General features: G+C 72.1%; 52 protein-coding genes, 1 tRNA gene and 1 pseudogene. 28 read left to right on the top strand and 26 right to left on the bottom strand.

Annotated elements, in window-relative coordinates; all coding sequences use genetic code 11:
- Nucleotides 1–528 (bottom strand): annotated as a pseudogene (locus ACRDTB_RS16235) (hypothetical protein); the annotation flags it as partial.
- A 133-nt stretch (nucleotides 529–661) separates the two neighbouring features.
- On the opposite strand from ACRDTB_RS16235, the gene ACRDTB_RS16230 reads away from it, so the two are divergent.
- The 5 genes from ACRDTB_RS16230 (at nucleotide 662) to ACRDTB_RS16210 (ending at nucleotide 4,317) form a co-directional block, all read left to right on the top strand.
- Entirely contained in the window at nucleotides 662–1,282 is a 621-nt protein-coding gene (locus tag ACRDTB_RS16230; RefSeq protein WP_431431137.1) for a class I SAM-dependent methyltransferase, read from the top strand.
- A 5-nt stretch (nucleotides 1,283–1,287) separates the two neighbouring features.
- On the top strand, nucleotides 1,288–1,812 hold the full coding sequence (locus ACRDTB_RS16225) for a YceI family protein (protein ID WP_431431136.1): 525 nt from the start codon (nucleotides 1,288–1,290) through the stop codon (nucleotides 1,810–1,812).
- A 105-nt stretch (nucleotides 1,813–1,917) separates the two neighbouring features.
- Complete coding sequence (locus ACRDTB_RS16220) at nucleotides 1,918–2,883, top strand: acyl-CoA desaturase (protein WP_431431135.1); 966 nt, start codon at nucleotides 1,918–1,920, stop codon at nucleotides 2,881–2,883.
- Nucleotides 2,884–2,936: 53 nt separating this feature from the next.
- A complete protein-coding gene (locus tag ACRDTB_RS16215; protein ID WP_431431134.1) occupies nucleotides 2,937–3,407 on the top strand; it encodes a hypothetical protein in 471 nt (156 codons plus the stop codon).
- Nucleotides 3,408–3,411: 4 nt separating this feature from the next.
- Nucleotides 3,412–4,317 (top strand): asparaginase domain-containing protein, encoded by a 906-nt coding sequence (locus ACRDTB_RS16210; RefSeq protein ID WP_431431133.1) that lies wholly within the window; start codon nucleotides 3,412–3,414, stop codon nucleotides 4,315–4,317.
- 272 nt (nucleotides 4,318–4,589) lie between these two features.
- On the opposite strand, the gene ACRDTB_RS16205 is transcribed toward ACRDTB_RS16210, so the two are convergent.
- The 4 genes from ACRDTB_RS16205 to ACRDTB_RS16190 form a co-directional block, all read right to left on the bottom strand.
- Nucleotides 4,590–6,593 (bottom strand): FAD-dependent oxidoreductase, encoded by a 2,004-nt coding sequence (locus tag ACRDTB_RS16205; RefSeq protein WP_431431132.1) that lies wholly within the window; start codon nucleotides 6,591–6,593, stop codon nucleotides 4,590–4,592.
- Between the two features lie 267 nt (nucleotides 6,594–6,860).
- Nucleotides 6,861–7,088 (bottom strand): ferredoxin, encoded by a 228-nt coding sequence (locus tag ACRDTB_RS16200; protein ID WP_431431131.1) that lies wholly within the window; start codon nucleotides 7,086–7,088, stop codon nucleotides 6,861–6,863.
- Nucleotides 7,085–7,681 (bottom strand): ferric reductase-like transmembrane domain-containing protein, encoded by a 597-nt coding sequence (locus tag ACRDTB_RS16195; protein ID WP_431431130.1) that lies wholly within the window; start codon nucleotides 7,679–7,681, stop codon nucleotides 7,085–7,087. The genes ACRDTB_RS16200 and ACRDTB_RS16195 overlap by 4 nt, the downstream gene beginning before the upstream one ends.
- Nucleotides 7,682–8,188: 507 nt before the next feature.
- The gene (locus tag ACRDTB_RS16190) at nucleotides 8,189–8,911 is read right to left on the bottom strand and encodes a DUF1996 domain-containing protein (protein ID WP_431431129.1); all 723 of its coding nucleotides are present in this window, start codon (nucleotides 8,909–8,911) and stop codon (nucleotides 8,189–8,191) included.
- Here ACRDTB_RS16190 and ACRDTB_RS16185 point away from each other — a divergent pair.
- The 3 genes from ACRDTB_RS16185 (at nucleotide 8,885) to ACRDTB_RS16175 (ending at nucleotide 11,746) form a co-directional block, all read left to right on the top strand.
- A complete protein-coding gene (locus tag ACRDTB_RS16185; RefSeq protein ID WP_431431128.1) occupies nucleotides 8,885–9,820 on the top strand; it encodes a hypothetical protein in 936 nt (311 codons plus the stop codon). The two genes, ACRDTB_RS16190 and ACRDTB_RS16185, sit on opposite strands and share 27 nt — an antisense overlap.
- Nucleotides 9,821–10,439: 619 nt before the next feature.
- The gene (locus ACRDTB_RS16180; protein WP_431431127.1) at nucleotides 10,440–11,021 is read left to right on the top strand and encodes a sigma-70 family RNA polymerase sigma factor; all 582 of its coding nucleotides are present in this window, start codon (nucleotides 10,440–10,442) and stop codon (nucleotides 11,019–11,021) included.
- Nucleotides 11,021–11,746 carry a zf-HC2 domain-containing protein gene (locus ACRDTB_RS16175; RefSeq protein ID WP_431431125.1) on the top strand — a complete coding sequence of 242 codons (726 nt, stop codon included), beginning with the start codon at nucleotides 11,021–11,023 and terminating at the stop codon, nucleotides 11,744–11,746. Before ACRDTB_RS16180 ends, ACRDTB_RS16175 begins: the two co-directional genes overlap by 1 nt.
- 58 nt (nucleotides 11,747–11,804) lie before the next feature.
- Here the strand turns inward: ACRDTB_RS16175 and ACRDTB_RS16170 are convergent, their stop codons facing one another.
- A complete protein-coding gene (locus ACRDTB_RS16170) occupies nucleotides 11,805–12,725 on the bottom strand; it encodes an LLM class F420-dependent oxidoreductase (protein WP_431431124.1) in 921 nt (306 codons plus the stop codon).
- Nucleotides 12,726–12,770: 45 nt separating this feature from the next.
- Complete coding sequence (locus ACRDTB_RS16165) at nucleotides 12,771–13,190, bottom strand: ATP-binding protein (RefSeq protein ID WP_431431123.1); 420 nt, start codon at nucleotides 13,188–13,190, stop codon at nucleotides 12,771–12,773.
- Nucleotides 13,191–13,364: 174 nt separating this feature from the next.
- Here ACRDTB_RS16165 and ACRDTB_RS16160 point away from each other — a divergent pair, with 174 nt between their 5' ends.
- A complete protein-coding gene (locus ACRDTB_RS16160) occupies nucleotides 13,365–13,625 on the top strand; it encodes a hypothetical protein (protein WP_431431122.1) in 261 nt (86 codons plus the stop codon).
- A gap of 72 nt (nucleotides 13,626–13,697) precedes the next feature.
- Here the strand turns inward: ACRDTB_RS16160 and ACRDTB_RS16155 are convergent, their stop codons facing one another.
- Entirely contained in the window at nucleotides 13,698–14,921 is a 1,224-nt protein-coding gene (locus ACRDTB_RS16155; RefSeq protein WP_431431121.1) for a D-arabinono-1,4-lactone oxidase, read from the bottom strand.
- A 35-nt stretch (nucleotides 14,922–14,956) separates the two neighbouring features.
- A complete protein-coding gene (locus ACRDTB_RS16150) occupies nucleotides 14,957–15,727 on the bottom strand; it encodes a hypothetical protein (RefSeq protein ID WP_431431119.1) in 771 nt (256 codons plus the stop codon).
- A gap of 16 nt (nucleotides 15,728–15,743) precedes the next feature.
- Between ACRDTB_RS16150 and ACRDTB_RS16145 the strand changes: the two genes are divergently transcribed.
- Entirely contained in the window at nucleotides 15,744–17,378 is a 1,635-nt protein-coding gene (locus ACRDTB_RS16145) for a phytoene desaturase family protein (protein ID WP_431431118.1), read from the top strand.
- A 116-nt stretch (nucleotides 17,379–17,494) separates the two neighbouring features.
- Here the strand turns inward: ACRDTB_RS16145 and yidC are convergent, their stop codons facing one another.
- Together yidC and ACRDTB_RS16135 are read right to left on the bottom strand one after the other, a co-directional pair.
- On the bottom strand, nucleotides 17,495–18,274 hold the full coding sequence (yidC, locus tag ACRDTB_RS16140; RefSeq protein ID WP_431431116.1) for a membrane protein insertase YidC: 780 nt from the start codon (nucleotides 18,272–18,274) through the stop codon (nucleotides 17,495–17,497).
- Between the two features lie 85 nt (nucleotides 18,275–18,359).
- On the bottom strand, nucleotides 18,360–18,665 hold the full coding sequence (locus ACRDTB_RS16135) for a DUF6412 domain-containing protein (protein WP_431431115.1): 306 nt from the start codon (nucleotides 18,663–18,665) through the stop codon (nucleotides 18,360–18,362).
- Nucleotides 18,666–18,743: 78 nt separating this feature from the next.
- Here ACRDTB_RS16135 and ACRDTB_RS16130 point away from each other — a divergent pair, with 78 nt between their 5' ends.
- Nucleotides 18,744–18,953 (top strand): CsbD family protein, encoded by a 210-nt coding sequence (locus tag ACRDTB_RS16130; RefSeq protein ID WP_431431114.1) that lies wholly within the window; start codon nucleotides 18,744–18,746, stop codon nucleotides 18,951–18,953.
- A gap of 100 nt (nucleotides 18,954–19,053) precedes the next feature.
- Here ACRDTB_RS16130 and ACRDTB_RS16125 read toward each other — a convergent pair whose 3' ends face one another.
- Nucleotides 19,054–19,713: a class I SAM-dependent methyltransferase gene (locus ACRDTB_RS16125; RefSeq protein WP_431431113.1), complete on the bottom strand. Its 660-nt coding sequence runs from the start codon at nucleotides 19,711–19,713 to the stop codon at nucleotides 19,054–19,056.
- 98 nt (nucleotides 19,714–19,811) lie between these two features.
- On the bottom strand, nucleotides 19,812–20,450 hold the full coding sequence (locus ACRDTB_RS16120) for a hypothetical protein (RefSeq protein ID WP_431431112.1): 639 nt from the start codon (nucleotides 20,448–20,450) through the stop codon (nucleotides 19,812–19,814).
- A gap of 163 nt (nucleotides 20,451–20,613) precedes the next feature.
- On the opposite strand from ACRDTB_RS16120, the gene ACRDTB_RS16115 reads away from it, so the two are divergent.
- Nucleotides 20,614–20,808, top strand: coding sequence for a hypothetical protein (locus ACRDTB_RS16115; protein WP_431431111.1), 195 nt, complete (start codon nucleotides 20,614–20,616; stop codon nucleotides 20,806–20,808).
- 120 nt (nucleotides 20,809–20,928) lie between these two features.
- On the opposite strand, the gene ACRDTB_RS16110 is transcribed toward ACRDTB_RS16115, so the two are convergent.
- The 4 genes from ACRDTB_RS16110 to ACRDTB_RS16095 form a co-directional block, all read right to left on the bottom strand.
- A complete protein-coding gene (locus tag ACRDTB_RS16110; RefSeq protein WP_431431110.1) occupies nucleotides 20,929–21,333 on the bottom strand; it encodes a histone-like nucleoid-structuring protein Lsr2 in 405 nt (134 codons plus the stop codon).
- A 190-nt stretch (nucleotides 21,334–21,523) separates the two neighbouring features.
- On the bottom strand, nucleotides 21,524–21,715 hold the full coding sequence (locus tag ACRDTB_RS16105) for a hypothetical protein (protein WP_431431109.1): 192 nt from the start codon (nucleotides 21,713–21,715) through the stop codon (nucleotides 21,524–21,526).
- On the bottom strand, nucleotides 21,699–22,091 hold the full coding sequence (locus ACRDTB_RS16100) for a hypothetical protein (RefSeq protein WP_431431108.1): 393 nt from the start codon (nucleotides 22,089–22,091) through the stop codon (nucleotides 21,699–21,701). The genes ACRDTB_RS16105 and ACRDTB_RS16100 overlap by 17 nt, the downstream gene beginning before the upstream one ends.
- Before the next feature lie 62 nt (nucleotides 22,092–22,153).
- Nucleotides 22,154–22,891 carry an enoyl-CoA hydratase/isomerase family protein gene (locus ACRDTB_RS16095; protein ID WP_431431107.1) on the bottom strand — a complete coding sequence of 246 codons (738 nt, stop codon included), beginning with the start codon at nucleotides 22,889–22,891 and terminating at the stop codon, nucleotides 22,154–22,156.
- 46 nt (nucleotides 22,892–22,937) lie between these two features.
- Here ACRDTB_RS16095 and ACRDTB_RS16090 point away from each other — a divergent pair, with 46 nt between their 5' ends.
- The 3 genes from ACRDTB_RS16090 (at nucleotide 22,938) to ACRDTB_RS16080 (ending at nucleotide 25,219) form a co-directional block, all read left to right on the top strand.
- Complete coding sequence (locus ACRDTB_RS16090) at nucleotides 22,938–23,378, top strand: protein-tyrosine phosphatase family protein (RefSeq protein ID WP_431431106.1); 441 nt, start codon at nucleotides 22,938–22,940, stop codon at nucleotides 23,376–23,378.
- A 41-nt stretch (nucleotides 23,379–23,419) separates the two neighbouring features.
- Nucleotides 23,420–23,926: a mycothiol transferase gene (locus tag ACRDTB_RS16085; RefSeq protein WP_431431105.1), complete on the top strand. Its 507-nt coding sequence runs from the start codon at nucleotides 23,420–23,422 to the stop codon at nucleotides 23,924–23,926.
- Between the two features lie 171 nt (nucleotides 23,927–24,097).
- A complete protein-coding gene (locus ACRDTB_RS16080) occupies nucleotides 24,098–25,219 on the top strand; it encodes a ScyD/ScyE family protein (RefSeq protein WP_431431104.1) in 1,122 nt (373 codons plus the stop codon).
- Nucleotides 25,220–25,297: 78 nt separating this feature from the next.
- Here the strand turns inward: ACRDTB_RS16080 and ACRDTB_RS16075 are convergent, their stop codons facing one another.
- The gene (locus tag ACRDTB_RS16075; RefSeq protein ID WP_431431103.1) at nucleotides 25,298–25,561 is read right to left on the bottom strand and encodes a GlsB/YeaQ/YmgE family stress response membrane protein; all 264 of its coding nucleotides are present in this window, start codon (nucleotides 25,559–25,561) and stop codon (nucleotides 25,298–25,300) included.
- A 168-nt stretch (nucleotides 25,562–25,729) separates the two neighbouring features.
- Here ACRDTB_RS16075 and ACRDTB_RS16070 point away from each other — a divergent pair, with 168 nt between their 5' ends.
- Both ACRDTB_RS16070 and ACRDTB_RS16065 read left to right on the top strand, forming a co-directional pair.
- Complete coding sequence (locus ACRDTB_RS16070; protein WP_431431102.1) at nucleotides 25,730–26,443, top strand: lytic polysaccharide monooxygenase; 714 nt, start codon at nucleotides 25,730–25,732, stop codon at nucleotides 26,441–26,443.
- Nucleotides 26,428–27,075, top strand: coding sequence for a DUF305 domain-containing protein (locus tag ACRDTB_RS16065; RefSeq protein ID WP_431431100.1), 648 nt, complete (start codon nucleotides 26,428–26,430; stop codon nucleotides 27,073–27,075). The genes ACRDTB_RS16070 and ACRDTB_RS16065 overlap by 16 nt, the downstream gene beginning before the upstream one ends.
- 82 nt (nucleotides 27,076–27,157) lie before the next feature.
- Here ACRDTB_RS16065 and ACRDTB_RS16060 read toward each other — a convergent pair whose 3' ends face one another.
- On the bottom strand, nucleotides 27,158–27,748 hold the full coding sequence (locus ACRDTB_RS16060) for a TetR/AcrR family transcriptional regulator (RefSeq protein ID WP_431431099.1): 591 nt from the start codon (nucleotides 27,746–27,748) through the stop codon (nucleotides 27,158–27,160).
- 323 nt (nucleotides 27,749–28,071) lie between these two features.
- On the opposite strand from ACRDTB_RS16060, the gene ACRDTB_RS16055 reads away from it, so the two are divergent.
- The 4 genes from ACRDTB_RS16055 (at nucleotide 28,072) to ACRDTB_RS16040 (ending at nucleotide 31,759) form a co-directional block, all read left to right on the top strand.
- A complete protein-coding gene (locus ACRDTB_RS16055) occupies nucleotides 28,072–28,842 on the top strand; it encodes a polysaccharide deacetylase family protein (RefSeq protein WP_431431098.1) in 771 nt (256 codons plus the stop codon).
- A gap of 64 nt (nucleotides 28,843–28,906) precedes the next feature.
- Nucleotides 28,907–30,196, top strand: coding sequence for a protein kinase domain-containing protein (locus ACRDTB_RS16050; protein ID WP_431431097.1), 1,290 nt, complete (start codon nucleotides 28,907–28,909; stop codon nucleotides 30,194–30,196).
- Nucleotides 30,197–30,299: 103 nt separating this feature from the next.
- Nucleotides 30,300–31,100 (top strand): ATP-binding cassette domain-containing protein, encoded by an 801-nt coding sequence (locus ACRDTB_RS16045; RefSeq protein WP_431431096.1) that lies wholly within the window; start codon nucleotides 30,300–30,302, stop codon nucleotides 31,098–31,100.
- Nucleotides 31,097–31,759, top strand: coding sequence for a hypothetical protein (locus tag ACRDTB_RS16040; RefSeq protein WP_431431095.1), 663 nt, complete (start codon nucleotides 31,097–31,099; stop codon nucleotides 31,757–31,759). The genes ACRDTB_RS16045 and ACRDTB_RS16040 overlap by 4 nt, the downstream gene beginning before the upstream one ends.
- 202 nt (nucleotides 31,760–31,961) lie before the next feature.
- Here ACRDTB_RS16040 and ACRDTB_RS16035 read toward each other — a convergent pair whose 3' ends face one another.
- Nucleotides 31,962–32,627: a GOLPH3/VPS74 family protein gene (locus tag ACRDTB_RS16035; RefSeq protein ID WP_431431094.1), complete on the bottom strand. Its 666-nt coding sequence runs from the start codon at nucleotides 32,625–32,627 to the stop codon at nucleotides 31,962–31,964.
- A 104-nt stretch (nucleotides 32,628–32,731) separates the two neighbouring features.
- On the opposite strand from ACRDTB_RS16035, the gene gndA reads away from it, so the two are divergent.
- Entirely contained in the window at nucleotides 32,732–34,171 is a 1,440-nt protein-coding gene (gene gndA / locus ACRDTB_RS16030) for an NADP-dependent phosphogluconate dehydrogenase (RefSeq protein ID WP_431431093.1), read from the top strand.
- Between the two features lie 133 nt (nucleotides 34,172–34,304).
- The gene (locus ACRDTB_RS16025) at nucleotides 34,305–35,339 is read left to right on the top strand and encodes an MBL fold metallo-hydrolase (protein WP_431431092.1); all 1,035 of its coding nucleotides are present in this window, start codon (nucleotides 34,305–34,307) and stop codon (nucleotides 35,337–35,339) included.
- On the opposite strand, the gene selD is transcribed toward ACRDTB_RS16025, so the two are convergent.
- On the bottom strand, nucleotides 35,336–36,325 hold the full coding sequence (gene selD / locus ACRDTB_RS16020; RefSeq protein ID WP_431431091.1) for a selenide, water dikinase SelD: 990 nt from the start codon (nucleotides 36,323–36,325) through the stop codon (nucleotides 35,336–35,338). The genes ACRDTB_RS16025 and selD overlap by 4 nt on opposite strands.
- 33 nt (nucleotides 36,326–36,358) lie before the next feature.
- On the opposite strand from selD, the gene ACRDTB_RS16015 reads away from it, so the two are divergent.
- From ACRDTB_RS16015 to ACRDTB_RS15995, 5 genes are all read left to right on the top strand, one after another.
- Nucleotides 36,359–36,453, top strand: a tRNA-Sec gene (locus tag ACRDTB_RS16015).
- Nucleotides 36,454–36,475: 22 nt separating this feature from the next.
- Entirely contained in the window at nucleotides 36,476–38,272 is a 1,797-nt protein-coding gene (gene selB / locus ACRDTB_RS16010) for a selenocysteine-specific translation elongation factor (protein WP_431431090.1), read from the top strand.
- A 267-nt stretch (nucleotides 38,273–38,539) separates the two neighbouring features.
- The gene (locus ACRDTB_RS16005) at nucleotides 38,540–39,733 is read left to right on the top strand and encodes an FAS1-like dehydratase domain-containing protein (RefSeq protein WP_431431089.1); all 1,194 of its coding nucleotides are present in this window, start codon (nucleotides 38,540–38,542) and stop codon (nucleotides 39,731–39,733) included.
- Nucleotides 39,734–39,757: 24 nt separating this feature from the next.
- Complete coding sequence (locus ACRDTB_RS16000) at nucleotides 39,758–40,294, top strand: UGSC family (seleno)protein (protein WP_431431088.1); 537 nt, start codon at nucleotides 39,758–39,760, stop codon at nucleotides 40,292–40,294.
- Nucleotides 40,294–41,346: a hypothetical protein gene (locus ACRDTB_RS15995; RefSeq protein ID WP_431431087.1), complete on the top strand. Its 1,053-nt coding sequence runs from the start codon at nucleotides 40,294–40,296 to the stop codon at nucleotides 41,344–41,346. Before ACRDTB_RS16000 ends, ACRDTB_RS15995 begins: the two co-directional genes overlap by 1 nt.
- 55 nt (nucleotides 41,347–41,401) lie before the next feature.
- Here the strand turns inward: ACRDTB_RS15995 and ACRDTB_RS15990 are convergent, their stop codons facing one another.
- From ACRDTB_RS15990 to ACRDTB_RS15970, 5 genes are all read right to left on the bottom strand, one after another.
- On the bottom strand, nucleotides 41,402–42,442 hold the full coding sequence (locus ACRDTB_RS15990) for an ABC transporter ATP-binding protein (protein ID WP_431431085.1): 1,041 nt from the start codon (nucleotides 42,440–42,442) through the stop codon (nucleotides 41,402–41,404).
- The gene (locus ACRDTB_RS15985; RefSeq protein ID WP_431431084.1) at nucleotides 42,432–43,472 is read right to left on the bottom strand and encodes an ABC transporter ATP-binding protein; all 1,041 of its coding nucleotides are present in this window, start codon (nucleotides 43,470–43,472) and stop codon (nucleotides 42,432–42,434) included. Before ACRDTB_RS15985 ends, ACRDTB_RS15990 begins: the two co-directional genes overlap by 11 nt.
- Complete coding sequence (locus ACRDTB_RS15980; RefSeq protein ID WP_431431083.1) at nucleotides 43,472–44,299, bottom strand: amidohydrolase family protein; 828 nt, start codon at nucleotides 44,297–44,299, stop codon at nucleotides 43,472–43,474. Before ACRDTB_RS15980 ends, ACRDTB_RS15985 begins: the two co-directional genes overlap by 1 nt.
- A 41-nt stretch (nucleotides 44,300–44,340) precedes the next feature.
- Nucleotides 44,341–46,083: a UGSC family (seleno)protein gene (locus tag ACRDTB_RS15975; protein ID WP_431431082.1), complete on the bottom strand. Its 1,743-nt coding sequence runs from the start codon at nucleotides 46,081–46,083 to the stop codon at nucleotides 44,341–44,343.
- 51 nt (nucleotides 46,084–46,134) lie between these two features.
- A partial coding sequence (locus ACRDTB_RS15970; protein ID WP_431431081.1) for a CoA transferase occupies nucleotides 46,135–47,170 on the bottom strand: 1,036 nt, incomplete at its 5' end.

Raw genomic sequence — 47,170 nt, 5'->3', positions numbered from 1 at the left:
GGCCTCGGCGACCCGCTGGCCCTGCTCGGCCTCCGCCCGCCGCGCGCGCTCCTCGAGCGAGGCGATCAGCGCCGTCCGGGCCGCGGCGAGCATGCCCCAGCCGGCGAGCGCGGCGTGTCCGAGCACCACCAGCACCGCCCACCACGGGAACGACAGCCCCGTCATCGGCAGCCACAGCGCGCGCAGCAGGTGCGCGGCGATCCCGGCGACCGCCACCCCGGCCGCCACCGGGAACGACCGGACGCGCGCCACCTGCAGCGTGCCCACCGTGGCCGCCGGCGTCGCGGTCGGTGCCACGGCCGCCAGCGCGGCGAGCACGAGCGCGCCGCCGACCGGCCGGCGGAACAGCACGGGCAGCAGGGCCACCGCGAGCACCCCGACCGCGAGCTCGACGGCGAGCACCCAGCCGTGCCGTCCGGCGGCGTACTCGCCGTACGCCGTCGCCGCGACGCAGAGCGCGACGGCCGCGGTGGCGACGCCGATCGCCCTGGCCGACCACGGCCAGTCGCAGGTCATCGCGGTGCCCATGGGGCCCGAGAGTACGGGCGCCCGCGCCGGCGCGGACAGCGACCAAAGTCGACCTGGGCCGCGACCTCGGTCGTCCCCGCCGCCGCCCCGCGGCCGATGTGGCGGTCACCCCGCGACCGCGAAGCTTGCCGGCATGACGACGTTCTCCCTCGCCGCCGAACCGGCCCCGGCCCGGCTCGACTCGCTGCTGGGCTCGCTGCGCGGCACGGTGCTCGAACTCGGCCCCGGCGTGGGCCACAGCCTGCGGCACTACGCGCCGGACGTGCGGTGGATCGGTGTCGAGCCCGATCCCGGACACCGCGAGCGGGTCCGGTTCGAGGCCGCGCGGCTCGGCCGGCGGGCCCACGTGGTCGCCGGCCGGGCCGAACGGCTCGACCTGGCCGGTCTCGAGGTCGCTGCGAGCGTGGACGCGGTCGTGGCGACGTTCGTGCTGTGCTCGGTGGCCGACCAGGCCGCCGCACTCGCCGAGGTGTTCCGGGTGCTGCGCCCGGGCGGGCGGTACGTGTTCGCCGAGCACGTCGCCGCGCCGGCCGGCACGTGGGCGCGTCGTGCGCAGCACGTGCGGGCCGCGCTCGCGGGCGTGACCGGCCGTCGCTGCCGGCCGAACCGGGACAGCCTGCCGGCGATCGAGCGGGCCGGCTTCGACGTCGTCGAGCTGCGTACCCACACCCGTGCCGGTCCGTTCGGCACCGGCACACCCCAGGTCGCCGGCGTGGCACTCCGCCCGGCCCCGACGAGAGGAACCCCGAGTTGACCAGCATGGCAACCGAGCCCATCACGATCCCCGCCGCCGGCGAGTACCGGATCGACCCGGACCGGTCGACGATCTCGTTCGCCACCCGGCACCTGTTCGGGCTCGCGCCGGTGCGCGGCACGTTCCGCCTGCGCTCCGGGCACATCCGGGTCGCCGGCCGGCTCGCCGACTCCACGGCCCGGGCGACGATCGCGGCGGACAGCTTCCACACCGCGACGCCCGCCCGGGACAGGACGATCCGGTCCGCCCGGTTCCTCGACACCGGCAACCACCCGGACATCGTGTTCGCGTCGACGGGTCTCGGGCAGGCCGGCGACGGCTGGGTGCTGCACGGCACGCTGACCGTGCGCGGCCACACCCGCCCGGTGCGCGTGCGGGTCGTGTCGCTGCATCCGTCGGACTCGGGACTGCGGTTGTGTGCCAGCGCCCGCATCGACCGCCACGAGTTCGGGATCACCGCAGGTCGCGGGATGACGGGTCGCCGGCTCACGCTGACCCTGGAGATCGGGGCGACGGCCGGGCCGAGGTAGTTCCCGACTCGGCCGTGTCCCGTTGCCCCGCAACGGTGGCATCGAGACGTCCGGACATGCTTTGCTCGACCCCGACCGGTCCCCGGAACGGAAGTCGGTGAAGGCATGACGCGTGCCGTTGAGTCCGCGAGGTCGACGAGTCGGGTGCGCCCCCTGCACGGCGCGCCACGCGGGCTGGCACCTCAGATCGGGACCTACCTGTTCATCCTCGGCCCGTTCCTCGCGCTGCTCGCCGCGATCCCGTTTACCTGGGGCTGGGGGCTGGGCTGGCTCGACCTCGTCCTCGCCGCGGTGTTCTACACGGTCACCTGCCTCGGCGTGACCGTCGGGTTCCACCGCTACTTCACCCACGGCGCGTTCAAGGCGCGGCGGCCGTTGCGGGTGGCGCTCGCGATCGTGGGCAGCATGGCGCTGCAGGGGCCGATCACCCACTGGGTCGCCGACCACCGCCGCCACCACGCGTTCTCCGACCGCGACGGCGACCCGCACTCGCCGTGGGTGTTCGGCACCTCGCCCCTGGCGGTGGTCCGCGGGTTCTGGCACGCCCACATGGGCTGGCTGTTCGACCGCAACCTCACCAACGCCGAGCGGTTCGCGCCCGACCTGCTGGCGGACAAGGACATCGCGCGCGTGCACCGGCAGTTCGGGCTGTGGACGGCGGTCACGCTGGTCGCGCCGGCGGCGCTCGGCGGGCTGCTCACGTGGTCGTGGTGGGGCGCGGTCACGGCGTTCTTCTGGGCGGGCCTCGTGCGGGTGTCGTTCCTGCACCACGTCACGTGGTCGGTGAACTCGATCTGCCACATGATCGGCAGCCGCCCGTTCGCCGCGCGGGACCGGTCGGCGAACTTCTGGCCGCTCGCGATCCTGTCGATGGGGGAGTCGTGGCACAACCTGCACCACGCCGACCCCACGTGCGCCCGGCACGGCGTCCGGCGTGGGCAGGTCGACATCTCGGCACGGCTGATCTGGGTCCTCGAGAAGCTCGGCTGGGTGCACGACGTGCGCTGGCCGACGCCGAAGCGGTTGCTCAACCTCGAGGCGCGGCTGACCCCCGCCAAGCGGGCCGGTTGACGGTCTGGTTACGTTGAGAACCGTCCTCCTGGATCGACCGATGGAGATGACGGATGCCGCGGTTGGGGTTTTCGGACTCGGAGAGCCGGCACCGCAAGGCGCCCACCGAGCGCGAGAAGTTCCTTTTCGTGGTGAAGGTCGTCGCGTTCGTCGTGGTCACGGGCGTCGTCGGCGGGGTCCTGCTGCTCTCCGGCAGCGGTGGTGGCGGCGACGAGGTCGCGGTCTCCGACCCCGCGGTGCCGACGATCACAGGCTCCGGCGGATCCGAGCCGGAACAGCAACCGGAGCGGCGCGAGCCACCGGCCACGATCGTGGCGCCCGCGGCCGGCACCGAGACGGCCGTGATCACGCCGAAGGCCGAGCCCAGGCCGAAGCCGAAGCCCCGGATCGTCGTGCCCCGGCCCGACCCCGGTCCACCGTTCGCGCGCCGCGGGCAGCCCTGCCCGCGGGACGGGGTGTTCTCGTTCACCAAGAAGTACGAGCCGCTGGTGTGCCGGAACGGGCGCTGGGACCGGCTGCTCTGATCCGATGACACTTCTCCTGCTGGCTACCGGCGACACGATGGCCCACCGCGACCCGGGCGTGGCGTCCGGCCGTGAGCTGGTCGAGCTGGCCGGGCCGCTGCCGGACCGGGTGGTCGTCGAGGACGTCATGGCCGAGCCGTCGTGGGACACGTCGGTGTCCACGCAGCTGGTGCTAGGGCGCCGGGTGCGTGCGGCTCTGGTGGAGGACGAGCTCGCCGGCGTCGTGGTCACCCATGGCGTGGACACCCTGGAGGAGGTCGCGTTCCTGGCCGACCTCATGGCCGGACCGGCCCGCGGCGGCATGGTGTTCACCGGCGGCCTCCGCCCGCTGTCGCACCCGTCGGCCGACGGTCCCGCGAACCTCGCCGCGGCCCTGACCGCCGCGGCGGACCCGGCACTGCGCGGAGCCGGCGCCGTGGTGTGTCTGGACGGCGAGCTGCACGCGGCCCGGTGGGCCACGCTGGCGGACGGCTTCACGTCGGCTCCGCACCCGATGCTGGGCCGGGTGGTCGACGGGCGTGTCCACCTCACGTCGACGCCGCCGCCCCGCCCGCCGGTGGTCGGCGGCGAGCCGGAGTCGGACGTGGCGTTGGTGAAGACCTACCCGGACATGCCCGCGTCCCTGCTGACGATGGTGACCGACCTGGGCGCGCAGGGTGTGGTGCTGGAGGGCACCGGCGAGGGCAACGTCCCGGTCGAGCTGTTCAGCACGATCATGGGACTGTCCGAAATGGACATTCCGGTGGTCGTCGCGTCCCGCTCGTACGGGAGCGGCATCGGGCTGGCGGCCCAGATGGGGGCGATCAGCGCCCGCGGCCTGAGCGCGCCGAAGGCCCGGGTGGCGCTGATGGTCGCGCTCGGCAAGGGCGGCGGCGTCGAGGCCGCGCTACGCTACTTCGACAGCCTCTAGGACGCGGCGGTTCGTAGAGGGGGCACCGACACCGGCCAGCCGTTGCCGGTGTCGGCGCCCGGATCCGCGGCGGTGACTGGGACGTTCACCGGCGTGGGGGGAGGGCCGATGAAGGTTTGTCCAGGTCCGCCCGCGGATCCACCACTGCCGCGGCCAGGGGCCGGGGTTGCCGCGGCGCTCTCGGGTCGGTTCCGGATGTTGGCGATGTGACCGGCCGACCTATGGGCGCCTCCCGACCCCACGGGTTGCCGTGGCGATGGCAGTGGGTGTGGTCATGACGCGAGCCGCCATGCGTCGATGGGCGGTAGCTCCATGACCGCCGGGTCCGCCGAGTCGACGGAACCGGACATCGGTGGGTCGTACTGTGCCGGTTCGACGCCCGGCGGGTTGTAGAGCGGGACGGGCACCGGCGCCGGGACCGGCCCGGGGATGGGGCCGGTCATCGAGGCACGCAGCGGCGCGTACATCGGCGCGTATGAGGACGGACGCGGTGGTCCCACCGGTGGCATGCCGGGGTTGGACTGTTGTGCCGGCGGCATGCCCGGGTTGGATTGGTAGGCGGGTGGCATGCCTGGGTTGGACTGCTGGGCCGGCGGCATGCCCGGGTTGGACTGCTGGGCCGGCGGCATGCCTGGGTTGGATTGTTGGGCGCGTGGCATGCCCGGGTTGGACTGCTGGGCCGGCGGCATGCCCGGGTTCGACTGGTAGGCGGCAGGCATGCCGGGGCTGGATTGCTGTGCTCGCGGCATGCCGGGGCCTGGCTGTTGTGCCGGTGGCATGCCTGGGTTGGATTGGTAGGCGGGTGGCATGCCCGGGTTCGACTGCTGGGCCGGCGGCATGTTGGGGTTGGACTGGTAGGCCGGCGGCATGGCCGGGTTCGACTGCTGGGCCACCGCCGACCGGGCCGGCATCGGTGGGCGGACCGGTCGCTGCCGGGGCGTGTCCGCCGGCAGGGCCGGCTGCGGCATCGGCTGAATCTTCTGCTGGGGGAGCGCCGGGGGCACCGGCCGGGCCGGCGGCCGGGTGCGGGTGACCGGCTCGATCCGGGGTGCGGACCCCTGGCTGGCCTCGACCATCCTGCGCCGCATGGCCTTCGTCGTCTGCCGGTCGAGCTCGTGGGCGTAGTGCAGCATGCCGCGCGGGCTGTCCCACGCGAGGATGCCGACGAGCGCGCCGCCCGCGACGTAGCCGGTGATCTTGGAGCCGATCGGCACGGCCTCGGTGAGCGGCACGGTGTCCTGGGCGAGCGAGGGGTGCCCGGCGCCCTGGATGCGCACGCCGTGCTGCTCGGACCAGAACTTCGGCAGCGGCGTGTACGGCGCGGCCTCGTCCCGCCCCAGCAACAGGTTCTCCGCCGCCACGCGGCCCATCTCCACGGCGTTCATCCAGTGCTCGACCCGCCGTGGCACGGTGTCGAAGCGCAGGTTCGGCCAGCGCGCGACGTCGCCGGCGACCACCACGTCGTCGACGCCCAGGGCGTGCGTGGTAGGTCCACAGAGGACGCCGTTGTCGACGAACAGGCCGGAGCCGCGCAGCCAGTCGGTCGCGGGCACACCGCCCACGCACAGCACCACGCAGTCGGCGACGACGATCTCGCCGGTGGACAGGTGCATCGTGACGCCGTCGGAGGAGTCCGTGTGCCAGTGCTGGATCGTGGCGTTCGTGACCAGCCGCACGCCGTTGGCCTCGTGCAGCGCGGTGACCGTCTCGCTCACGTCGAAGCCCGGCACGTTGTCGAGCATCGCGGTCTCGCGGATGATGATCGTGGTGTCCCGGCCCAGCTCGCGCGCGGCCGAGGCGACCTCGCCGGCGAGGAATCCGCCGCCGATCAGCGCGACGCGGCCCTTGCCTTTCGCGAGCAGCTTCTGCACGGCCACCGCGTCGGACACCGTGCGCAGCACGTGCACCCGCGGGTCGTGCCGGGGCGCGCCGGGCAGGTGTGCCGGCTGCATGCCAGTCGCGATGACCAGCCCGTCGTAGTCGACCTCCTCGCCGCCGGGCAGGTAGACGACGTGCTCCTCGGGGTCGAGCTTGCTCACCCGGGTCTTGGGCCGCCAGATGGCGTCGAGGTCGGAGTGCGTGGGCAGCAGCGCGTCGCGCGGCCGGGCCGCTCCGGTGAGCACCGCCTTGCTCAGCATCGGCCGGTGGTACGGGCGGTAGGGCTCCTCACCGATGATCACCAGTTCACCGGCGAAGTTCAGTTCGCGCACGCGTTCGGCGGCCCGGAGGCCAGCGCCTCCGGTGCCGACGACGACGATGCGCTCGGCTGAACTCATTAGCTGGTCTCCTCCGACATGGTGTTCATGGTTCGTTTCGTTCCTGCGCTACTCGCCGTCTTCCCTCCTCACGTGCTCGGCGCTGGCGCGCCTGCGCGCGATCGTCAGTCCAGACGGCGAACGCTCCGTCACTCCCGCTCACGGTGTTGAATGGTTCGCTTCGTTCCTGCGCTACTCGCCGTCTTCCCTCCTCACGTGCTCGGCGCTGGCGCGCCTGCGCGCGATCGTCAGTCCAGACGGCGAACGCTCCGTCACTCCCGCTCACGGCTACTTCCCCTCCGCGAGCTCGATGGCCAGCGTGGGGCACATACGGACCGCGGCCCGCGCCTCCTCGAGCTGCTCGGGCTCGACGTGGCGCCGGTAGCGCAGCCCGCCGTTCTCCGAGAGCTGGAACAACGACGGCGCCTCCGCGACGCAGAACCCGTAACGACGGCAGTGGTCGTTGTTCACGCTGAGCTGGTTGCGCGCCTTCTGGCGCTTGGGCGCGGCCATCATGGCGCTTCGTCGAACAGGCCGGTGCTGGTCATGGCCCTCGCGGGCATGATCCGCAGCACGGCGACGGTCACCGTGGGCACCAGGAACGTGATTCCCAGCAGCCACAGTACGGACAGCGTGCCGTTGTTGTAGGCGCCGACGAACGTGTGCACCACGCCGAGGCCGAAGGCGAGGTAGCCCAGCCGGTGGATGCCGACCCACTGCCGGAAGCTCAGGCGGTGCCGGAGCCCGACGACGATCGAGACGGCCAGCATCCCCTCGAACGCGAGGATGCCCATGGTGTGCCGGAGCTGGACGCCTCCGTTGAACGGCACGAAAACCTCGACGACCGAGTAGAGCTCGGCCCGGAGGAACAGGAACGAGATGATGTGGCTGAACGCGAACGCCAGCGTCAGCCCGGACAGCATGATGTGCCCGCTGCGCAACGCCTGGCGACCCGCGAGCCGGTTGGCCCACCCCGCCGAGACCAGCACGCCCCAGGTGAGCGAGAGGCACATCATCGCGTACGCCAACCAACCCGACACCGTGGCGAGCCCGCGGACACCGGCATCGACGTCGGCGTCGGGGGCTTGGGTCGCCAGCTGGAGCAGCACGCTCGTTCCTCCTCCCACTTATCTCGCTACGGCCTCGGTGCACGCGTCCGGTGGTGATGTGCTCACTGGACGCGGGCCGGGGACTGGTCTGCGGGGCTGACTCGACTCCGCGGGGAGCGCGGACTCCGGGTGGGCGGGGACGTCTGTCGGGGGAGAGACCCGTCGGGGGTCTCGGAGGGCGGGGAGAGTCTCGGTGCCGGAAGCCGGCGGTGCCTCGGGCGGGCACGGGATGGGTGTCGCGTCGGGGACGCGCGAGATGCCGGTGGCGACCGCGGTCCCGACGCTCGCCACCGGGGCAACACCGGTGACCGCGGGATGCCGCTCGATGCGGCGCGGTAGCACATGGATCGGCATCGTTTCCTCGATCTTCTTCTCGAAAATCTGGATCTGCCGGTCAGACCGGGCGGAGTCTTCGTGTGGACGACATCAGGTCCACGGTCGTGCGGGCGGGTGGCCCGATGCCGGCGACGAGAAGCTCGCCGCCGGCATCGGGAGTGACCAGCAGAATCAGCTACTGCCCTGCTGTCCGCTGTTGATGGTGTCGACGACCTCCTGCATCAGCTCTTCGTCCATGACGTTGATGAAGTCACCATGGTCGGTGATCGGGCTGTGCAGCTCGCCCGGGAACGCGTCCAGGGCGAACAGCTGACCCGGCGGGATGTCGAACGACAGCTTGTAGTTCAGCTGCGGCACCGCCTGGAAGCCCTCGGGGCACTCACCGGTCTCCTCGTCAGCGAACTCGATGTGCGTGTTCTCGGCACTGTCGATGTTCTCGCCGTCCCAGCAGCCCGGGAACTCCAGGATGCGGATCGTCTGGCTGCCCTCGGGGCACAGCGGGTACTGCGTCCCGGAGATCTGGTCCTCGAAGCCCGAGCACGTCCACTGTGCCCTGGCGTTCCCGGAGTCCTTTCGTTCCACGGCTCCCTTCGAGTCACCGGTGGAGACCTGGAGGAAGTCCGGCATCTCCACGACCTCGTTCTGCGCGTTGCCCTCGAAGGTGATCTCGGCCGAGGACGGGTGCAGGATGGTGCCGAGGTTGTGCGGGTTCTCCGGGTCGGCCTGGTCCTGAGCCGGGTCATTCTCGCGGAGGCGGATGACCGGCCAGTAGTAGGTCGACAGGTCGCCGTTGACGCACGTGGTGTCGGCGCCCGCCAGAACCTCGTTGTCGGAGAAGGCGTCGGTGGCGGTGTTGCCCACGTAGTCGTGCGTGTGCTCGGCGGCGTTGCGCACACCCGGCGCGGCGTTCAGGTTGTCCGGGTTGTTGTGGTTTTCCTCGTTGGTGCCACAGTCGACCGTGAACGAGCCGGTCGAGGCGTTCTCACCGGGCTCGGCCTCGTTGTTGTCGACCGGCTCGACGTTGTTGATGTCGACGAAGTCCTCGGCGAACGGCCCGATGCACTCCAGGTTCTCGCCCTGGTCGTCACCTTGGTCGTCACCTTGGTCGTCACCTTGGTCGTCGCCCTGGTCGTCGCCCTGGTCGTCGCCCTGGTCGTCGCCCTGGTCGTCGCCCTGGTCGTCGCCCTGGTCGTCGCCCTGGTCGTCACCTTGGTCGTCGCCCTGGTCGTCACCTTGGTCGTCGCCCTGGTCGTCACCGGCCGGGTTGTCCGGGTGCGCGGCCTGCGGTGCGGTGTTGCCGTAGGTCTGCTCCGCCGGCTCCTCAGCGCCCTGGTCCTCGCCCTGGTCCTGACCCTGGTCCTCTTCACCCTGGTCCTGGCCCTGGTCTTCGCCTTGGTCCTGACCCTGGTCCTCTTCGCCCTGGTCCTGGCCTTGGTCCTGACCCTGGTCCTCTTCGCCCTGGTCCTGGCCCTGGTCTTCGCCTTGGTCCTGACCCTGGTCCTCTTCGCCCTGGTTCTCGCCTTGGTCCTGACCCTGGTCTTCGCCCTGGTTCTCTTCGCCCTGGTCCTGGCCCTGGTCTTCGCCTTGGTCCTGACCCTGGTCCTCTTCGCCCTGTTCCTCTTCGGCTGGAGGCTGCTCCTGCAAACACTCGGCGGCGGTGACGTCGCCGGCGGACTGGCCGTCCTCGCCCGCGGAGGCGATGCCCATGATGCCGACCGTCACCGTGGTCCCGATGAGCGCCGTCGCGGCGATCGCCGCGATAGTCAGCCGACGCCGCGTATGACGCGGTATCTGGTGTCGTGACATGAGATCCTCGCTGTCGTTGGCTAGCTAATTGCTCGCTCAGTTCGAGCGGTGCAGGCGCAACAGTCCGTTGTCGCCGGATGGCACGCTGGTCGCCACCGTCTCCCGCACCCGAGTGCTCGGAGTTGGTATCGACGTGGCTGGCGGTAGTGGAGCCACCGCCGAAATCGCGGACTGACGTTCGGTTGCCGGTGGAGCCTGTCGGCCGGCGGCGACTGTGGCCGCCAGGCCGGAGCCCCGGCTCGCACCGAGCTTGTTGTCCCCGACTGGGTGCAGAAGCCGCGCCTTGAGGTCGCGCGGCGCCCGCATGCCGGACGCCGGCGGCGTGGGATGTGTCGCCGCCGGCGTCAGTTGGCCTGCTGTATGTGGTGGTTGTGCGGCTACTGCCGGTACGTGCCCACACCCGGTGGTCGCGGCGGCGACCGGGGTGTGTAGCACCAGCAGGGCCGCGATTCGCATGTGGTTTCCTTTCTGGGCAAGGAGATTCCTGAGCACACCAGCACGTGCGGTCACCAGCAGATACGGAGAGGTCGGAATCACGGTTCAATCACGGCCGACTCTCGAGTGTGATCTAGGTCACTTTTGACGAACGCGACTGTCGGGTTCAAGATGTGACCCCATGAGCCGGCGTACGAGCTCCAGACGGAGCGCCGCCGGTGCGGGAAGCGTCTTGGACCGATCCGGGGATGGTTTCTTGGACAAGGACGAGGCGCTGGTCAGGATGATCCACCGCGACTTCGGTGGGCCACTGTTCGGTCACGTGTTGCGACTGACCGGTAACGATCGCCAGTGGGCCGAGGACGTGGTCCAGGAGACCCTGGTCCGTGCCTGGCGGAATGCAGATCGACTCGACCGCGAGCCAGGAATGCTGCGCGCGTGGCTGTACACCGTCGCGCGCCGCATCGTGATCGACGGGCGGAGGAGTCTGAGCGCGCGTCCACGCGAGGTGGACGTCGCGCCGCTGGCGCTCGTGCCGGTTCCTGACCGGTCCGAGCAGGCGCTTTCGGCGATGGTTGTCGCCGATGCGTTGCGGGGCCTGCGGGCCGAACATCGGGAGGCGCTGGAGGAGACATATCTTCGAGACCGGACCGTAAACGAGGCGGCGAACGTCCTCGGGGTCCCACCAGGTACCGTGAAGTCAAGGGTGTTCTACGCGCTTCGCGCCTTGCGACGTGCGCTGCGGGACGGGGAGGGAACGTAATGCCCACACCCGATCACATCGACGTGGGCGCATACGTGCTCGGCATCCTTGATCCACCCGAGCAGGCGGCATTCGCGAAGCATTTCGCGAACTGCGCGCGATGCCGCGCGGAGTACCGCGAACTCGCCGACCTGCCACGACTACTCGAACAGATCAAGCCGGAGATCACGCCGGCGCCGAGCGCCCAGGCGCTCGACGGCGCGCTCGCCGAGATCGCCGCGACCCGCCGGGGTCGGCGCCGCAACCTGTGGCTCGCCGCCGCGGCGGCCGGGGTGCTGGTCGTCAGCCTGCCGATCGCGGTGTGGCAGTCCACCGGCGGGGACCGCAACACGACGCCCCAGGCCGCCCCCACCGTCACCAAGTCGGTGGATCAGGGCTCGGGCGAGAAGCAGTCGGCCCAGTCGGAGCAGTCGACCGCCGTGGCCGGCGCACGCACCCTGCAGGGGACCGACCGGGCGACGAGTGCCACCGCGTTCCTCACGCTGGACGGTGACTCGAGCGCCACCACGGTCGACCTGCAACTCTTCGCCGTACCGGGGCCGGCGGAGGGCAAGCTGTACGCCGTGACCAGCGGCGGGGACCGTCAGCTGGTGATGCGGTGGGAGATGGGCGTCGACCAGCCGAGCACGAAGGCGCGCGGCACCGTCGACATCCCGATCCTCGAGATCGAACAGTTCGAGCTCCGGCAGACCGAGGGCCCGGTAAAGATCGACATCGCCACCTGAGCCGGGCACGCACACAGACCCACCGAGAGCGGCGGTGGGTCCGTTGGCGTACCCGCGGTCAGGCCAGCTGCGGGGCAACCGCGGTGGCGATGAGCTCCAGGTGGTCCAGGTCGTCGAGATCCAGGATCTGGAGGTACGAACGGGTCGCGCCGGCCTCGGCGTAGCGGCCCAGCGTGTCGACGACCTCGGCCGGGGTGCCGGTCGCGCTGCCGTGCCGCAGCTCGGCCACCTCGCGGCCGATCGCGGCCGCCCGGCGCGCCACCTCCGCGTCGTCCTTGCCCACCACGGTCGTCACCGCGTGGGAGAACACCATTCCGGCGGCGTCCCGGCCGTGCCGCTCGAGCGCCTCCCGCACCCGGCCGTACTGCGCACTACAGTCCTGAATGGACCGAAACGGAATGTTGAACTCGTTGGCGTACTTGGCAGCCAGCACTGGTGTCCTCTGAGGACCCATACCGCCGACGATCACCGGTAGCGGCGACTGGACCGGCTTGGGGAGGGCGGGGGAGTCCGTCAGCGTGTAGTAGCGGCCCTCGTGGGAGAACCGCGCACCCACCGGCGTCGACCACAGGCCGGTGATGATCTCCAGCTGCTCGGCGAGCCGCGCGTGCCGGTCGGACGGGAACGGGATGCCGTACGCGGCGTGCTCGGCGGCGAACCAGCCGGCGCCCAGCCCGAACTCGACGCGCCCGCCGGACATCTGATCGACCTGGGCCACCTGGATCGCGAGCGGGCCCGGGAGCCGGAACGTCCCCGCGGTCACCATCGTGCCCAGCCGGATCGTGCTGGTCTCGCGCGCCAGGCCGCCGAGCGTCACCCACGCGTCCGTCGGCCCTGGCCCGCCGTCGCCGCTCATGTGCAGGTAGTGGTCGGACCGGAAGAACCCGCTGAAGCCCAGCTCCTCGGCCGCCTTCGCGACTCGCAGCTGGGTCTCGTAGCCGGCGCCCTCCTGGGGTTCGATCATGATGCGCAGATCCATGTCGACAGCACATCACATGCCGGCCGGTGTCTCGAACACGGGACACTAGGCGGTTTTCCTCGGCCAGCTCATCCGTACCGTCGTGCCGTACTCGCCGCGCTGGACCTCGCTGTGCGCGGTCAGCCTCCGGATCAGCGTGAGCCCGTGCCCGCCGCCGGACCCGACCGCGCCCTCCTGCCAGCGGCCGCGGTCCGCGACGGTCACCTCCACCGAGCCGGAGTCCAGCCGGGCGTGCAGTTCGAGTGGCCCGATCGTGCCGCTCGGGTAGGCGTGCGTGACCGTGTTGGCCATCGCCTCGTAGCACGCCAGGCCGATGTCGTAGGTCGTGTCCGCGGGGAGGCCCTCGTCGCGGGCCCACTCGGTGAGCTGGCGCCGCAGCCGCGTGGCGAGTTGTGGCGACGCCGGACCGTGGTGATGCATGGCCGCGTGGACCCGGCCGTGGCCGTCGTGCGTGCCGGAGCTCATGCGCCACCCTCCCGGTCGCTCGTCCCCCGTGCTTGTGCCTCCGAAGGGGGACTACCCGATGTTTTCGCGGGCATTCGCGCGCGCCGCGGCTACCTGGAGGTGGTTCTCCTCAGGGGCTCGGAGAAAATCGCTCGATCGTGCATACCCTGGGCGCTCGGTGGGCATCCGTGCGTCATGGCCGAGCCAGACAAGACCCCATCGGAGCTCACCGGACCGTCCCGTGGCTCGCTCGTGACGTTCCTGCTCCGGGACGAGGACGGGGAGCGGTTCCGTATCGGCGAGGTCGTCGGGCCGCTCGAGTCCGACCCGGTCACCGGTGACGTCTGGGTCGGCATCCGGACCTCGCACCGCTCCCTCCGGCAGGCGGTGCACCTGGTCGCGACGACCTCGATCGTGCACGTCACACCGCCCAGCGCACGGCGCGGGGCGGCCTGAACGGCACGACCCCGGTAGGGATGGCCACCGCCTGGTAGCAGGGGCTGGGCGGTGGTCATCCCTTGTTCGCACTCAGCCGAGCACGTGCGCGGTGTAGGCGTTGCCGAACTTGCCGAGCGGGTCGGCCGCGTGCCGCAGCTCCGCGAATTCCGTCCACTTGGGATAGAGCCGGGCCAGTTCCCTCGCGGTGGCGGCGAAGCACTTGCCCCAGTGTGGTCGCGCGCCCAGCGGCAGCAGCAGCGACTCCAGGTCCGGCAGCAGCGCGGCGACCCCGGCCGGGTCGAGCCGCCAGGTGAAGTGCAGCGCGACCGTGTCGCGGCCGAACGCGCCGGACAGCCACAGGTCGTCGCCCGCCACGGTCCGGACCTCGGAGACGTGCAGCAGCGGCGCGATCCGCTCGCGCCCGGCACGCAGCAGGCCGATCGCCTCGACCGCCCGGTCCCGCGGCACGAGGTACTCGCTCTGCAACTCCGCGCCGTGGCTCGGCTTGTGCCCCAGGCGGAAGTGCGGCAGCCGGTCCAGCCAGGGCCCCGCCACGCCGAGCTGTTCGGTGACCGCGTCGGCCGGCTCGCCGTCGAGCATGTGCACCTGGACCGCCGCCGGTGGGGCGCCGAAGAGGTCGGTGGGCGCGGGGGTGCCGGCGGACTTGACCCACACCTGCCCGACGCGCTCGCCGGTCCAGTCGGTGAACAGGCTGACGCTGTACCCGCTCGCCATGATCTCGTCGAGGTCCTCGAGCACCGGCCGCCAGGGCACGTCCAGGTAGACGTGCTGGCGCAAGTCGAACGACGGCCGCACGTCGAGCGTGACGCTGGTGACCACGCCGAGCGTGCCGAGCGCGACCACGCTGCCGGCGAAGCCCTCCTCGCCGCGGCGGACCCGGCGCAGCTCGCCGTCCGCGCCGACGAGGTCGAGCGCGGCCACCGCGGCCGCGAGGTTCCCGTTGCGGGAACCGGACCCGTGGGTGGCGGTGGCGATCGCGCCGGCGACCGAGATGTGCGGCAGCGACGCGAGGTTCGCCAGTGCGAGTCCCCGGTCCTGGAGGGCCTCGGCGAGCACGCCGTAGCGGGTGGCGGCCGAGACGGTCACGGTGTCGCCGGTCAGCTCGAGGTCCGGCGGCAGTGCCTCCAGCGACACCAGCGCGCCGCCCGTGTCGGCGATGTCGTTGAAGGAGTGCCGTGAACCGAGCGCCCGTACCCGGTCGGCACCGGCGACGACCTCCTGCACCTCCGCGACGCTCGCCGGCACCACGACGCGGCCCGAGTAGGTCAGGTTGCCGGCCCAGTTCCGTTCCACGGAAGCGATCCTGCCCTACGCCGGCGCGGGGTTCGTCATGCCAGCCACGTGCGCGCGACGGCGTCGACGATCACCGCCCGTGCCGACGGGTCCGCCCGCGGCGCCGGGGCCAGCTCGAGGTGCAGGAACGAGGTACCGCGCTCGGTGGCGGCGAGGCTCTGGACGTTGGTGGCCCCGTCGAGGTGTCCTGTCCACTCCGGACGGACGCGGAAGCCCTTGTCCAGCAAGGTATCCCGCAGTGCGGCATGCGCGGCGGTGAGCGCGGCCGCGCCGGGGGAGACCACCGCGTCGTAGCCGGGCAGGGTCGCGGCCGCGTACCCGTGCGGCTGCACCTCGACCGGTGCGTGCTCGGCCAGCACTCCGGAGAACACGTGGAACATCGAGTCGGTGCGGTGCGCGACGTCGGCGGCTCCGCCGCCCGCCCTGCGGTGCGTGCCGGCCAGCAGCAGGGCCGAGCCCGGCGCGGCGCGGAACAGCTCCAGCCCGAGCCACGCCGTCAGCCGGTCGGCGATCGGATGCGGCACCGCGATCACCCGACGCACCGACCCGGACCCGTCGAGCACGACCGCGCCCCAGGTCCGCTCGGTGCCCGACTCTCCCTCGACCAGCGTGTACGGCCGGCCATCGAGCCCGGTGCGGACCGCGAACCCCAACTCGGTCAGTGCCGGCGCGTGCTCGCCACGCAGCACCGCGCGCAGTCCGCGCGCACCCCGTTCGCGCTCGGCCGGGGCCGGCGGGCGGTACGGGCCGGTGGGGCTCATGGCGCGGAGACGTCCGATCAGCCACCGCCACAGTCCACCGCGCACCTGCCCATAATGCGGCATGCGACGCCACCACCATGGGTACCCGCACGGGGTGACGACCGAGGATGCCGACGCCGTCGTGGTCGGTGCCGGGCCGAACGGCCTGGTCGCGGCGAACCTGCTCGCCGACGAGGGCTGGCGGGTCCTGGTGCTGGAGGCGACCGGCGCACCCGGCGGCTCGGTCCGCACGGCGGAACTCGCCGCGCCGGGCTACCGCAGCGACGTGTGCAGCGCCTTCTACCCGCTCGCGGTCGCGTCGCCGGTCATTCGCGAGCTGGGCCTGGACGGCTACGGGCTGCGGTGGCGGCACGCGCCCGCGGTCCTCGCGCACGTGTTCGCCGACGGCCGGCACGCGACGATCTCCCGTGACCTGGAGGCCACCGCGAAGTCGGTGGCCTCCTTCGCCCCGGAGGACGCCGACGCGTGGCGCGCGGAGTTCGCGTTCTGGCAACGAATCCGCGACGACGTGCTCGACGCGGTGCTGCGGCCGTTCCCGCCGGTGCGGGCGGGCGCGCGGCTGGTGCGTGAGCTCGGCGCAGCGGAGTTCCTGCGGCTGGCGCGGATGCTGACGCTGCCGGTGCGCACCTTCGGTACCGAGCGGTTCGCCGGCGACGGGGCGCGGGCGCTGTTCGCGGGCAACGCGCTGCACACCGACCTCGGCCCGGACCAGGCCGGCAGCGGGGTGTTCGGCTGGCTGCTCACGATGCTCGGCCAGGACGTCGGGTTCCCGGTGCCCGAGGGCGGGGCGAGCGCGATCACCGACGCGCTGGTGCGCCGGCTCGCCGACCGGGGTGGCCGGGTGGACTGCGGCCGCCCGGTGACCGAGGTACTGGTGGCCGGCGACCGGGCGGTCGGCGTCCGGGACGGCACGGGGGAGCCGGTCCGGGCGCGCCGTGCCGTGCTCGCCGACGTGCCCGCGCCGGTGCTGTACCGGGACCTCGTCGACGAGCGCCACCTGCCGGCCCGGCTGCTCGCCGACCTCGCGCACTTCCACTGGGACGACGGCACGGTCAAGGTCGACTGGGCACTGTCCGGGCCGATCCCGTGGAGGGCGGCGGAGGTCGGCCGGGCCGGCACCGTCCACCTCGGCGCCGACCTCGACGGGATGTCCGGCCTCGCCACCGATCTGACGTGCGGCCGGGTGCCCCGCACCCCGTTCCTGTTGCTGGGGCAGATGACGACGGCCGACCCGTCCCGCTCGCCGGCCGGCACCGAGTCGGTGTGGGCCTACACGCACGTGCCGCGCGGCCAGCAGTGGTCGCAGGGCCGGCTGCGGCGGCGCGCGGAGCGGATCGAGCAGGTGGTCGAGGACGCGGCGCCAGGCTTCCGGGACCGGATCGTGGGCCGGGCGATCGCCGGGCCGGCCGACCTCGAGGAGCACAACCCGAGCCTCGTCGAGGGCGCGATCAACGCGGGCACGGCGGCCATCCACCAGCAGCTGGTGTTCCGTCCGGTGCCGGGCCTCGGGCGTGCGGACACCCCGGTGGACCGGCTGTACCTGGCCGGCGCGTCGGCCCATCCGGGCGGCGGGGTGCACGGTGCGGCGGGCGCCAACGCGGCCCGCGCGGCGCTGGCCCGCGACGGCCGCCTGGGCGCGGGCTACGGCACGCTGATCCGCTCCCTGCACCGCGCGCTGTACCGCCAGCCCCGCTGATCACGACCGGGGCCTGGAAGGACGCCTTCCGGACACTGGGTGTCTGGAAGGCGTCCTTCCAGGCCGTTCAGCAAGGTCGCTGCATGGCCTTGCCGATCACGTCCCGCGTCGACACCTCACCGGGCCGCCTCGCGTTCGACCACGCCGGTGAGCACGTGCTGCTGGCCGAATGTCCACACGTTGCTCGCGAGGAAGTACAGCAGCACCGCGATCGGCATCGGGAAGAACGCGCCGGACACCAGCACGCCGACCGGAGCGAGGTACATCATCACCCGGGTCACCGCGGCGACCTGCGGGCTGGTGGTCTCGGCTCGGCGCAGCGACGCCCGCATCGTGAAGAACGTGGCCACCCCGGCGGCGAGCATCAGCGGCAGGCCGACCGCGAGCATGTGCGCGTGGTCGGTGCCGAACGCGGCCAGGTCGGCGGCCGGCTGGCTGATCCAGTTGCCGAGCTTGGCACCGAAGACGTCGGCGTTGCGGAACGACTCCACCCCGGCCCGGTCGAACACGTGGTTCGACGTCGCGCCGGGGGTGAAGTCGCGCAGCACCCAGTAGAGGCTGAGGAAGACCGGGATCTGGAGCAACGTGGGCAGGCAGCCGCCGAGCGGGCTGATCCCGTTGTCCGCGTACAGCTTCTGCATCTCCTGGGCGAGCCGCTGCCGGTCGCCCTTGTGACGCTTGCGCAGCTTGTCCAGCTGTGGGGCGAGCTCGCGGGTGCGGCGAGCCGAGCGCACCTGGCTGAGCGCGGGGCGGATCAGCAGCACGCGGACGGTGAAGGTGAGGAACACGACCGCGAGCGACCAGGCGAGTCCGCTCGCGGGTCCGAGCGGGACGGCGAAGACCGTGTGCCAGAACCAGAGGATGGCCGAGACGGGGTAGAGCAGGAAGTCGAACATGCAGCACTCCGAGATGTCGGGAAGTCACCGGGGACATACGGAAACGGCTGCATGCCGGGAAAAGCCGGCGCAGGGCCGGCGGAGGTCACGCAGCCGTGCTGCGTGCTGTCGGTGCTCGCGGTCGGGTGCGGCCCGGCGCGTCCGGGTCGCGTAGCCGCAGGAACGCGGCCTGCCAGGCGTACTCGCGGAGGCGGACCGTGTGGACCTGGTCGGGCGCGACGGCCGGCACGAGGTGGACGAGCACCACGGCCGTCACCACGGCGACCGCGAGACCAGCGGTCAGCGCGCCCAGCGGGCCGGCCGAGGCCGCGGGCAGCAGCGCGAGGAGCGCGGGCAGCAGCACGGCCAGCGCGAGGCGCAGGCGCACCCCCGGTTCGCTCCTCGTCACCACGCCACGATGCTACCTCGGCCGGAGGTTTCACCGGTCCCCTCGGCGGGCAGCCCGTGCCCGAGGGAGAGGAGATCCGCGATGAACATGTTCGACAAGGCCAAGGCCAGGGCGGAGCGACTGGTCGGCGAGGCCAAGGAGCGGATGGGCCACAAGACCGGCGACGAGGACCTCGAGAACGCCGGCAAGCGCGACAAGCTCACCGGTGAGGCCAAGGTGACCGGCCACGGCCTGCGGGACAAGGCGGCCGCCGCGCTGCGTGACGCCAAGGAACGGTTGCGAGGACGCTGAGCCCGGCCGGCGCGCCGGGTCGAGGACTGTGCGGCCCGGGCAGCGCCGGTGATCAGGGGGTCGGCGGGGAGGTCGCCGGCCCCCGTCCCGCACGCCGTGCTCACTCGGCGCGCGCCAGTACCACCGGCTGGTAGTAGCCCGACTCCGCGGGCATGAGCCACCGGACCTCATCGAACCCACCGGCCGTGAGCACGGTGGTCAGTTCGTCGCGCCGCAGCGTCCGGTAGGTCGTCGAGCGGACCGCCGTGGTCCACCCGTCCCCCTTCGGCCGCAGGATGAAGACGTTGATCTCGACCGTCCGCCGGTCCGGCGCCCACTCCCGCGCCTGCCCGACGATCCGCCGCCGCGCGCCGGTTCCGTGCACCACCGGCATGACCCCGGACGTCCCGTCCCGCAGGATCGCGTCGTAGTCCCGGATGCTCGCGAGGAACAGGCCGCCGGGATCGAGGCAGCCGCGCACCGACCGCACGGCGGCGGCCAGGTCGGCGTCGGTGAGCAGGTGCGGCAGCGAGTTGTGGCACGCGAGGACGGCGTCGAACCGCCGCGACGGGAGCGCGCGGACGTCGGCCACGTCGAGCCGGACGTCGACGCCGCGCTCGCGTGCCTCGGCCCGGGCCCGTTCGACCGCGGCCGCGCTGAGATCGGAGCCGTTAACCCGGAATCCCTTGGCGGCGAGGGGAAGCGCCTGTGTGCCGATCCCACAGGTGCAGTCGTACAGGGTGGCGGGCGGGGCGACACTAGTCCGCCTCCCCGGAATCAAAAGTGTTGGTTGCGTCCCAGCGAACGGTGTGGATTTCGGGTTGATTGTGGCTGGGTGCCGTCACGGTCCCCTGAGGTCGCGTTGGTTAGCACAAGGCCTCACTTCCCGGCCTGCCCGTACAGGTGGGGGAGCAGCACGGCCACGCCGGCGACCCCGTCGAGGAGCGTGTCGGTCTGCTGGCCGGACACCACCGGCTCGGCGTCGGCGGACACCGCGGTCGTGCCGACCTGGCGGGAGCGGTGATGACGGCCGGAGAGCGCGACGTTGGGGATGCCGGCCACCGAGCCGGGCAGCGGTTTGATCCGGCCGGTGCCCGGCGCGTCGTCGATCCGCCGGAACTCCCGGGCCTCGGCGCCGGTGCGGAAGTCGACCCACGCCACGGCGACCGCGATGGTCCCGCCGCGCGCGTCGCGGATCGTGAACAACAGCCGGTCCATCGAGCGGCACGGCGTGCGTAACAGGTACTGGCGCACCTGGCCGGTGGCGAACGCCGCGCAGTTGACGTTGTGCCGCCGCGCGCGCGGGCCCGCGGTCATGCCCAGCTGCTGGGCCGCCGCGGCGATGTCGCCCCGGCGTGCCGCCTCCTGGCTCGCGGCGATGCGGGCGGCGAAGGTGTTCGCCACGGCCTGGCTCGAGCCGGAGTCCGGCGCCGGACCACTGTCCTCACCGGCCGACGCCACGGCGAGGGCGAGCACGCCGGCCAGGAGGACCGTGCCGGCGCCCTTTCCCTTGGCCATGCATTCCTCCCATGCGGTCGCCCGGGTCGCCCCTTTCTAACCGCCGTGCTCCCGAGATGCGACGGGTGGGTCGACAAAGCGTCCGAATGGCCGATCGGTGATCGCCGGTCGACTCGTGGGTAACAACGGAGTCCGGTTCCGCGACGTATCGCTCGTGGAGGCCGTGGATTGGCGAGCGGACGGGAGATCTGCCCAGCTCATGGCGTTGTTCGCGGCATGGCGAGCGGACCTCGACTCGGAGCCGTTCGCGTACTCCGACACGGATTTCCGGCGCGCGTGGAAGCGGCCGGCGTGCGTTCGGTTCGACTACGGCGCGCCGCCTCGGTTCGTGTTGGGCCGGCCCGATCCGCGCGAGTAAGGGCATTCCGGTGCGTTCGGTGGCGGGCGCGGGCGGATTTCCCTGCCGCCACGCCTGGTCACCGGCCGACCGCCGCCGGTATGCGAACGGCGTGGCATTTCCGGTGGGGACCGGCGAATTTCAACTCTTCTTCGCCCGCGACCGGCGCCTGGTCGAGCCGTTCGTGGTGGAACGGGCCTTCTCCTCGGCCTGAGCCCGGCGGTACGCCTCGGCCACGTGCGACGGAATGCGGCCACGCGCGGCGAGTTCGACGCCGTTCGCCTGCGCCCATTCCCTAATGGCGCCGGCGTCGTGGTTGGCCGCGCCGGCGCGCTGGCCCGGGCGCGCGCCACGGCGGACCCGGCCACCGGTCCGGCGAGCCGCGGCGACGTAGTCGGCCAGCATGTTTCGAAGTTGATCTGCGTTGGTTTCTGACAGATCGATCTCATATGTCACGCCGTCCAGCCCGAACTGGACAGTCGTGACGTCGTCCGAAGCCGAGCCGTCCAGGTCATCAATGAGCTGGACAAGTACCTTCTGCGCCATGATTGTGCTCCTGGTTTGGATGGTGATGCGTGCAAACCTAGTGGTTTGTTGGTCGCACGGTATCCCACCAGTGCCGGTCGTGTCATGAGTTGATCGGCCGACTCGACATGTGATTCGTGGAATGTCGTCGGAAGGAAATCAAAAGGTGAGGTGAGCACGGCCGCCATTTCGGCGTTCCGGGCGAGTCCACTCAGGACGTGAGGTCAAGCCGGTAGGCCAGCGCGAGCATCTCGCCGCCGACTCCGTGGTACGCGGCCACGTCGATGTCCATCTCGGGCACGCGCCGGTAGCCGAGCCGCTCGTAGAGGCGGATGGCGTCCGGCATGAACGCCATCGTGTGCAGGCGCGGATCCGCCTCCCCGGAATCAACCCTTGTGGTCACCCGGGGTTGGTGTCGTCCCGTTTGGGACGTACCGGTGGTTGGGTTGCGTCCCGTTCCCCTTGGGTGCGGTTGGCAGGAACGGCACCTCCTCGACCGCGCCGGCCGGGTACAGCCGCGCCGTGCCGGCGATGGCGCCGTTGGTCGGACCGCCGGTCGCGCCGACGGCCGGGCCGGCGTGCGCGGCAGCGTTCACGGCAGCGTTCACGGCGACCAGCCTGGTGGCCCGGCCGGCGGCGCTGCCGACGTCGGTCAGGTCGGCGAGGTAGCGCTCGAACAGCGCGGTCACCGGCACCGCGGCGGCGTACAGGCCGTACGCGGTGGTGAGCAGCGCACGGAGCTCGTCCAGCTCGTCCGGCGTGGCCTCTCGGACGGTCATGCCCGCCGTTCTACCAGGTCGCACCGGCTGCGGGCGCCTGCTTTTCCGGTGCCCTGAGGGAGTCAGCGGCGGGCGAGCGAGGCGAGGAACTCGCGCAGGACGGCGTGCGTGGCGGGGGAGCTCCAGAGCTCCAGCACTCGGGGGTCGTCGAGCGGGCGGCCGGCGTCGATGCGCTGCCGGGTGGGGCGGTGGAGCTGCTCCTTGCTCAGCGCGTACACGTCGGCGGGGGTGGCCGCGAGCCGGCCGGCGCGGCGAACCGCCTCGCCCAGCAGCTCCTCGGGAGCCACGACCGCGCCGACGAGGCCGGCGGCGTGGGCGGCCGCGGGGTCCACGGTGTCCGCGGTCAACACCAGGCGGTCGGCGACCGGGCCGGCCGCGTGCCGCATGATCTCCAGCGGCACGGTCGGAAACGGCACGCCGGCGGCGAGCTCGGTGAGCCCGATCGTGCCGGCGGACATCAGACGCACGTCGCAGGCCGCGGCGAGCACGCAGCCACCCGCGAGCGCGTGCCCGTTGACCGCGGCGACCGTCGGGCGCGGGTGGTCGAACAGGGCGAGCGCCGCCGTGCTGAGGGCGGGCAGGAACTCCGCCACGTAGGCGGGTCCACCGTCCACGATGCGCTTGAGGTCCACGCCCGCGGAGAAGCAGCGTCCGGCCCCGGTCAGCACGACCGCGGGTGCGCCGGCGACGTCCGCGAGCGCGCCGGGCAGCGCGGCCAGCAGCTCGAGGTCGAGGGCGTTGACCGGGCCGTGGTTCAGCCGCAGCACGGCGATGCCGGCCTCGTCGATGGTCTCGATCACCGCTGCATTCTGCCCGCACCCGCGCCGGCTCGGCCATCATGTCGGCATGCACCACGATCCGCTGCCCGGCGCGATCCGCCTGCCCGACGGGACCTGGGTCCGGGGGCGGGGCCTGCGTGACCCGGCCCCGTCCGGGCCGGAGCCCGACTTCGGCCTCTACTGCGGCACCCGCCGGCTGTGGGCGCGCCACGACGCGTCCCTCGGCTGGCCGCACCGGTGGGTCGAGTGGCCGGACTTCCGGCTGCCCCGCCGCGACGACCGCGCCGTCGGCCACATTCGCGCCCTGTACGAGCGGGCGCGCGCGGGCGAACGAGTCGAGGTCGCGTGCGGCGGCGGGGTCGGCCGGACCGGCACGGTCGTCGCGTGCCTCGCGATCCTCGCCGGCGTTCCCCGCGGTGAGGCGGTCGGCTGGGTTCGGGTGAACTACCACGAGCGCGCGGTCGAGACGCCGTGGCAGGCGGCGTGGGTCGGCCGCTTCCCGGGTTGAGCCGTCCGCTTCTGTCGGTGGGCGGGACTAGCGTCGTCGGCGTGACTAGTGCAGAGCTGCTCATCGATGCCTTCGACCGGATCCGGGACGAGGTCTACCAGGCCGTCACGGGGCTTTCGGCCGACGAGCTCGCCTACCGGCCGGACCGGGAGGCCAACTCCATCGCATGGCTGGTGTGGCACCTGACCCGCGTCCAGGACGACCACGTCGGCGGGGTCGCCGGCACGGACCAGGTCTGGACCTCCGCCGGCTGGGCCAAGCGCTTCGGCCTGCCGTTCGGGCCGGGCGCGACCGGGTACGGCGACCGGCCGGGCGACGTGGCCGCGGTACGGGTCGAGGGCGACCTCCTCGTCGGGTACCACGACGCCACGTACGAGCGGACGGTCGCCTACGTCGGCAACCTGACCGACGACGACCTGCCGCGGATCGTGGACCGCAACTGGGATCCGCCGGTCACGCTGGGCGTGCGGTTGGTCAGCGTCGTCTCCGACGACCTCCAGCACGCCGGGCAGGCGGCATACGTGCGTGGCCTGCTCGAGCGACGCTGAGTCTCCGTGCGCTGACTACCCGCCGTAATGGGGAAATTCGCCGAATGGTGTTGCATTTGGCGAATAGATGAATTGTGAACCGTCCCGTAACGACACACCGGCCGTATTCGAATCTCTGAGCAGCTCCTCCGTGGAGCCCGCTCAACACAGGGGTCCTATTCGGAGAAAGGTATGCCTATGCGTGCCACCAGGTCTCGGCTCGCCGCGGCGCTCGTCGCGGCAGGCACGGTGTGCTCCATTCTGGTCACTCCGGGAATCGCCTCGGCGCATTCCGGAATGACGACTGTCGCGCGTGGATTGGACAGCCCGCGCGGTCTCGCATTCGGACCGGACGGATCACTCTACGTGGCCGAGGCCGGAAGCGGCGGCACGGCGCCGTGCTTCGACGGGCCGGAGGGCGGCCGCGTCTGCTTCGGCACCAGCGGCGCGATCAGCAAGATCAGCCACGGCCGGGCGTGGCGGGTCGTCAGGGGCCTGCCGTCGATCGGCGACGAGGGCACCGGGACGAACGCGATCGGCCCGTCGGACGTGGCGTTCCGCGGCCACAACCTGTACTTCACCGTCGGGCTCGGTGCCGATCCCGCGCTGCGGGCCGGCCTGCCCCCGGTCGGTCAGCGGGCCAGCGGCTGGCTGCTGCGCGACAAGAGGCACGGCGTCCGCCAGGTCGCCGACGTCGCCGGCTTCGAGGCGACCGCCAACCCGGACGGCGGACTGCCGGACAGCAACCCGCAGTCGGTCCTGACCACGCACCGCGGCCAGCTCGTGGCCGACGCGGGCGGCAACTCGCTCGTGCGCGTGTCGCAGTCGGGCCGGATGTCGACCGTGGCCACGTTCCCCGACCAGCTCGTCGACGCGCCGCCGTTCCTCGGCCTGCCGCCGGGAACGAAGATCCCGATGCAGGCCGTGCCGACGTCTGTGGTGCGCGGCCCGGACGGGGGGTACTACGTCGGAACGCTGACCGGCTTCCCGTTCCAGGTGGGTTCGGCGCGCGTGTACCGCGTCGTGCCGGGCAGGGCGCCGACGGTGTACGCGGGCGGCTTCACCAACGTCATCGACATCGCGTTCGGACCGGACCGCAGGCTGTACGTGCTCGAGATCGCGCACCACGGCCTGCTCTCCGGTGACCCGACCGGCGCACTGCTCGAGGCGGGGCGCCACGGTTCGCACCGGATCGTGGCGAGCACGGGGCTCAACACCCCGGGGGGCCTCGCGATCCGCGGCCGGTCGGCGTACGTGTCCAACTGCGGCACCTGCCCGGACAACGGCTCGGTCGTGCGCATCCCGCTGCGCTGACGCAAAGACCACCGAGGGGAGGAGAGGCGCCCGGCCACCGTTTTTCCGGTGGCCGGGCGCAGTCCTGTGTGGAGGTCCTCAGTGGACGGCGCGGTGCCGGCGGCCGGCGATGCCCTCGGCGACACCGATCAGGAGCACCGAGGCGATCACGGCGACGATGAAGCCGAGCACGTTGAGCTCCATGATGTCGCCCGTGCCGAGCAGGTTCGCGATCGTGCCGCCGATGACCGAGCCGACGAGCCCGAGTAACAGCGTCGCGATGATCCCGAGCCGCTGCTTGCCGGGTTTGATGAGCCGCGCGAGCGCGCCGATGACCAGTCCGGCCACGATGAAGCCGATCATGGGATGAAGCCTCCTCTGCTTGTCGCGTCCCCCAGGGGTACCCGATGCAATCACGCCCACTCCTCATCACCGCGCGCGACTCCTTGACTACGGCACAAATATGGTCTAGACCATAGATGTGGTCTGGACCACATCTCCGGAGTACGTCCCTGCGAACCAGGAGATGACATGAGCCTGAAACGGAGACTGGCCGTCCTCGGGGCCGCCGCCGGCCTCGCCCCACTGTTCCTCGTGGTACTGCCGGCCGGCATCGCCAGCGCACACGGCTACATCTCGTCGCCACCGAGCCGGCAGGCGCAGTGCGCGCAAGGAACGCTGCCGTGCGGCGACATCAAGTACGAGCCGCAGAGCGTCGAGGGGCCGAAGGGGTTGCGCAGCTGCAGCGGCGGCAACGCGCGGTTCGCCGAGCTCGACGACGACGCCAAAGGCTGGCACGCCACGCCGGTCGGCGGCACGGTCACGTTCACCTGGACGTTCACCGCACGGCACGCCACCTCGAACTACGAGTACTACATCGGCAACACGCGGGTCGCCGAGTTCGACGGCGGTGGTCAGCAGCCGCCACCGACGGTGTCGCACACGGTGGACCTGGGCAACCACTCCGGACGGCAGAAGCTGCTCGCGATCTGGAACATCGCGGACACGGCCAACGCGTTCTACGCGTGCGTCGACCTCCAGATCGGTGGCGGCAGCCCGTCCGACCCGCCGGCCGACGACCCGCCGGACGACCCGCCGGCCGGTGGCACGTGGGCGGCCGGCACGGCCTACCAGGCCGGCGCCACGGTCACCTGGGGCGGCACGACCTACCGCTGCCTGCAGAGCCACACCGCGCTGCCCGGCTGGGAGCCGTCGAGCACGCCGGCGTTGTGGCGGGCCGCGTAGGCCCACCCGGCCGGCTCGCGCGTGCCCCGGCGGGCCGGCCGGCGATCGGGATCGACCCGTTGCGACGTCTCGCCGCCGTACTCACGGGCCTACTGCTGCTCGCCGGGTGCGGCGGCACGCTCGGCGGGACCACCGGCACCGTCGAGACCGCGCCGCCGCTCGCCGGCACGTTCAACGACACCGACGTGATGTTCCTGCAGATGCTGATCCCGCATCACGAGCAGGGCATCGAGCTCGCCGGCATCGCGGCCGCGCGGGCGAGCGCCGGCGGCGTCCGGGACCTCGCGGCAGCGGTCGAGGCCACCCAGAACGACGAGCTCGCGGACATGAGGGAGTGGCTGCGTGCCTGGAACCAGCCGCTCGCGGCCGACCCGGACCCGCGCGCGCACGCCGGCCACGGCGGCATGCCCGCGACCGATCCGAAGGTCATCGCCGCGCTGCGCCGGATCCCGGCCGGGCCGGACTTCGACCGCATGTTCCTGAACCTGCTGACCGCTCACCAGCACGGCGCGGTCGAGCTGGCCCGCATGCAGGTGCGTGCCGGAAAGTACCAGGAGGCGACGGACCTGGCCGCACGGATCGTCGAGTCACGCACCGCGCAGATCCGGCAGATGGCGCGGCTGCGCGGGTAGCCACGCCGATAACCCTGCCGGTGCACGTCGAGCCGACCGGTGAGGGTGCCGGTCGGCTCGGCCCGCCCGCGGCCCGTGGATGTCAGTCGGCCGTGAGATCGTGGGCGCGCAACAGCAGGACGCCGACCTCGCGGGCGCGGCCCGCGGCGGCGGTGTCTCCCTCCTGCGCGGCCATGATCGAGCCCTTCATGAGGATGTGCCACTGGCGGGCGAAGGAATCCGTGTTCTCGATTCCGGCGGCCGCGGCGAGACCCTTGAGGTAGTGCCGGATGTTGGCCAGGTGTTGCACGCTCGCCTGGTAGACCGGGCCGTCCTTGGCATTGGTCTCGATCATCGTCGTGAGGAACGAACATCCCTCGAAGTCGGGCCGGGCGAACCATTCGCCGAACACGTCGAAAATGGCGAGCAGCTGCTGCTCCGGTGTGGCTCCGCGGCGCTGGCTCTCGGCCTGCAGCCACTCGGTCCAGATCCGTTCGCGGCGTTGGAGGAAATCGATGATGAGGTCCATCTTCGACGGGAAATTGCGGTAGAGCGTCATCTTCGCGGTTCCGGCCCGCGCGATAATCGCGTCCACCCCGACGGTCGCCGTGCCCTCCCGGCTGAACAGCTCATAGGCGGCGCGTCCGACGCGCTCGCGGCCGCTGTCCCTGCTCCGCCCCTGTGCGATGGCCATTTGCGCTGGTGTCCTCCGCGGGAAGTCTGTCGCGTAAGTGGTGGAGCCAGGTTCTGCCGGCAGGGTGCCGATTCGCCCTCGTACTGGACCGTACCGGAACCGGCGTGGCCCGATTGTCGTGGAATCGTCGGACGATTTCGTTAGGGGTGCCCGACCTCCCGCGCCTTCCAGCCCGTCGGGGTTTCCAGTATCCGCCGGAATTCCGGGTCGAAGGTCGCCGGAAACGCGGGGGGTGCTCCTCCGGCGTGTCGGGCGGCGGTGCCGGAGCTTCGGGTTACCGTGTGCCGCACCGAGGAATGCGGTACGTGTTTCCGGAGGCCACCGTGCGTAGTCAGGTGCTGCAGCCCCCGTACATCTACCGGTGGGCCGTCCTGATCAGCGTCACGGTGATCGTGGTCGTGCTTGTCCTGCAAGCGTTCCGGTCCGATCCGGACGTCGCCGACAAGGCCCATGCCGAGCCGCGCCCCGCACCGGAGAAGCGGCCCGATCCGGTGTCCGCCAACCTGATTCGGGAGCTGCCGACCGACGACCGCGTCGTGGCGCTGACCTTCGACGACGGGCCGCACCCCGAGCACACCCCACAGGTGCTCGACCTGCTGGCCGAGCACCACGCGGTAGCCACGTTCTGCATGGTCGGCGCACAGGCCCGGCGCCGCCCCGACCTCGTCCGCGACGTCGTCGACGCGGGCATGCGGTTGTGCAACCACACCGTCGACCACGACGAGCGGCTGTCCCGCCGTCCGGCACCCGCCATCGAGAACGCCCTCACCGACGCCGGCGAGGACCTGCGCGCGGCGGCCGGCGACCACGTTCCCGTCGGCTACTTCCGTGCGCCAGGCGGCAATTGGTCGCTTCCGTTGGAGCAAATGGCCGCGCACCAAGGTATGCGGCCGTTGGGCTGGTCGGTCGACACCCGAGACTGGAGCCGTCCCGGCGTGGCCGCGATCGTCGCCACCGTCGAGCGGGGCGTGCGGCCCGGCTCGGTGATCCTCATGCACGACGGCGGTGGTCAGCGCGATCAAACCGTGGCGGCGCTGGGACGATTGCTGCCGTGGCTCACGGATCGGGGCTATCGCTTCGACTTCCCGAGTTGAGTTGATCTTTCCGTTTTGCCCCATGGGCTTGCGCCTAGCCCTATCCTCTCACGGAGGGCTACCAATGGATCACACCGACTGGACGACCACAGGGGCTCTGGGCGACAGGTATGTGCTGCGCTCCAGGGTAGGTTCCGGACGCACCACCACCGTTTACGCAGCCGACGACATCCGGCTCGAGCGCCAGGTCGCGGTCAAGCTCTTTCACGGCGAGCCCGATGAGGACGGCCTCACCCGGTTCGCCGAGGAGGCGCGGGTCCTCGCCGGCCTGTCCCACCCCGGCCTCGTCACCGTCTACGACGTCAACATCAACACCGACCGGCCGTTCATCGTGATGCGGTACGTCGACGGCGGGCCGCTCAGCGAGCTGATCGACGACGAGGGCCTCGAACCGAACACGGTGGCAAGGCTCGGCGCACAGCTCGCCGACGTGCTGGCCTACGTCCACGTGCGCGGTGTCGTGCACGGCGACCTCGACGCGTCCAACGTGCTGGTCGACTCCGAGGGCGCGGGTCACCTCACGGGTTTCGGCGTCGATCGCGGGCTCGGCAGGCCATCCGGCGACGTCCACGCGCTCGGCATGACGCTCGCCGAGTGCCTGCCGTTCGACCTCGGGCCCGAGTGGCGTGCGGTGCTCTCCGCCATGACCGACCAGGATCCCGACGCGCGGCCGGATGCCGCCCGCTGCGGTGAGATGCTCCGCAACATCGAGGCCGGCGAGACGACCGTCTTCCCGCTGCCCGACGTCGTACCCGATGCGGACGTCGAACCCGATGCGGACGAGCCGCACCCCACGCCAACCACGCGGTTGTCCCCACCCCTGGCCGCGCGGGCCGCCCGAGCCGCGCGGGCGGCGTCGGCGAACAAGCCGGCGAACAAGCGGCTGCGTCCCGCCCACGCGGGTCTGGCGGGCATGGCCCTCGGCATCACGGCGCTCGCGGTCGTGGTGGTCATCGCGACCACCGGCACGCCGAGCGCGCCGATCAGCGAGCAACAGCAGCAGCGGCAGCCGGCCGAGCAACAGGCCGAGGATGGCCGGGACGCGCCGCCCGCGCAGACCTACCCGCCGCCCGTGGCCGAGTTCCCGGACGAAACCAGCCCGGAGGCCGAGCCCAGCCCCAGCGAGTCGAGCCGGCCCTCGTCCTCCGCGCCGACCACGACCACCACGCCGCCGGACGACGACGATGACGATGACGATGGCGACGACGATGGCGACGACGGCGACGACGATGGTGACGACGACGGCGACGATGACGACGGCCCGGGTAACGGGAACGGCAATGGAAACGGGAACGGCAACGGGAACGGGAACGGCAGGGGCTTGATCGGCGCGATCGTCGACGTACTCGGATAGCCCGCCACTTACCGACCAACGGCCGACGTGATCACCGCCTGCAATGGCGTTAGATGGAACGATGCGGCTTCGGGGAGTTGGCAAGCGATACGGAACCGGCCGGATGGTGCTCGACAAGGTCGACCTGGACCTCGCCCCGGGTGAGGTCGTCGCGGTCACCGGCGGCAACGGCTCGGGCAAGTCGACACTGCTGCGCCTGCTGGCGGGCGTCACGCGGCCGACGAGTGGGACGGTCGCCGGCCGGCCCCGCGAGGTCGGCTACGTGCCGGAGTACTTTCCCGACGACGACGGCCTCTCCGCGCTCGCCTACCTGACCCACATGGGCCGGCTGCGCGGGCTGACCACCAAGGACGCCACCGATCGCGCCACCCGCCTCCTCGACCGGCTGGCGCTCTCCGGTGGCCGGGACACCCCGCTGCGCCGGCTGTCCAACGGCAACCTCCAGAAGGTCGGGATCGCGCAGGCGGTGGTCACCCGGCCGCGGCTGTTCGTGCTCGACGAGGCGTGGGCGGGCCTGGACGTGGCGGCGCACGACACGCTCGGCGAGTTCGTCGAGGAGGTCGCGGGCGCGGACGGCACGGTCGTGTACACCGACCACCGCCGGACGGTCGGCGCCACCCGCGTCGTGCAGGTGGTCGACGGCCGGCTCGTGGAGCTGGAAGCCGAGCCGGTGCTCGTGGCGCAGCTCGTGCTCAGCCCGCCGTCGGAGACCGACCTCGACAAGCCGGTCACGCTGCCGAAGTCGTTGTCCGGCGCGATGTCCATGGCCCACGACGGAGAGAAGGTCTTCGTCCAGGTCAAGCGCGCGGAGGCGGACCAGCTGCTGCTGGAGGTGCTCAAGGACGGCTGGTCGGTGGTACGGGTCGACGAGCCCGTCGCGGTCGCGCCCGGAGGTGTGTCGTGATCGCGCTGGTGCGCTACACCGTCGCCGTCATGCTGCACTCACAGCGCTACCTGCCGCCGGCGCTGCTGTTCGTCATCTGCATCGGCACCTTCGCCCACGACGTGGGTGTCGAGCCGGTGCTGCCGGTCTTCGCGCCGATGACGGCGGTCGCGTTCGTCTGCGCGGCCTGGCTCGCGGTCGCGCTGGTGGCGGCCGAGGAACCGGTGCAGCGCTCGATCACTGCCGTCAATGCCGGACGGTCGTGGCCGCAGCTGGTGGCCGTCGCGCTGGTCGTGCTGGCGACGTCCGCGGTACTGATCGTTCTGTTGCTGGCGCTGCCGGTCATCCTCGGCAACCGGGGCGTGGGGGCGCTCGACCTCGTGGTGGGCGCGGTGGCCCTGGTGACCGGTGCCTGCTTCGGCGTCGCGGTGGGCCTGCCGACGTCGCGGCTGGTGATCCGCCGCCCCGCGTACGCGCTGCTGGCGATGCTGGTGCTGCTGATGGTGTTTCTGCTCGTGCGCGGGCTGCCGCCGGTCAACACGCTGGTCATGCTGCTCTCCGAGGAGGGCACCGAGCCGGCGAAGATGCTGCTGCCCGAGCTCGCCTACCTCGCGATCGCCGTGGCCGTCCTCGCCGGCAGCGTCGCGGGTACGCACGCCATCGCCTCCCGCCGCGACTAGTCCGCCTCCCCGGAATCGGTCCGCCTCCCCGGAATCGGTCCGCCTCCCCGGAATTAAAAGTGTTGGTTGCCTTCCCGCGGAAGGTGCGGTTGTTCACGTACTTGTGGTTGGGTGCCGTCACGGTCCCCTGAGGTTGCGTTGGTCGGCGCGAGACCTCGCACGATGATCCACTGTGATGCCCCTGCCGGCCGGGTCGGGCTGGTCAGTTGCCGGAGCCGTCGCCCGCGGCCGCGACGGTGACCGAGGAGATGGTCGCGACGTAGACCGCCTCCACCGCCTTGCGGACCGCGGCGGCCGCCCACTGCCCCTCGGCGATCTCCTTGGCCCGGCGGCGTGCCGCTCGCTTGTCGGGCAGGTCGAACACCGTGGTCAGCCCTTTCAGCGCGGACAGCAGTGCGATGAGCGCGGCCGTGCGCTCGTCGGGCGTCGCGCCGTCCAGTGCCGACCCGATCCGCTCGCGGACCGCCGACTCGTGCCCGGTCTCCCGCGCGGGCAGCCGTCTGGTGGGGAACAGGCCCAGCACCTTGTGCCACTCGCGGCGCAGCACGCCCGCCTCGACCAGCCCGTCGGCGAGCCGCTCGCGCAGGCCCTTCGCGAGCGCGTTGAGGACGTACTCGGGCTTGCGGCCCTCCCGGTCCCGGAGCACATCGAGACCGGTGGCCAGCACCGGATGCGCGGGTGCCGGCCCGGTCCGGAGCACCAGCCGGCCCGCGCGCCCGGACTCGCCCTTCTCGGTGACCCGGACCCGCTCGAGCAGGGCGAGCTCGAGCATGACCGCGCCCGCGAGGCCCTTGTCGAGCTCGGACAGCCGGACCCGGCCGGTCTCGTCGTCCAGTGCCAGCAGCAGCAACTCCTCGGCGAGCAGCATGGCTCCACACTATCCGCCGAGGCGCCGGGCGCACGCGTGCCGACATCGGGGACACTAGGTCGCGGCCAGGAAAGCCAGGCAATCAGACAGCCGAGAGGACCCACATGCCAACTCCGGCACAGATCGGCGTCACCGGTCTCGCGGTGATGGGCCGCAACCTCGCCCGCAACCTCGCCCGCAACGGGTACGCGGTGGCGCTGCACAACCGCACCGCGGCGCGGACCAAGGCGCTGGTCGCCGAGCACGGCGACGAGGGCACGTTCGTGGCGACCGAGTCGCTGGAGGAGTTCGTCGCGGCGCTCGAACGCCCGCGGCGCGTGGTGATCATGGTGAAGGCCGGCGCGCCGACCGACGCGGTCATCGACGAGCTGGTGCCGTTGCTCTCCGACGGCGACATCGTGATCGACTGCGGCAACGCGCACTTCGCCGACACCCGCCGCCGGGAGGCGGACCTGCGCGGGCGCGGCCTGCACTTCGTCGGCGCGGGCGTGTCCGGCGGCGAGGAGGGCGCGCTGCTCGGGCCGAGCATCATGCCGGGCGGCTCGGCGGAGTCCTACGCGTCGCTGGGCCCGATGTTCGAGAAGATCGCCGCGCAGGTCGACGGCACGCCGTGCTGCACGCACGTCGGCCCCGACGGCGCGGGGCACTTCGTCAAGATGGTGCACAACGGCATCGAGTACGCCGACATGCAGCTGATCGCCGAGGCCTACGACCTGCTGCGCGACGGCCTCGGTGCCTCGCCCGCGGAGCTGGCCGCGATCTTCGCCGAGTGGAACTCCGGCGACCTGGAGTCGTTCCTGATCGAGATCACCGCCGAGGTGCTCGGCCACACGGACGCGGCCACCGGCAAGGGTTTCGTCGACGTCGTGCTCGACGAGGCCGAGCAGAAGGGCACCGGCCGGTGGACCGTGCAGACCGCGCTGGACCTGGGCGTGCCGGTGACCGGCATCGCCGAGGCGACCTTCGCCCGCGCGCTGTCCGCCCACCCGTCGCAACGGGAGGTGGCCCGCGCGGTGCTGCCCGGCCCGGCGCGGGGCGCGGCACCGACCTCCGGCCGGGACGGGTTCGTCGACGACGTCCGCAAGGCGCTGTACGCCTCGAAGGTGGTCGCCTACGCGCAGGGCTACGACCAGATGGCGGCCGCGAGCAAGGAGTACGGCTGGGACATCGACCTGGGCGCGATGGCCACGATCTGGCGCGGTGGCTGCATCATCCGCGCCCGGTTCCTGGACCGGATCCGCGAGTCGTACGAGGCCAACCCCGGGCTGGAGTCGCTACTGGTGGCGCCGTACTTCGCGGACGCGGTGGCGCAGGGCCAGGACGCGTGGCGCCGGGTCGTCGCGCATGCGGCCCAGGCGGGCATCCCCACGCCGGCCTTCTCGTCCTCGCTGGCGTACTACGACGCGCTGCGTGCCGACCGCCTGCCGGCCGCGCTGATCCAGGGGCTGCGCGACTACTTCGGCGCGCACACCTACCGCCGCGTCGACCGCGACGGCAGCTTCCACACCCGCTGGGGCGGCGACCGCGCGGAGGCGGACGCCTGACCGCCGCACCCGCCCTGCCCGAAGGCCACGTTCGAGACGCCCCGGCGTCCTGAATGTGGCCTTCAGCGCCTTTAGCCGGTCCGGACCGACGAGTTCATATACGATATATGAACGCATGTGGAGGAGGCGTCGTATGGAGTCAGTGCCCGGTCCGGCCGAGGTCGCCGGCGGTGTCTGGAGTGTCCCCCTGCCGTTCCCGAACCCGCTGGGCTTCGCCTTCGGTTACGTGGTTCCGGTGCCGGACGGCGTGGTCGTGGTCGACGCCGGCTGGGACTCCGACGAGTGCTGGGACGCCTTCCGCGCCGGGCTCGCCGCGGCGGGCGCCGGCCTCGACGACCTGGTCGGCGTGGTCATCACCCACGTGCATCCCGACCACTACGGCCTGGCGGAACGGATCCGGGCGTCGTCGGCGGCGTGGCTCGCGGTGCATCCGGCCGAACGGCCCCGGATCGCGGCCGGCGAGCACGACCGGGTGCGCGCGATCGACGACATGGCCGAGTGGTTGCGGCAGGCCGGCGCGCCGGCGTCGGAGTTCGCCGAGCTGCGCGCCGACGAGGCGGACATGCGGGCCGGGATCTCGATGGTGGTGCCCGAGCACGACCTGCGCGACGGCGACGTCGTGCCGGGGACCGCCGGTGCGCTCGTCGCGGTGCACACCCCCGGCCACACGCCGGGGCACCTCTGCTTTCACGACCGCCAGCGGCGGCTGCTGTTCACCGGCGACCACATCCTGCCACGGGTGACCCCGAACATCTCCAAGCGACCACAGTCCGATGTGGACCCGCTGCACGACTTCATGCTGTCGGTCACCAAGATCCGCGGCTTCGGGAGCGTGTCCGTGCTGCCCGGGCACGAGTGGGTGTTCGGCGGCCTGCGCGAGCGGCTGGACACCCTGACCACCCATCACGAGCAGCGGCTCACCGAGATCGAGGCGGCCGTCGCCGCGGGGGCGGGCACGGTCTGGGAGGTCACGTGCGCGGTGACGTGGTCGCGCCCGTTCGAGCAGCTGCGGGGCAGGGCCCGGCGTGCGGCCATCGGCGAGACGTTCGCCCACCTGTACCGGCTGGCGGTCGAGGGCCGGATCCGCTGGGTGCCCGACCGGCCGGACCGCTGGCTGCCCGCCTCGGGGGAGCAACCGGTCGCCAACCTGTCCCAGCCCGCGAGCTAGCGGATCCGCACGGTCACGCCATCCACGGCCGGGACGAACTCGCCGATCACCGGGGCGCCCGGCACCTCGCCCGCGACCAGCAGGCCGCCCGAGGTCTGGGCGTCCGCGAGCAGCTGCAGCGTCAGCTCGTCCGCGTCGCCCGGGTCGAGATGGGGACGGACCCAGTCGAGGTTGCGCTTCGTGCCGCCGGAGACGAACCCGGCTCGCGCGGACGACTCCGCGCCGTCCAGGTACGGCACCGCCGCCGCGGACACCACCGCGGTCACTTCGCTCGCCCGCGCCATCTTGTGCAGGTGGCCGAGCAGCCCGAAGCCGGTCACGTCGGTCGCCGCGCGGGCGCCCGCGGCCAGCGCCGCCACGGCGGCCTCCCGGTTCAGCGCGGCCATCGACTCGACCGCGTGCGCGAACACCTCACCGGTCTGCTTGTGCCGGTTGTTCAGCACGCCGACGCCCAGCGGCTTGGTGAGGCTGATCGGCGCTCCGGCGGTCGCGGAGTCGTTGCGCAGCAAGCGATCCGGGTGTGCGATGCCGGTGACCGCGAGCCCGTACTTCGGCTCCGGGTCGTCGATCGAGTGGCCGCCGGCGAGGTGGCAGCCGGCCTGCCCGGCGACCGCGAGGCCGCCGCGGAGCACCTCGCTCGCGAGCTCGGCCGGCAGCACGTCGCGCGGCCAGCCGAGCAGATTCACCGCGAGCAGGGGCCGGCCGCCCATCGCGTAGATGTCCGACAGGGCGTTGGCCGCCGCGATCCGGCCCCAGTCGTAGGCGTCGTCGACGACGGGGGTGAAGAAGTCCGTTGTGGACAGTACGGCGGTGTCCCCGTCCAGCCGCACGACCGCCGCGTCGTCGCCGTGGTCGAGCCCCACCAGCAGCTCCACTTCGGACGGGCCCGTGCCGAGCAGGCCGCGGACCATGTCCTCCAGCTCGCCGGGCGGGATCTTGCACGCGCAGCCGCCGCCGTGGGCGTACTGAGTGAGCCGGACCGCCATGCCTCGAACCTTACGCCGCTATAGTCTCTATTCGGAGGCGTACGTGTCCTGGTGGGCGCCGCGGTCTTCAAAACCGACGTGATCCGGTATCCGGGTCAGGCAGGTTCGATTCCTGTCCGCCTCCGCCATCCTGCCCCGAGGGACGCCGCCATGCACGTTTTCGCCACCGCCGGCCACGTCGACCACGGCAAGTCGACGCTCGTGCGCGCGCTGACCGGGATCGAGCCCGACCGGCTGACCGAGGAGCGCCGCCGCGGCATGACCCTCGACCTGGGGTTCGCGTGGACCACGCTGCCTGGCGGCGAGACCGTGGCGTTCGTCGACGTGCCGGGTCACGAGCGGTTCGTCGCCACGATGCTCGCCGGCGTCGGCCCGGTGCCCGGCGTGGTGGTCGTCGTCGCCGCGGACGAGGGCTGGAGCGCGCAGACCAGCGAGCACGTCGAGGTGCTCGACTCGCTCGGCGTGCGGCACGCCCTGCTCGTCGTCACCCGCACCGACCTCGCCGACCCCGCGCCCGTGCTCTCCCACGCGGGCGAGCGGCTGGCCCGCACCTCGCTCGCCGGGGCCGAGGCGGTCGCGGTCAGCGCGGTCACCGGCGCCGGGCTCGACGAGCTGCGCGCGGCGCTGGCCCGGCTGGCGGCCGGCCTGCCGGAGCCGGTCGTCGACGGGCGGCTGCGGCTGTTCGTGGACCGGGCGTTCACCGTGCGGGGGAGCGGCACGGTCGTCACCGGGACGCTGCGCGCGGGCACGATCCGGACCAACGACCGGCTGGTGCTCGCCCCGGCCGGCACCGAGGTCCGGGTGCGCGGCCTGGAGTCGATGGGCACGCGGCACGACGAGGTCTCGGCGGTCGCCCGGGTCGCGGTGAACCTGCGCGGCCTGCCGGTCGAGGACGTCCACCGCGGCCACGTGCTGGTCACGCCGGAGCGCTGGGTGCTCACCGACACCGTGGACGTGCGGCTCCTCTCGCTCGATCCGGCCGACCTGCCCGGGGACCTGATGCTGCACATCGGCTCGGCGGCCGTGCCGTGCCGGGTGCGGCCGTTCGGCGGTGGACTCGGCACCGACTCCGCCCGGCTGTCGCTGGCGAGCCCGCTGCCGCTGGAGCCCGGGGACCGTGCCGTGCTGCGCGAGCCGTCGAGCCGGCTGGCCACGGGACTCGTGGTGCTCGACGTCGACCCGCCGGTGCTGACCCGGCGCGGGGCCGCGCTGAACCGGGCGATCGAGCTCGAGGGCGCCACCGGCTTGCCGGACGTGCTCGCCGAGGTGGCCCGGCGGGGGAGCGTGACCCGCGCGCGGCTCGCCGCGCTGGGCGTGCTGCCCGCCACCGACCCCGCGCCGGCCGAGCTGGTCGTGGTCGGCGACCACCTCGTCGACCCGTCGACCTGGCAGCGCTGGGGCAAGGAGCTCGCGGCCGCCGTCGACGAGCACCGGGTCGCGGCGCCGCTGGAGCCGGGCCTGCCGGCGAAGGCGGCCGCGCAGGTCATCGGTGCGGCCGACCTGCGGCTGGTCGAGGCGCTGGTCCGCGACTCGGCCGGCGCGCTGGTGTCGAGCGGTGGCCGGATCACCAGGCCGGGGGCCGCACCCGGCTTCAGCAACGCGGCCCGGCGCGCGCTGGACGAGGTCCGCCGCCGCCTGGCGGCGAACCCGCTGGACGCACCGAGCGTGCCGGAGCTGACCGAGGCCGGCCTGACCCGAGAGATCCTCGCCGCCGCGGCCGCCGCCGGCATGGTGCTGCGCCTGCGCGGCGAGGTGATCCTGGACCCGTCCGCCCCGCGGGCCGCGGCGGCGGCGCTGGCCGACCTGGCGCAGCCGTTCACGCTGTCCGACGCCCGCCAGGCTCTCGGCACCACGCGGCGGGTGGCGGTGCCGCTGTTCGAGCACCTGGACTCCCTCGGCCTGACCGTCCGAGTGGACGCGAACCTCCGCCGCGTCGCCCCCCGCTGAGCCACCCGCTCGCGCCGCACCGCTGGCCCGCGATGCCAGGAAGGCGTCCTTCACGGCGCCCAGCGACAGGAAGGCGTCCTTCCAGGCATCCGCCTGCCCGACGGCCGGGTCGAGCCACCGAGGGATCCCGTCCGGGGGCGTGGGGACGTTTGTCACATCCCGGACTCTGTTCACATGGCTAAAGAAGCGATAATATATCGTCTACCATAGCCGCGAGGGTCCTGCGGCGAGTCACGGCAACACGGGCGCACGCGAACGGGAGGTCAGATGAGCGACGACGCGAATCCGGAGTACGGCAAGATCACCGATGAGGCGGTGGCGAGGCTCACGTCCAGGATGGGCAAGCGGTTTCCGATCCAGCAGCCGTACGTGCGCTACGTCAACCAGGACAGCATCGCCCACGTGGCCCGCAGCATCGGGGACGACAACCCGCTCTACATCGACCCGAAGTACGCCACCACGACGCGGTACGGCCGCCTCGTCGCGCCGCCCGCGATCTACTACGCCGCGGCCTGGGGGAGCTGGGATCTCCGCCGTGGGCAAGGACTTCCCGGTGTGCACGGCCTGCACTCCGGTGACGAGTGGCGCTACTTCCGGCCGCTGTACGAGGGCGACGAGCTGCATGCCACCAAGGAGCTCGTCCGCGCCGAGCCCATGGAGGGGCGGCTGGCCGGCAAGAAGATGTACATCCAGGCCGACGAGATCCGCTTCTACAACCAGTCCGACGAGCTCGTCGCGATCCAGGTCATGCCGGTCATCCGGGCCGAGCGCGAGGAGTCCAAGAAGCGCGGCAAGTACACGAACATCAAGAGATCCACCTACACCGACGAGGAGATCGCGCAGATCGACGCCGAGCTCGAGGCCGAGCTGCCGCGCGGCGCGACCCCGCGGTACTGGGAGGAGACCGAGGTCGGCGAACAGACCGCTCCGGTGGTCAAGGGCCCGCTGACGCTGCCGGACATGGTCACCTGGCTGCAGGCGATCGGCTCGCCGCACGTGCGCAGCGGCAAGTACTGGCAGCAGTACCGCAAGTCCTCGCCCAAGGTGGCGGTGAAGGACCCGGAGACCGGCATCCCGCAGGCGGTCGAACGGGTGCACTGGGACAACTTCATGGCCGCCGAGATCGGCATGCCGGCCGCGTACGACTACGGCTCTCAGCGCGGTGGCTACGCCACGTACTTCGCCACCAACTGGGTCGGCGACGACGGCTGGGTGGCCGAGCTGGACTTCCAGTACCGTGGGATGTTCTTCAACGGCGACGTGTTCCGCATCAACGGGAAGGTCGTCGACAAGTGGCGCGGCGCCAAGACCGGCATCGGCTACGTGAAGGTCGAGTTCCACACGATCAACAACCGCGGCGACGACATCATGCCGGGCACCGGGATCATGGCGCTGCCGTCGCGGGAGAGCGGTCCCATCGAGTTCCCGGTGGACGTCCGCGAGGACGGCAGGGCCGACTAGCAGAGCCGCGTAGGGGAGAGGCCCATGACGCTGCACGTGTTCCGGCCGGTGCCGTTCGACGACCAGCAGCTGCTCCAGCTCGCGCCCCGGCTGGACACGTTGCGCGGCAAGCGGATCGGCTTCATCGGCAACCTCAAGCCGAACTGCGACGTCCTGCTGCACACGACCGAGGACCTGCTCGGCGAGCGGCAGGCCGTGGCCGGCACCGTCTACCGGGAGAAGGCGAGCTGCAGCAGCGGCGCGCCGGTCGCGATGCTCGACGAGATCGGCGGCACCTGTGACGCGGCGGTCGTCGCGCTCGGCGATTGAGGCTCCTGCACGTCGTGGAGTGTCCATGACGCCGTGGAGCTGGAGAAGCGCAACCTGCCGACCGTGACGATCGTGGGCGAGACGTTCCGGCCGATCGCCGAGTACGAGAGCGAGGGGCTCGGCCTGGCCGGCCTGCCGCTCGCGATCGTCGAGTACCCGATGGGCGGCGTGCCGACCGAGGAGGCGGTGGCGCGGGCACACCGCGCGTTCGACCAGATCCTGGCCGGCCTGACCGTCGTGGGGAGGCCCTGATGTCGTTGGCGGACAAGGAGATCACCGGCGATCTGCTCGCCTACGACGACGTGGAAGCGATGGGCGAGGAGTTCTACGCGCAGATGTGGACCGACGGCCTGCCGGTCGTCGCGCCGACCGAGGACCGCGTCGAGCGGATGCTCGGCGGGCGCGACGGCGGCGAGCCGCTCGGCACGATGCCGCCCCGCTGGCGGCGGACCTTCGTGCACCATGTGGCGGTGAACGCGGTGCTCGCGGGGTGCCGGGCGGAGTACTTCCCCGTCGTACTGGCCGGAGTCCGGGCCATCCTGGATCCCGGCCTGAACCTGTACGGCGTGCAGGGCACGACGAACCCGGCCGGCGTCATGCTCGTGGTCAACGGGCCGGCGCGGCTGGAGCTCGACGTCAACAGCGGGCACAACCTCTTCGGCCAGGGCCGGCGGGCCAACGCCACGATCGGCCGCGCCATCCGGCTGTGCATGATCAACATTGGCGGCGGGCTGCCCGTGCTCGGCGACATGTCGACCCTGGGCAACCCGAACAAGTACGGGTCGTGCATCGCGGAGAACGAGGAGCGCAGCCCGTGGGAGCCGTTCCATGTGGAGCGTGGGTTCGCGGCCGAGGAGTCGGTGGTCACCGCGGCGGGGGTGACCGCGCCGCAGAACATCGCGATCCTGTCCCAGGACCCGATCGCCATCCTCGACGGCATCGCGGGCGCGCTGATGTCGAGCGGCAGCAACCTGCTGCTGTTCACCGCGCAGCCGCTGGTGGTGATCGGCCCGGTACACGCGACGCACCTGGCCCGCAACGGTTATGACAAGCCGTCGATCCGCGAGTACCTGTGGGAGCAGGGCACGATCGAGATCACCGGCACCACCGGCACGGACGGCAAGGCCATGCGTGAGTGGAAGGCACGCTGTCTGCACACCGAGGGCGACCGGGAGCTCCTGCGCCCGGCCGTGACCCCGGACGACATCGGGATCGTCGTGGCGGGCGGGCAGAGCGGCCCGCACAGCGCGGTGCTGCAGCCGTTCAACATCACGCGGCTGGTGAGCGTCAGCGTCGCGGTCTAGTGCCAGGAAGGGAGCCTTCCGGACGTCCAGTGCCCGGAAGGCGTCCTTCCTGGCACTACACGGCCGCCGCGGGCGCCTCCGCGAACAGGCACCGGGACGGGTGACCGAACCCGCCCCGGTCCACCAGCTCCGGCACCTCCTCGGCACACTCGTCGTCGGCCTTCCAGCAGCGGGTGCGGAACGCGCAGCCCGAGGGCAGGTCGGTCGGGCTGGGCAGGTCGCCCTCCAGCAGGATCCGCCGCACGCTGTCGCGTTGGGACGGATCGGGGATCGGCACCGCGGACAGCAGCGCCTGGGTGTAGGGGTGGGTCGGCCGCGTGTAGATGGCCTCCTCGTCGCCCAGCTCCACGATCCGGCCGAGGTACATCACCGCCACGCGGTCGGAGATGTGTCGTACCACGGACAGGTCGTGCGCGATGAACACATAGGACAGACCGAGGTCGGCCTGGATGTCGGCCAGCAGGTTGATCACCTGCGCCTGCACCGACACGTCCAGTGCCGAGACCGGCTCGTCGCAGATGAGCACCTCGGGATCCAGTGACAGGGCGCGCGCGATGCCGATCCGCTGACGCTGCCCGCCGGAGAACTGGTGCGGGTAGCGGTCCATGAAGGAGGGATCGAGGCCGACCCGCTCCAGCAGCTCGCCCGCCCGCAGGCGGTGCTGGGCCCGCGGCACGATCCCGCGGTGGATCGCCCACGCCTCGGTCACCAGGTCGCCCACGGTCATGCGCGGGTTCAGCGACGCGTACGGATCCTGGAAGATGATCTGGATCTTGCGCCGCACCTCGCGCAGCTCGCGCCGGCTCATCGTGAACACGTCCCGGCCGCGGTAGAACACCCGCCCCGACGTGGGCTCGTCCAGGCGCAGCAGCGTCCTGCCCAAAGTGGACTTCCCGCAGCCGGACTCGCCCACCAGCCCGAGCGTCTCCCCGGCGCGCAGGGAGAAGCTCACCCCGTTGACCGCCCGGACCTGGCGGGTGGTCCGCCGCACCCCGGTGCCCTCGCGCACCGGATACCACTTCACGACGTCCTCGACCCGCAGCACCGGCTCGGCCGTCTCCTCGGGGGCCGCCCCAGTGACTTCTTCACTGCTCACCGCTGACCACCTTCTCGGCGAAGTGACAGGCCGACCGCCGCCCGGCGGCCACCTCGACCGGGTCCGGGCGTTCCTCCGAGCACACTGGCGCGGCGAGCGGGCAGCGCGGGTGGAACTCGCAGCCGGCGGGAATGGCCGACAGGTTCGGTGGCGCGCCGTCGATCGCCTCCAGCCGCCCGCCCTTCTGGTCCGCCCGCGGGATCGAGCGCATCAGCGCGCGCGTGTACGGGTGGGCCGGGCTCTTGTAGAGCTCGCCGATCGGGGCGTACTCGATCCCGCGCCCGGCGTACATCACGACCGCCCGATCGGCGACCTCCGCAACCACGCCCAGGTCGTGCGTGATCAGCACCAGGCCCATGCCGAGGTCGTGGCGCAGCTCCGCCAGCAGCGCCATGATCTGCGCCTGCACGGTCACGTCGAGCGCGGTCGTCGGCTCGTCGGCGATCAGCAGGTCCGGCTCCAGCGCGATCGCCATCGCGATCATCACCCGCTGCCGCATGCCGCCGGAGAACTGGTGCGGGTAGTCGCCGACCCGGTTGTGCGCGTTGGGGATGCGCACCCGGTCGAGCAGCTCGATCGCCTTCCTGGTGGCGTCCGCGTGTGACATGCCGCGGTGCACCCGGAACATCTCCGCGATCTGGAACCCTACGGTGAACACCGGGTTCAGCGCGGTCAGCGCGTCCTGGAAGACGATCGCGATCCGCTCGCCGCGGATGCGCCGCATCTCCTTGGCCGGCAGGCGGGTCAGGTCCACCTCGTCGAAGAGCACCTCGCCGCCGGTCACGTAGCCGGGTGGCGACTCGATGATGCCCAGCACGGCACGTGCCGCCACCGACTTCCCGGACCCCGACTCGCCGAGGATCGCCAACGTCTCGCCCCGGTTGACCGAATAGGACAGTCCGTTCACGGCGTTCGTCAGGCCGTAGGAGGTGCGGTACTCGACCCACAGGTCGCGCACCTCCAGCAGCGGTGGCCCGGGAGCCGGGTCCGTGGTACTCCGCACGGCGGCGGCGCGTGTCGGCGAGCTCATCACTGCCAGCCGAGCCACTCGCGCACGCCGCGACCCATGATCCATTCCAGGTCGCCGGGGGCGAGGAAGCCGAGCTCGTCGACGAACAACCGGCGGTACTCGTCGTAGGTGGAGTCCAGCCGGGTGACGTCGCTGCCCCAGAACACCCGCCGCGGCCCGAACGCGTCCACCACGCGGCGGATCCGGTCGTGCAGCGACGGGAACGGGTAGGCGTCGGTGACGTTGCTCGCGAGGCAAGACGACTTCACCGCGATGTTGTCGTGCCGCGCGAGCTTGACCAGGTCGTCGAGCACCGGGTCGATGCCCTCGTCGCGCAGGTCCGTGCGCAGCGCGAGATGGTCCATGACCAGCCGCAGGTCCGGGTGCGCCGTCGCGATCTTGTCGATCGCGTCGAGCTTGTCCGGGGCGAACACCATGATCGGCAGGCCGGCGGCCGCCGCCTCGGGCCAGACCCAGTCCGCCGTGCCGTCGGCGAGCCAGTGCACGGATGGGCCGCGGCTGAACGACAGCCGCAGGCCGAGCATGCCGGGCTGGTCCCGCCAGGTGGCGAGCGTCCCGCGGCTCGCCGGGTCGGTGAGCGTGACGCGGCCCATCACCCGGAACCTGTCCGGGTACGCGCGCGCGGCGGCGAGGCAGATGTCGTTGCGGTCGCCCTCGAACGACGGCGGGACGAGCACCACCTGGTCCACGCCCGCACCGGCCATCTCGGCGAGCAGCTGGTCCACCGTGTACTGGTCACCATGGGAGAAGGTATGGCCGTCGGGAGGCCACGGGCGGTCCGGTGTGTCCGGGCCCCAGATGTGCGCCTGGGCGTCGGTTGTGATCACTTCTGCCACGCTCCTTTTCTCGGTCATCCGGTCCCGGTGCGTCACGTTCGTGGTGGCGGCTCGACGCGGCGGCTGACCGGCACGCCCTGCCCGTGGTTGCCGACGTACGCGCGGGACTGGTTGCGCCCCGGGTTGCCGGCCACCACGACGTCGATCCACTCCGGACGCATGAACCCGCGGACGGGCCGGCCCGTCGCCTCGGCGTCGGTGTACTCGGCGGGTGCCTTGCCGCGCGCCACGAGGTCCGGCCACTCGAACTTCTTGCCGCTCACCCCGCGCCCGTAGCGCGCCACCCACGCGCCGTCCACCCACACGTTGTCGTAGAGGTAGCGGCGCACGTCGTCCTTGGTGAGCCCCTCCGCCGCGATGATCGCCGCGATCGCCGGGCCGAGCACGACGAACGGGAACTGCTTCTCGTAGATGAAGTTGTGGTAACACCACGGGCCGAGCACGTCGGTCATCAGCCGGGCGATCGTGGCGAGGTGGTCGGTCGCGTGGTCACCGGCGCTGTAGATCGGCGCGCTGGTCGCGTAGACGCTGCGCACGGTCACCACCGTGTCGGCCTCGGCGAACCCACGGTCCACCCGGTAGGGCGCCCAGCCGATGTCGCGCATCGCGGCCTCGTGCTCGGCGAGCGCGACGTTGAACGTGCTGCCGATCGCGCCCTGGTCGGTCTCGTCGGGGAAGGGCCGCAGACCGGCCACGTTGCGCAGGAAGAGTCTCACAAACCGGCCGACCGACGTGTTGGCGCGCGGACCGACGCGCAGCGCGCCGGTGCCCGAGTTGAAGTCCAGCTCCCGCGCCAGCGGCCCGCTGACGATCACCATGGGCTCCCAGCCGGGCGTGCTGCCGGCGTCCTCCACCCGGAACACCGGGTCGGCGACGGCTTCCACGGCGGCCACGAGGATCGGCATGTACTCCGGGCGGCAGCCGGCCAGCACGCCGTTGACCGCGACCGAGTGCACGGTCGCCTCGCGGCTCGCCGGCAGCAGCACGCCGAGCACCTCGTCCGGGTCGCGGCCGGTGCACCGGAGGAACTCCGCGACGCGGTCGGGCGTCGGCGGCACGATCGGCAGCCCGTCGGTCCAGTGCCGCTCGGTGAACCCGTCGAGGATCTCGTCGTAGCTTCCGCGCAGGATCACCTCGTCGCGGGCCGGCTCCTCCTCCCGCTCCGCCGTGCCCGCGGCCCGCTGGGTCGCCAGCCCCTCGAACAGCGCCGGCACGACCTTGGCGTCCACTTTGGACTCGAAGGTGGCCGCCGAGTCGGTGAGCATGACGCCCGGGTACACGGCGAGCGGGATGTCCGCCACGCCGAGCGCACCGGCGATCATGCCGGCCATGACCTCGAACTCCGCGGAGACGATCGCGACCGTCGGGACGCCCGCCCGCTCGATCGCCACGCAGGCCCGCAACACGGCGGGCGTGCAGGAGCCTCAAGCGCCGACACCGACGACCGCCACGTCGATGCCGTGCTCGCGCAGCCGCTCCGGCAGCCGGGTGACCGCGTCGTGCTCCTCGGCGGTCGTGCCGTGGACGTTGCCGAACTCCGGGTGCGGCACGAAGGACATGCCGGCGAACCGCTCGTTCGCGGCCTGCTCGAAGCGGGCGAAGATGAGGTCGCCCTTGAAGACGTGGTCCCACACGAACGCCACCCGCTTGCCGGTGAGGTCGGTGGGTCGTGGCGCGAGCGCCCCGGGCGGCGGGCCGCCGCGGCGCCCGAGCGGCCAGAGCACCTCGTAGTGGGGCTCGGTCCGGGGTTCGGTCTGGGGTTCGTTCGGTGTCATCGGCCGACCTCGCAGACGTTCGCGCTACAAAATATATTCTAGCGACGGATGTTACGTGGCGATCTCCGCCGACGCCAGGGTGGCGGCCTCGGCCCGACCCTCGGTCCATCCCTCGGTCCATCCCTCGGTCCGTCCCTCGTCACGCCACTCGCCCAGCAGCCGGTCCACCGGGGTCGAGCCGAACAGCGGCGCCGCGCGCCGCACGCCGACCGGCATGCGGCGGAAGCGCCACGGGCTGGTGAACGCGAGCCGCTCGCCGAACTCCGGCGACCACCCGCGGACGAGGATCGACCGGTAGAGGTCGCCGAGCGGTCCCGGCGCGGTGCCGGCGAGGTGCGCGAGCGTGACCTCCTCCGGGTCGGCCAGCTCGACGCGCTCCGGGTCGCCGCCCCGGTACCGGCTCGCGCAGGTGTTGACCAGCGCGCGCAGCTGCGAGAGCAGCAGGTGGCTGCCGCCGCGGTCGGCGGCCAGTGCGGCGACCACGGCGAAGCTCGCCCAGGCGCCGGCGTTCGGGTCGGCGACGCCCCAGTTCAGCAGGCCGAGCGGGGCGCCGGCGGGGTCGGTCACGGTGGCCTCGATGCCGGCCAGGGCGGTGAGGATGGGCGCGTAGCTGCGCGCGACGTGCCGGCCGTCGACGGTGCGCCCGCCCATGGACAGCAGCAGGAGTGCGGGGTTCGCCGCGAACAGCCGATCCGGTGCGAGGTCCAGCCGCTCGAGCACACCGGTCGCGAAGCTCTCGACGACCACGTCCGCGGTCGCCACCAGCTCCAGGAAGCGCGCGTGGTCGGCCGGGTCCTTGAGCTCGAGGCGGACGCCGCGCTTGTTGCGGTTGGCCGCGTTGAACAGCCACGCCCGCTCGTGGCCGGGCAGCGTCGCGCGGTCCGAGGGGAGGCCGGCGGGGAACTCCAGCCCGCGCCGCCGGCCGAGGTCGAGCCGGTCCAGGCTCTCCACCTTGACCACGTCGGCGCCGAGGTCGGCGAGCCACGCGCTCGCCACGGGTGCGGCCCAGACCCAGCCCAGGTCGAGCACCCGTAGACCCGCGAGCGGCCCGCCGCCCCCGGTGTGCCGGCCGCGCCACGGGCAGGGG

Source organism: Actinophytocola sp., assembly GCF_050699935.1.
Taxonomy (GTDB): domain Bacteria; phylum Actinomycetota; class Actinomycetes; order Mycobacteriales; family Pseudonocardiaceae; genus Actinophytocola.
Note: the sequence above shows the minus strand (reverse complement) of the source record. Positions and strands in the feature narration are given on the sequence as shown.

What these genes read in the sequence shown, in the direction of transcription:
- ACRDTB_RS15985 (WP_431431084.1), bottom strand. Translation starts at nt 43,472, where the DNA reads ATGAGCTCGCCGACACGCGCCGCCGCCGTGCGGAGTACCACGGACCCG.
- ACRDTB_RS16175 (WP_431431125.1), top strand. Translation starts at nt 11,021, where the DNA reads ATGCCCACACCCGATCACATCGACGTGGGCGCATACGTGCTCGGCATC.
- ACRDTB_RS16145 (WP_431431118.1), top strand. Translation starts at nt 15,744, where the DNA reads ATGCGACGCCACCACCATGGGTACCCGCACGGGGTGACGACCGAGGAT.
- ACRDTB_RS16170 (WP_431431124.1), bottom strand. Translation starts at nt 12,725, where the DNA reads ATGGATCTGCGCATCATGATCGAACCCCAGGAGGGCGCCGGCTACGAG.
- yidC (WP_431431116.1), bottom strand. Translation starts at nt 18,274, where the DNA reads ATGTTCGACTTCCTGCTCTACCCCGTCTCGGCCATCCTCTGGTTCTGG.
- ACRDTB_RS16070 (WP_431431102.1), top strand. Translation starts at nt 25,730, where the DNA reads ATGAGCCTGAAACGGAGACTGGCCGTCCTCGGGGCCGCCGCCGGCCTC.
- ACRDTB_RS15995 (WP_431431087.1), top strand. Translation starts at nt 40,294, where the DNA reads ATGTCGTTGGCGGACAAGGAGATCACCGGCGATCTGCTCGCCTACGAC.
- ACRDTB_RS16205 (WP_431431132.1), bottom strand. Translation starts at nt 6,593, where the DNA reads ATGAGTTCAGCCGAGCGCATCGTCGTCGTCGGCACCGGAGGCGCTGGC.
- ACRDTB_RS16220 (WP_431431135.1), top strand. Translation starts at nt 1,918, where the DNA reads ATGACGCGTGCCGTTGAGTCCGCGAGGTCGACGAGTCGGGTGCGCCCC.
- ACRDTB_RS16005 (WP_431431089.1), top strand. Translation starts at nt 38,540, where the DNA reads ATGAGCGACGACGCGAATCCGGAGTACGGCAAGATCACCGATGAGGCG.
- ACRDTB_RS16050 (WP_431431097.1), top strand. Translation starts at nt 28,907, where the DNA reads ATGGATCACACCGACTGGACGACCACAGGGGCTCTGGGCGACAGGTAT.
- selB (WP_431431090.1), top strand. Translation starts at nt 36,476, where the DNA reads ATGCACGTTTTCGCCACCGCCGGCCACGTCGACCACGGCAAGTCGACG.
- ACRDTB_RS16080 (WP_431431104.1), top strand. Translation starts at nt 24,098, where the DNA reads ATGCCTATGCGTGCCACCAGGTCTCGGCTCGCCGCGGCGCTCGTCGCG.
- ACRDTB_RS16120 (WP_431431112.1), bottom strand. Translation starts at nt 20,450, where the DNA reads ATGGCCAAGGGAAAGGGCGCCGGCACGGTCCTCCTGGCCGGCGTGCTC.
- ACRDTB_RS16225 (WP_431431136.1), top strand. Translation starts at nt 1,288, where the DNA reads ATGGCAACCGAGCCCATCACGATCCCCGCCGCCGGCGAGTACCGGATC.
- ACRDTB_RS16060 (WP_431431099.1), bottom strand. Translation starts at nt 27,748, where the DNA reads ATGGCCATCGCACAGGGGCGGAGCAGGGACAGCGGCCGCGAGCGCGTC.
- ACRDTB_RS16200 (WP_431431131.1), bottom strand. Translation starts at nt 7,088, where the DNA reads ATGATGGCCGCGCCCAAGCGCCAGAAGGCGCGCAACCAGCTCAGCGTG.
- ACRDTB_RS16100 (WP_431431108.1), bottom strand. Translation starts at nt 22,091, where the DNA reads ATGACCGTCCGAGAGGCCACGCCGGACGAGCTGGACGAGCTCCGTGCG.
- ACRDTB_RS16025 (WP_431431092.1), top strand. Translation starts at nt 34,305, where the DNA reads ATGGAGTCAGTGCCCGGTCCGGCCGAGGTCGCCGGCGGTGTCTGGAGT.
- ACRDTB_RS16230 (WP_431431137.1), top strand. Translation starts at nt 662, where the DNA reads ATGACGACGTTCTCCCTCGCCGCCGAACCGGCCCCGGCCCGGCTCGAC.
- ACRDTB_RS16110 (WP_431431110.1), bottom strand. Translation starts at nt 21,333, where the DNA reads ATGGCGCAGAAGGTACTTGTCCAGCTCATTGATGACCTGGACGGCTCG.
- gndA (WP_431431093.1), top strand. Translation starts at nt 32,732, where the DNA reads ATGCCAACTCCGGCACAGATCGGCGTCACCGGTCTCGCGGTGATGGGC.
- ACRDTB_RS16210 (WP_431431133.1), top strand. Translation starts at nt 3,412, where the DNA reads ATGACACTTCTCCTGCTGGCTACCGGCGACACGATGGCCCACCGCGAC.
- ACRDTB_RS16035 (WP_431431094.1), bottom strand. Translation starts at nt 32,627, where the DNA reads ATGCTGCTCGCCGAGGAGTTGCTGCTGCTGGCACTGGACGACGAGACC.
- ACRDTB_RS16180 (WP_431431127.1), top strand. Translation starts at nt 10,440, where the DNA reads ATGAGCCGGCGTACGAGCTCCAGACGGAGCGCCGCCGGTGCGGGAAGC.
- selD (WP_431431091.1), bottom strand. Translation starts at nt 36,325, where the DNA reads ATGGCGGTCCGGCTCACTCAGTACGCCCACGGCGGCGGCTGCGCGTGC.
- ACRDTB_RS16160 (WP_431431122.1), top strand. Translation starts at nt 13,365, where the DNA reads ATGGCCGAGCCAGACAAGACCCCATCGGAGCTCACCGGACCGTCCCGT.
- ACRDTB_RS16130 (WP_431431114.1), top strand. Translation starts at nt 18,744, where the DNA reads ATGAACATGTTCGACAAGGCCAAGGCCAGGGCGGAGCGACTGGTCGGC.
- ACRDTB_RS16090 (WP_431431106.1), top strand. Translation starts at nt 22,938, where the DNA reads ATGCACCACGATCCGCTGCCCGGCGCGATCCGCCTGCCCGACGGGACC.
- ACRDTB_RS16215 (WP_431431134.1), top strand. Translation starts at nt 2,937, where the DNA reads ATGCCGCGGTTGGGGTTTTCGGACTCGGAGAGCCGGCACCGCAAGGCG.
- ACRDTB_RS16075 (WP_431431103.1), bottom strand. Translation starts at nt 25,561, where the DNA reads ATGATCGGCTTCATCGTGGCCGGACTGGTCATCGGCGCGCTCGCGCGG.
- ACRDTB_RS16045 (WP_431431096.1), top strand. Translation starts at nt 30,300, where the DNA reads ATGGTGCTCGACAAGGTCGACCTGGACCTCGCCCCGGGTGAGGTCGTC.
- ACRDTB_RS16165 (WP_431431123.1), bottom strand. Translation starts at nt 13,190, where the DNA reads ATGAGCTCCGGCACGCACGACGGCCACGGCCGGGTCCACGCGGCCATG.